We start from the raw sequence: 57671 nt of genomic DNA on the forward strand, positions 1-57671 counted from the left end.
CGGGGTCACTTGTGCATCGGAAACCGGCGGTGCGGATGCGTTTCTGACCCCGCACGCGAGGGCTCGCCACCGCCACACCATTGAGCCCTCCCCGCACCCGTGCCAGGATTGCCCCGACTCGGCCCACCGGGGGCGGGACGAAAGGATTCTCATGCAGCTGGCGATGATCGGACTCGGCCGAATGGGTGCCAACATCGTGCGCCGCCTCATGCGGGCGGGGCACGAGTGCGTGGTCTATGACGTGAATGCCGATGCGGTGCAGGCGCTGGTCGCCGAGGGAGCCACGGGCGCTGACAGCATGGCCGACCTGGCGTCGAAGCTCGAGGCGCCGCGGGCCGTGTGGATGATGGTGCCCGCATCACTCACGGGAATGGTGGCCGATCAGGTCGCGGAGGTGCTCGACGAGGGCGACATCCTGATCGACGGCGGCAACTCGAACTACCGCGACGACGTGCGGCGGGCCAAGGCCTTCCGCGAGCGCGGCATCCACTACGTCGATGTGGGCACGAGCGGTGGAGTGTTCGGACTCGACCGCGGATACTGCCTGATGGTCGGCGGACCGGACGAGGCCGTGCAGCGCATCGAGCCGGTGCTGCGCACGATCGCTCCGGGGGTCGGCGAGATCGAGCGCACCCCTGGTCGCACCGGAGACCTCACTCCCGAGGAACAGGGCTATCTGCACTGCGGTCCGTCGGGTGCGGGGCACTTCGTGAAGATGGTGCACAACGGCATCGAGTACGGCATCATGGCGTCGATCGCCGAGGGCCTCAACCTGCTGCACAACGCGGATGCCGGAGTTCGCGAGGCCGAGCACTCGGCCGAGATCGCCCCACTGGAAGAGCCGGAGTTCTACCAGTTCCCCATCGACACGTCGAAGGTCGCGGAGCTGTGGCGGCGCGGATCGGTGATCTCGTCGTGGCTGCTCGACCTGACCGCCGCCGCACTCTCTGAGAACCCGCAGCTCGACGGTCTCGCCGGTCGGGTCTCCGACTCAGGTGAGGGCCGCTGGACGGTCAAGGCCGCGGTCGACGTGGGCGTGCCCGTGCCGGTGCTCGCAGCGTCGCTGTTCGAGCGCTTCGCCTCGCGCGATGAAGACAAGTTCGCGAACCAGGTGCTGTCGGCAATGCGCCTGCAGTTCGGCGGACACCAGGAGCTGCCCGCCGGCGACGTGCTCGAGGCCGGTTCACGAAAGGCCGACTCCGACAGCGCCTGACCCGCCTCCCTCCTCGTTCGTTGAGCGAGGCCCGCGGAGCGGCCCGAGACGAAACCGCACCACGACACAGGAACGGCATCCGCATGACCTCAACCTCCCGCATCCGCCGGGCCGATCCCTCGGATGCCGAGCGCATCGCCGAGCTGCTCGATGCGTTCAACACCGAGTTCGACACCGAGACGCCCGGGGTCGCGGTGCTCGCGGAGCGATTGCGGATGTTGCTCGCCGGACCGTCGACGTTCGCCGTGCTCGGCGGCGAACCCGCGACCGGCGTCGCGCTCGTGACCCTGCGTCCGAACGTGTGGTCTGACGGGCCGGTCGCGCTGCTCGACGAGATGTACGTCGAGCCCGAGCAGCGCGGCACCGGCCTCGGGAGCGCGATCCTGCAGCACATGGTCGAGATCTGCAAGGAGCTCGGCGTCGCGGCGATCGAGATCAACGTCGACGAGTCGGATGCCGGGGCGATGCGCTTCTACGAACGCCACGGGTTCAGTGGCGTCGACCCCGATTCCGGCGAGCGGGCGTTCTACTTCTACAGGTCGCTGGATGCGGACGGCTAGCTGCCCCGCGCACCCCGATGGCTATCCTGACGCCATGGACCCTTTTCTCACCGTCATCCTCCTCTACGTCGGCGGTCTGCTCATCGGCCTGCTGATCCTGTGGCTCGTGATCTACACGGCTGTTCGATCGGCGCTGACGTCGCACCGCCAGGCGTTGGCTGAAGAGTCTCGACCGGCGCGGCCCTACGTCGGGCGGTGAGCGTGCCCACGCTCGTCACGCTCTCGGGCGCCGAAGCCGCCGGGCTCGACCCTGAGATCCTCGAAGTCTGGGCTGCAGTCTTCGGTGAGGTCGCGGATGCCGACGAGTGGCGAGCATCCGTCTGGAACCGGCATCGATCGCGGGCGGGCTTCCGCCTGGTCGCAGCGCGTGACGACGAGCGGATGCTCGGCTTCGCATGGGGATACACCGGCGAGCGCGGGCAGTACTGGTCTGATTTCATCTCACGCGAGGTCGGCTCGAGCGTCGACGACTGGATCGGCGGTCACTTCGAGTTCGTCGAGCTCGCGGTGATACCTGATGCGCGGGGCCGCGGAATCGGGCGTCGATTGCACGATGCGCTCGTCGCCGACTTGCCGCATGAGCGAGCGCTGCTGTCGACGTCGGCCCGCTCGGATGATCCGGCCGTTGGTCTCTACTCGTCAAACGGATGGGTCGCCCTCGCGACGTATGGAGAGGACCGGCAGGTCATGGGGCGGGTCCTCGCCTAGGCCGGGCGCGCATCGACTCGAGAGACTAGTCGCAGGCGATCCCGTCTCCGTCGCGGGCGAGGTCGTAGATGTCCGAGCCGACGATCTGCACGGGACCCTGCACATATCCGGGTCCGTCTCCGCTGCCACCGGCGCAGTCGACGTCACTGGAGATCGGCACGCATGCGCCGGTGTAGTTCGAGTCGCAGCCACCACCGCCCTGCTGCACGAGCGGCACGGGAGCTGGCACGGCAACCGGCGCGGGAGCCTTGCTTCCGATCGCTGTCACCTCGGCCACCGGCGGCACGGAGACCGCCTCGCTGACGATCTCGCGAGACACTTCCACACCGTCGACAAGGGTCACGCGGTATGTGATCACCTTCATCCCGTCCACGCCGGCGGCGACGAGCGTCGTCGCTCCTTGATCGAGCTGAGGATCGTCGACGGAGGTCGCCGCGAACGGCACGGGAACCTCTTCGGTCGCCGTCTCGAAGGTGGTCGGAGTGGGGGTCGGGCTGGGCTTCGGAGTCGATGTCGCCACCGCGGCGAAGTTCTGAGGCTCGGATGCCGTCGGGGTGCCTCCGCTGTTCGCACTCGCGATGCCACCACCGGTGATCAGCAGCGCGGCCATGCCCAGAGCGACCACACCCGACATCCGCGACCGGAGTCCCAGTGCCGGGAGAGGGCGCGCGACCATCACATAGAGAGCGACGCCGACCACGGCCGTGGCGACCAAGAGGATCGCGATCGGCGACAACCGGGCGAGCACCCCGCCGACCACGAGTGCGGCGACGACGATTCCGGCGGTGCGCCAGCCCGTCTTTCGCTTCGGCGGAACGGATGATGAGGGCGTGGCAGGGGGTGCCGTCTGCGTCGTCACGGCGGCAGCGGGCGACGGTGACGTGGCATCCGTCCAGCGATGGCCGTCCCACTAGCGGAGCTGATTCGGATTCTCCGGATCTGGATGCCAGGAGGCAGGCGGAAGTGACATGAGAGTTCCCCTCGACAGTGAGGCGACGAATCGCCAGCGCCCCCAGAGCGCTTTGACCTGTATATCGGTTGCTGGACCCGGCCGACAAGTAACGATTCAGACCGGAATGGCGCCTCGGTCGGCGAGAGCGTCGGCGGTGGAGCGGGACCGCGTCACACTCCCCGGTCGTACGTCGATGTAAGATACTGCACTGTCCTCATATGTGTGCTTTGCTACGTCATGCGGTCGCGAAGGCGGGCAACGGCGCCGATTGACATGTCTCCCGACCGTTCGAGCGGACCTCGAGCGCTCGCACTCTCCCGGGGTCCGCTCGACAACGTCTTGCGATGTGAGTTCCGACGAAGGGGACGGATATGGATCAGATCGACCGGGTGCGGCACGCGCGGCTGCGATTGCTGGCACGCACGGGGATCGCGGCCTCCCTCGCGATGGTCGCCCTCGCCGGGTGCACGGGGACGGTGACGAGCATCGAGACTTCAGGTGCGTCACCGGAGGCTCGTGACACCCTTGACTTCTCCGGGCCTTTCGCATCGGACTATGCCGAAGCGTGGGTGGAATCGGAGTCGGATTTCGTGCGCCTCGTGATCGAAGACGAGAAGATCTCCGAACAAGAGTGGGCCGCGGTCGAACGACGAATGGCCGCCTGCTTCTCGAGTAAGGGCGCGACGTTCGAGGGGTACACGCGGGATGGCGGCTACGAGGCGCAGAGAAACTCTCTGTCGGTCGATCGTCTCAGCGAAGTCATGGGCGAGTGCGAGCGATTCACGGGCGAGGCCTGGCTCGGCTTCCTCTGGTTCTGGCCACAGAAGAATCCGCACAACCTGCCCATCGAAGAGATCGTTTCTGAGTGCCTGATCCGCAACGGCATCGTCGCTCCTGACTACACGCCCGAGGACTTCCTCCGTGACAATCCGACCCTGTCCTTTCCCTACCTGCGTTCTGGTGAGGGGGAGCGGGGTGCGCTCGAATGCAACGCAGACCCGAGGGTCAATCTGTAGGCGCGGTTCCAGAGGCCCGGCTCAGTCTTCCCGAGCCCTCTCCCACCCCGCCCAGTCCGGCCGGTCCACGACACAGAACCGGTTGCCCTCGGGGTCTTCCATGATCACGTAGTCGGCATCGTCGGGCCGGTTGTCCCAGTGCACCTCCCGGGCGCCGAGTTCGGCCAGGCGGCGCACCTCGGCATCCTGATCCTCGGCGTAGATGTCGAGGTGGATGCGGGGCGGCAGCACTCGCTCGGACTGGTGCGCATCGAGGGCGATGCAGGGGGCGTCCGCGTCGCGCGGTTTCAGCACGACCCAATCGTCGGATGCCGGGTCGCGCTCGACATAGTCGAGGGCCGCCTGCCAGAAGCGAGACTGCGCGGGCAGGTCGTTCACGCGGATCACGATCGACACGATCTTCAACATGGCGGCCAGATTAGAGTGACCGGCACGTGCTGAACAGGGGCTTGCTCGCCTCCCGCGATCACCTTTCCGACGGACGTTCGCTCCGCCCGAAGTCGCTCACCAACCACTCCTCGATCGACGCGAACGGGAACTCCCTAGGCGCGTGCACGCCGGGAAGGATGCTGGTCGACTGCATCCGATCCAGCCGGTGCCTGGCGAAGCTTTGGAGAACATACCAATATGCAGTCATATGTGTGCTTTTCTTACTCGAAAAACACATATTCGACTGATTGGAACAGCAATGAAGAGGCAAGCATGCGTCACACCGACCGAGGTCCCCAGCAGGCTGCGCGTGTGGGGCGTAGTGGCCGCGGTGGTGGCGCTGACGGCGACCATAGTGTCGCCCGCTCACGCATCGGAAACGACGGACGACGCTGACGCGATAGCTTCGCTGATTCAGGACGCTGCTCCGGCGACGGAGCTATCCGAACCAGGGCATCTCGTCGAAGGTGAACTGACTACCGACGCCGGGGACGTCCAGTCCACCGTGCCGATGTCCGCCGAGGAAGAGATCACCGTGACGTCGGCGATCGGCAGCGGGGAGCGAACGGCGACCATCGATCTGCCCGACGAGATCGACGTCAAGGACGGAGTGGTGGCAGATGATGGGACGGTGGTCTTTGCCGCCACCGACGACTCTGGCGATGCTGTGGCAGTTCAGACGCTCGACGATGGTTCAACTCGGATTCAGACCGTCATCAGCAGCGGATCGAGTGCGCATGAGTTCGGTTACCGTATGGCCGGCTACCAGCCTTACCAGAGCGACACCGGCGAGGTGATGTTCGTGAGCGAGGACGGTCACTACGTACCGGTCGCGGCACCCTGGGCGACGGATGCCGACGGAAACCCGGTGGAGACCCGGTACGAGATTCGCGGGGACGAGCTCTTCCAGATCGTGGTTGCAGATGGCTTCACCGCCTACCCGGTCGTCGCCGATCCGAGCTGGCAGTGGTACGGGCCGATCTGGGGGTTGAAGCTCACTCGAGCTGAGACCTCTCGGGTGCGGGATTACGCGGCTGCCCTCGGAATGTGTGCCGTCCTTGCGAAGCGAGCGAGTGTCGCATGCTCTGCGTTCGCGTCATACATCATCCTTCAGGCGAACCTCGCTCAGGGGGACACACCGGCGAGGACCTGCCTGTTCTTCACAGCTGCCCCGGTCCCCGGCGTGATCTTCAGACTCTCATGCTGATGGCTGGAGGGCACACATGACCGTCGGAGCCACCGAAGAGATCATCGTCTACGTGCTCGCCTTCGCTCAAGCCGTGAGCGTCGGCCTGATATCCGCATCTGCCTCCAGCAGCAGACATCGATCCGCTCTTTACGTCGCCGGACTTCTGATGATCGGCGTGACGGTCGTGGCCGGATTCGTTCTCGGTGCCAGAGCCCCATGGATCGGACCGATCTTCGCGATCGTCGCAGCGGTGACCGGCACTCTTGCTGCGGCCCGGTCGCTCGGCGACGATCCAGCGATGCGTGGCGAGTCTTACGGGCAGCGGATCGTCTTCGTACTGTCTCGTCGCTCGAATTCGCGCGATGACGACGACGAGAACGCATCCTGAAGCGGCCGGCTGGAGTCCGGTGCAACTGGCTCGAGCGCATTGCTCACCTCGCTCCGCCCGAAGTCGCTCACCAACCACTCCTCGATCGACGCGAACGGGAACTCCCTAGGCACGTGCACGCCGGGAAGGATGCTGGTCGACTGCATCCGATCCAGTCGGAAGAGCCGCCAGTCGTCGCGGTCGATGTCGAAACCGACGACGTACCACTGCCGTTCTCGCAGCACGTGCCGATGCGGCTCGATTACCCGCGCCGACGTCTTGCCGAACTCGGCGTCGCGGTACTACTTCTACCGCGCGCTGTCGGCTGAGGGCTGAGGCGGCCCGCGCCGCGCGCAGCGCCCGAACAGCTCGCCACCCTGCGCCCCCGGCCGACTCACCGCGCGTCGAGCTCGCTCCAGAACGCGACGATCCCATCCGCGAGCGCATCGGGCTGCTCGACGGCCACCAGGGTTCGGGCCCCCGGGATCACGAGTGACCGGGCGTCGGGAATCTCCGCTGCCGCCGCGTGCATCTGCTCGGGTGTCCACTCGCCGCGGTCGTCACCGGTGATCAGAAGGGTGGGTGCAGCGATCCGCGGCAGGCGGTGAGTGGCGTCAGCGCGATTGATGATGAACGAAGTGACCGTCTTCGCGATGCTCTCGCGGGGCACTCTCGTCAGAGCGCGGTCGATGACATCGGTCATCGGGCGGAGCTTGGCGTGCGCCGGTATGAGCTGGGCGTCGTGGATCACGTGCCGGAGGTGCGCGATCGGGCCGAATCGAGCGAGGATCTGGTTCGCGATGATCAGCTTGATGCGGAAGACGGGGTCGATCGGCTCGACGGGCGAGCTCACCGCGACCAGGGAGCGGATCAGGTCAGGGGAGAGCGCAGCCAGCGTCATGCCCACGTGACCGCCCCACGCGCCGCCCACCCAGTCGACGCCGCCCCCAGGCGCCAGTTGATCGATGATCTGCGCGCCGACCTCGGCACACTCCTCAATGGACGAGAGGCGTGTCAGCGGCGCACTGTCGCCAAAGCCGGGGCCGTCGATGACGACGAGTGTGCGGTGCGGAGCCAGCCGTTCGATGGTGCCTCCCCAGGAGTCACCGTCGACGAACATGCCATGCCACAGGAGTGCGACGGGCCCTGCGCCGAGGATGGTCGCGGAGATATCGCCGAGTGATGTGCGGAAACTGGTCTTGATCGGGTTTTCGGTGTGCGTCATTTCTCCAGCCTGAGGCTCGGCATCCGGCGTTTCCGTGGGTCTCGATCGGATGCAACGTTCGTGCAATGATCAGCTGTGGCCACCGCGCGCGTGCAGCTTCTCGACAGGGTCGACGCCGACGTCGACGGAGTTGTCGTCGAGCTGCGCGGCAGGCTTCCGCGGGCGCTGCTGGCCAGGCTCGCGCTCGAGCGAGGGGCCCCGGTGGCCGTCGCCGACCTGGTCGTGGACCTCTGGGTCGATCCGCCCACGCAGGCGAAGACCACCCTGCGCGCCTACATGTCGCGTCTTCGGGCGACCGCCCTGGGGCCGTGGCTCCACGGAGGTCGCTCGGGGTATCGCCTGGTCGACGACTCGGCGCTGCACGTGGACCTGTGGGAGCTGGAGGATGCGGTGAGATCGCCGCTCTCCTCCGATCTCGGTCATGCGCGGTCGCTGCTGAGTCGATGGCGGGGCGCGCCGCTCGAGGGAATCGGAGAGCCGCCTTTCGTCGGTGCGGCTCGAGACCGAATGCGCCGGGGAGCCAATGCAGTGCGATTCGAGGGCGCCCGACTCGACCTCGATGCGGGGCGTCATGCGGACGCACTGATCGCTTTGCTCGAGTTGCGGGGAGAGCATCCTGACGACGACGATCTGCTGGCGCTCGTGCGGGTCGCGGAGGCACGCGCCGACATGAGGGAGCGCGCTGTCGTGCGAGTGCGCGGAGGAGAGGTTCTCAGCTCAGCGCGAGTGCCTCGCCGAGACCCCGATCGCGGACCGGACAGGCGGGGTCGCGTGTTCGGCGTGCCGGCACCGATCGCGAAGATGGTGGGTCGACGAGACGAGCGCGCGGCTCTGACTGCGGCGCTCGACGTGGCGCGACTGGTGACGCTCACGGGTGCGGCCGGTGTGGGCAAGACGCGGCTCGTCGTCGATTGGCTGGGCGGCGGCGCTGCCTCTCGCGAAGAGCACGTCTGGTTCGTCGGTCTGGGTGAAGCCGTGGCGACCGCGGAGGCGACCGCCGAGGTGATCGCGTCCGCTATCGGTGCCCCGCACGCATCGGTCGAGGCGGTCGCCGAGCATCTGGCGGATCGCAGCGGCATCCTGGTCATCGACGGAGTGGATGCCGCGAGCGACGCCGTCGCGTCGATCGCCAGCACGGTGCTCGCCCGCGCGAGGGGCATTGCGATCCTGTCGACGTCACGACGCCAGCTCGGCGTGCCCGGCGAGAGCGTGATGCGCCTCGATCCGCTGCCGGTGTCCGAGGCGTGTGAGCTCTTCGAGGCGAGGCTGGTGCCGGAGGCTCGAGCGGTCGACAGCACAGCGGTCACTCGACTTGTCGACGTGCTGGGGCGGTTGCCGTTGGCGATCGAGTTCGCGGCGGCGCGGGCGGCGTCGATGCCGCTGGAAGAGGTCGCGAGCTCGCTGCTCCGAGACATCGGGCGGTCTGCGCAGGTGGGGGAGCTGCCGTTGGCGGGTGCGCTGCGTTCGTCGCTCGACCTTCTGTCGGCAGATCAGCGAGACACACTGCGCAGCCTCGCCGGGTTCAGGGCTCCGTTCACTCGCGAGGCCGTCGCAGCGGTGTGCGGAGGACGCTCGCGGGATGTCGATCTCGACCGTCTCGTTGCCTACTCGCTCGTGTCCGCCGAGGAGCGGGCGGGTGAACCCGTGTTCCACGTGGCAGAGCTGATCCGTCGTGCTGCCCTGGGCGACGCCGCGCCAGACGAAGCATGGCGTCGGCGCCACCGCGAGTGGTTCGGCGCCAGAGCAGCCCTCGCATCGGTCGCTCTCACGGCTCACGGATCGTCCGCTGAGGTGCTGCGTCTAAGCACCGAGTGGCCCGACATCACTGCCGCATTCGACTCCGCCGTCTCTGATGGCGACAAAGAGACGGCTGCGACGATCTCCGGAGGACTCCTGTGGTTCGGGGTGCGCGCAGGGCGTCAGCAGGAGCTGATCGCGATGACCCGTCAGGCGTGCGCCCTGCCCGGTGCGGTCGACGTCGCCCTTGAGGCCGGACTCTTCTCGACCAGAGGCTTTCTCGCCTACCAGCTCGGGTGGATGGACGAGGCAGAGGAGTGGATCTCGGCTGCACGCGCGCGCGCGGAGCGTTCGGATGATCACGCACTCAGGGGGCTCGCTCGGGCGTTCTCGGCATATCTGCTCACCCTCAGTCCGACACCGTCGCGCCACCCGGCACATGAGGTGGAGGCGGCGCTCGCGGCCATCGATGAGATGCCGGATGCTGCCGCGGCCATGGTCCTGCTGATCACGGGTCAGGTGCAGCGAGCATCCGGGCGCTCGCAGGCGGCGATCGACCTTCTCGAACGTGCGGGTGCTCTCGCATCGCGATGTGGGCACGAGTGGGTGGCGCTGATGGCTCCGGTCATCGCCGCGAAAGTGCATCTCGATCTTCGGCACGGAGCACCCGCGGTGGCGACGTTGCTGCCCGTGATCCGTCGAGCGGCCGCACATGACGATCCGGTGTCGCTTCTGATCGCCGTCTCGGTCGCCGCAGGTGCTGCCGCAGCGCTCGGTGCCGATGCAACGGGCGCGCAGATCATCGGCGCCGTCGACGCCATCGGACGACGCTACGGCTTCGATCCCCGCGCCAACGAACCGGCCGACTTCGAGCTGTATCGGCGGAGGGTGCGTGAAGGTCTCACCGAGGCCGAGTGGCAGACGGAGTATGTGTCGGGGCTGCGGCGGGAACCCGGCGAGCTCGTCGAGCTGGTGCTCGGTCTTGCGGCGCTTCGGTGAGCGGCGAGATACCCTGATCCCGTTTACAGGCACCGCCCGCATCGAAGGAGATCGGCGAGATGAGACCACTGCGCTACTCGATCAACGTCACGCTCGACGGCTGTGTGCATCACGAGGCGGGCGTCGCTCCCGACGAGGAGCTGATGCAGTACTGGACCGCCGAGATGGAGCGGGCGGATGCCGTGATCTACGGCCGAACCACCTACGAGATGATGGAGGGCGCCTGGCGTCGCCCGGCATCCGGGCAGTGGCCAGACTGGATGGAGGAGTGGGAGATCCCGTTCGCCGAGGCCATCGACCGCGTGCCGAAGCACGTCGTGTCGAGCACGCTGAAAGCGGTCGACTGGAACGCCGAGGTCGTCCGGGGCGACCTGGCCCTGGCGGTTCAGCAGCTCAAGCAGCAACCGGGTGAGGGGCTGTCCGTCGGTGGGGTCACTCTTCCTCTCGCGCTCGCCGAGTTGGGTCTGATCGACGAATACACCTTCGTCGTGCATCCGATCCTCGCCGGGCACGGCCCGAGGCTGCTCGACGGGCTGAGCGAGCGCAGGCGTCTCGAGTTCGTTGATCGGAGGGAGTTCGGGTCGGGGGCGGTCGCCCAGACCTACCGCCCCGCCTGATCGGCGCTCGCACCGCGAGCTGCTCGTGAGCGCGAGAGCCTCTCCGCGTGTTGAAAAGCTTGCGGGCGTCGTCATGGTTGCTCCATTTTGGTCCGGCTCCGCTTTCGGCTTGGACGCCCGAGCGGTTCAACCTTCCCTCGGAGGCGGTGCCGGGCTCGTCGTGGTGGGCCACTTCCACGACGAGCCCAGGCACTCATTTGGTGACGTGGCTCAGCAGCGTCACCAAGGGGGCCAGTACTGCGGCGATCGCGAACAGCCATGCACGGGCGGTGCGACCGCGGTCCTTCGGGTTCATCGGCTTGCTCATCGTTCATCTCCCTTCGGTTCGATGTCGTGGGACTTCCACACCTCGAATCTCCAGGAAAATTGGGTGTCTGTCTGTACGATTCGGGAGAATAGACATGTTGTCCAAGTGTCTAAAGCGTCTACGCCCGGACACAGACGGTCGATCGAACGGGGATGCTCACGTGAAGACCAACTACGAGCCGCTACCCGGCGAGCTCCCAGAGATCCGCATTGCGAACGCAGTTCGAGCGCTCGCGAACCGCGCTGATCCGAACTCGCTTCGGAGCATCGAACGAGGTCAGGAACTTTCGGCCAGGGTCTGTCTCCAGACAGTGTCCAATGTGATGTCGGGCAAGTCGTCGGCGCGGTCCTTGCACAACGTCTCGACTATCACCGACTCGATCCTGAGCGCAATAGTCGATCTTGAGGATCCCGAGCGGGGCCGCCTCAAGGAGGAGGTCCTTGCGATCCACGCGGGGGCAATGGCTCCGCGGCCTCCCGCCGCAGAACCACCGACTCGAGACGACAAGATGGCCCAGCATTTCTTGAACGTCGCATTCGACTGGGCCTCGGCTTTACCAAGAGGTCCGCGTGACGCGGAAGAAGTGATCGCCACCATCGCCATGCGTGGTGCGGACGGTCGCAGATTCCGCCCTGAGGTCTACCATCACGGGACAGACCACGAGATTCAATGGGAGGTTCTCGAAGGGTCATTGGCGCGTAAGCACGGTCAAGCGGGATGGACCGATTATCGAGACGATGGCCCAACGTGGCACGGTCTGTGGGGGCCTGTGGGCGACGACGACGCCAAACCGACCTGGTTCCTCGCGGTCTACCTCGATGCGCTCGGTGCAGCCTCGGTCTACATTCGAGCGACGACTCCGGACAGCACGGATCTCATCGCGCACGCAGCGCTCGCCGCAGCGTTCGACGTCGTGAACGTCCTCGGCTGGGATGGCGACGCCGAGATACTCGCACAGTCGGTGGGGCCATCACGAGAGGCCAAGAAGAACCGGGATTACACAAGGAGAAGCGGAGGCTGGCGCACCTGGACCGCAGCGAGCTTCGTCGTCCCTCCTCGAAGCGTGTATCCACTGGGCAACCGCTTCGCCATGCAGCTTGTCTACGGCCTCACGCGAGATGATCCCGAGTACGAACTCAAGGCGAAGGAGTTCAGCAACCGGGTGGGCGAGTTCATGACTCGGCCTCAAGAGAGCAAGAAGGCTCGAAGACGGTGACTCCGACGATCGCAGGCGCCATGCTCCACAGCCTCGATACGCTGGACTGATGCCTCGTCCCCGAAGTGAAGCCGCGCGCCAGTCAGTGCTCGAGGCGATGCGCGCCGCCGTCGTGGCCGGCACCTACGAAGCGGTGACGATCGAGGGGCTCGCCGAGACAGCGGGAGTCGCCAAACAGACGATCTACCGCTGGTGGCCGTCGAAGGCAGCGATCCTCGGCGAGGCGCTGCTCGAGGGAGACCTGCCAGGAGCCGACCCCGCGGTCGAGATGCGCGACGACATCCGGGCTGACCTGCACGCATGGTTCTCGGCGATGTCCGCCGGGCTCGCGAAGCCCGAGGGCGTCGCACTCGCCCGGGCTCTGATCGCGGTCACGGCTACCGACCACGAACTCGGACTGGCGCTCAACGAGCGTCTCGCAGCGCCGATCCGCTCGTGGGTCGCCGAACGCATCGCGCGCGGACAGGTGGCAGGTGAGATCCGCGCGGACGTGGATGCTGACGCGATCGCCGAACAGTTCATCGCCATGGCGTCGTACGCGGCGTTGATTGGTCAGCCCTTGAGCGCGGAGCGCGTCGAGGAGACGGTGACGCGGCTGCTGCGAGGTATCGCGCGATAGGCACGTCTGGGCGGGTGAGACCGACGGTGGATACCCTTGCGACGGACACTCACCGCTGAGGACTGGAGCAGAGAATGGTCATCGCTGACATCACGGTCGTTCCGGTGCCGACGGAACGCAAGGCCGCGTATCTGGACTTCTCGACGCGGATGGCCGAGGTGTACCGCGATCACGGTGCGATCAGCGTCGTCGACTACTGGCAGTCGAGTGAGTCAGCCGACCCGGGTGACTTCCACGCAGACGAGGCGTCGTACGAGCCGGGCGAGCTCAAGAGCATCGCCGACCTCGCGGGCGCGAGCGCAGGGGAATCCGTCGTGGTCACGGTGACGACCTGGCCGTCGCGCGAGGCTCGTGACCGCGGAACCGCTGCCGTCACGAGCGATCCTCGCGTTCTCGAGACGCTCGATGAAGACCCGGTGTTCGACGGAGGCCGCGTGATCGGCGACAGCTTCGAGATCGCGATGAGCGTTCAGCAGGAAGAGTGACGGGCTCCGATTAGGGGGTGCAGTAGGCGAGCATCGCGTCGGTCGCTGCGCGCATCTCCGTCGTCGCGGCATCAAGGCCCGTGATGTCGCCCGCGATGGCCTTCTCGCCCTCCGCGGCGAAGGCGTCGATGCTCGTCGTCCACGAGTCGCGGAGCGTGACGAACTCCTCGGGTCCGTCGACACCGCGGATGTTCTCGGCGACGCTTCTGACCTCATCGAGAGCAGCCTGTGCGGCCTCGGGGGTCGGTGAGCTGACGCTGCCGATCACACCGGTCACCTGCGCGGCCTGAGCGGCGACCTGTCCACAGGCGGCGATGGTCGACGCCTGCGAGCATCCGGAGAGCAGGAGGATGCCGACGGCGAGCGTCGCGAGCGCGGGGAGCTTCTTCATGCGAGCCACTGTAGGCGGGGGAGATGTGAGGTCTACGCCTGGCTGTAGGCAGGGCCGACGAACGTCACGGGCTTTCCGGCTGCGCGCGCATAGTCGATCTCCCGCGTCGTGGATTCGCCGAAGTGCTCGCCGCGGTTCACCACCACGACACGATCGGCCACGTCGATCTTGCGCAGGTGCAGCTCGCCGAGCGCGGCCTTCTGCTCGCCGGTGATCGGGATGTCGATCTCGCCGGGCATGAGGACGATGACGCCGGCGAGCGTCAAGCTTCGGCTCACCGCTCGCATCTCCTCGGCGAACCGCATGGAGCCGCAGATGCAGACAATCTCAGGACGCTCGGGCACGGTGTCAGTCTCTCATCCGCTTAGGCATGCCGACTTTGCTGCGGTCTAGGCTCGGCTCATGAGCGAGCCCAACGCCGAGCCCTCCTTGATTCAGCAGCGCATGGCGCTGCAACGCCGCAGGAACTTCGCGCTCTACACGATCGTGTTCTCCGCGGTCATGGTTGCAGGATGGGTAGTCACCATCGCGATCGATTCGAGCGCGCCATACCGATGGATCAGTCTCGCCGTCTTCGGCGCCGGAGTGGGCGTCGGGATCTCCCAGCTGCGCAAGGCCCGTCGAGCGATCGGCGAGTTCGAAGGCCGGCACGGTCGCCGTGCCGGCCTCCAAGACTGACCCGCCTACTGCACCGACCATTCGCCGTCAGGTGGCGAGGGCCGACGCCTGCGATTATCCGGAGCGCCGCGGGGTTCCGATGACGAGTACAGCGAGCGTGGGGAGCCTCTTTACGGGCGCTCAGGTAGTCGGTGGACATGTGTCACCAGTGGCCTGGCTATCCCGTTCGGGAGCTAACACTTGATCAGCTCCCAGCCATGATCAAGCCTTCGGAGCGTCGCTCGAGCCGGCCGGTGCTTAGCCCAGTGTCCAGGGCCTCGCTCAGGCGATCGCCGATGCCGGATGTCACGCGTTTTCCACCGAAGAGGCCGAGCGACTCACGCTTGATCTCCTCGTCGGTCATCCCGCCGCTCAGGGCGGCAACGACCGCCATGGCATTCGCGATCTCAGCCAGAGGGACATGCTCGAGGGGTCGAGCCGAACCCTCGACGGGACGACGGACATCCCGCCACGTGCGTGGATCGACATCTCGAGGCCACAGGACCGCCCGGTCGTTCGAGCGAACGAACTCTGACGGGACGCAACGGAGTATCGCCTCCGCCCGAGAAGCATGGACCTTGCTCAGACCAAAGGCGCCGGCCACGAGCTTCACTAACCGCATTCGGTGAATAGGGCCCTCATGCGTGATTACCTCGTGCACAAGATCACGTACTCGCTGAGCCGCGGCCGGCGATGGCAGAGCATCAAGAACGGCGATGCCACCGGCGGTTCGCGACGACCACTCCGAGAAGTCACGGATTCGCGGATGCTGCAGATCGGCGACCACAGGGGCCGGTGCCGATTGCGCAAGGAGGCCGGGCTCGGACACTGCCGCGCGCGATCCTGGCTCGTCCGGAGCGCTCGTCTCGGAGGCGACCGATGCCACGGCTGCGAGACCTTCGACGTCGGGAGAAGGTGTCTTTGCCACTGCTTCTTCTGCGGCGCGATGCGCGGCAGAAGTGGCCTCCCTCACGGCGGAATCGATGCGGTCGAGCGTCCTCTCCCTTTGCTGCAGCCACTCGGGAAGCCACACACGCTCCACGCCCGGCCAGTTCATGAGGCCCTTCAGGACGTCCGTGGGAAGCGCATCGCGGTCGGTCACAGTGCGCCGCTCGCGCCACGTCGGGCCGTCGAGCAGAATGGCGAGTGCCGGTTGTTCAGGATCATCTGTTGCCGCGACTGCGATGTCGACGCGGAAATCAGAAAGACCGATGTCCGTCTGCAGCACGTGTCCTCGGTCGCGAAGCGCGGTGGCAATCTCTTCTCGATGGCGATCGACGAATCCGGACCGGTCTACCTCGTCTGCATTCTCATCGATGCCGTCAGCAGCAAGTTGTAGATATGAGCGCAGATGCTTGATTCCCACGGATGACGTTTGCTCAGCTCGCAGGTCTGAAGGGTCGAAACTGGCGAAAAGAATCACTTCTCGACGCGCTCTGGTGATCGCAACGTTGAGACGGCGCTCTCCGCCCGCACGTGAGAGCGGCCCGAAGTTGAGCGGCAGGTCGCCACGCTCGTTCGAGCTGAAGGCAACGGAGAAGAGGATCGTGTCGCGCTCGTCTCCCTGTACGTTTTCCAGGTTCTTGACGAACAGCCCATCGCGCTGGTCGAGAGCGGCGGCGATCCGGTCGTCCGATTCGTCCCGCAAGAGCGATTCGATCAGCGAGCGTTGTTGCGCATTGAACGTCACGACTCCGAGCGACGGAGGCGTGTCGGACGCGGCGAAGCGCCGTGCGATGTCTCCGACGATGGCACGGGCCTCGACGATGTTGGTGCGAAGATCTCGTCCTCGTCCGCTTCTGTTGAAGTGACCGTCGACCCTGACGAGCGAAACTCCGTGATCGGATACCGAGGGTCGAGAAGAGGATCTCGTCGGCCAGGGTGCAGGGAAAGACGCGAGTCGGCCGTCGTAGTACTTGTGATTGCTGAACGCGATCAGCGCCTCGTCCTGACTCCGGTAGTGCCAGGACAACCAGCGTCTGGGCACCTGCGCTTGGACACACTCGCTCAGGATGGATTCCTCATCGGCGATCGCGGTGCTGTCCGTGGTCACGACCTCATCGGAGTCGGTGACCACATCGGCGAAGCTGGTCGGTGGCATCTGTTTGCTGTCGCCCACCACCACCACCGAGTTCGATCGCCCCATCGCGCCGATCGCATCAGGAACTCTGATCTGCGACGCCTCATCGAAGACGACGATGTCGAACAGGTCGCCGGTTGCCGGGAAGAAGCGTGAGACGGATTCGGGACTCGCCAGCACGCATGGGGTGATCTGCGTGATCAGATCTGCATAGCCGTCCATCAGTCCGCGCACTGAGAGCCCTCCGCGCTGGCGCCCGATCTGGCGTTTGAGTTCGCCGAGGCGCCCGCCGCTGTACGCTGCGTCGATCTTCCTCCGGCCGAGTATTTCGGCGGGGATCCAGCGTGGAAGCTCGGCTCGGATCGCGGCTGTGCTTGAGGTGAATCTTTCGACGGATCGGCTGTGAGCCTGAGGGTCGAACATCTCGAGGCCCTGCGCGTGCTCGCGCTCCACCAACGATGAGGCCGCCACGCCTTTGTCGAAGGCGATCGACGCATCGTCTGCCAGAACGCGTCCCGAGATGAGTGCTGCGTGTGCGTCTGAGAGCCCATAGCTTCGCAGAGGCTCGAGCGCCCGAGCGAACGCCACCCATCTCTGCAGGGACGTGGGAGTAGAGGTGTCGAGTGCCCGCGAACCGCGAGTTGCTCCCCACGCATCGACCACGGCGCGCGGTGAGGCCCAACTCTTCAACACCCCGGCTCCGACCTTCGGCGAAGCCATCACTTCGAGTGAACGCCAAGCTGTCCCGAGCTTTGCGAGCGCACCGGAGAGCGCCGGATCCGCAGGCGAGGTGCGATAGGTCTCTCGCAGAATCGTCGCGTCCAGATCATGAGGTCGCAACTCGAGAGCCCCGCTAAGCCAGACGAGCCAATCGAGCTGCGACGCGGCGCGAGCCGCGTCGGTCGCATCGAACGGGTTCCAACCCGCACTGACCACGGAGACGGGGAGCGAGAGGAGTCCGTTGCGCAGAGCAGCCGCCGACGCCGCTGTCGCTTCCACCTGTCCGGTCAACTGCGCGATGGACTTCGGAGACACGCTCTTCAGAGGCACCAACAGGCTGTCGCCGAACATCTCGAGCGCCGATCGTTGACGCTTGCGTCGGCCGAAGAACCCAGAGGCATCGGCAGCCTGAGCTGCTATGTGAACGGCACCGGGCGCCGGGTTCGCGCTCAGCGCGTCGAGGCTCACGGTGTTCGTCCACTGCGGTGATGCGGCCGTGAGCGTTCGAAGGTGCTGCTGAAGAGCGCTGAGTTCACCGGACCGGACTCGGGGGAGCAGCTGATCGAGGGACTCAAGAGAGAAGCGTGGAGCTCCCGCGAGCTGTGACCAGCGTTCGATGAACTCAGGCGAGGTACTGTGCGAGAGTGCCGGCGATTCGCCGGTCGTGACGAAGACGTCTCCGATCGCCTGGTCGAAGTCCATCGCTGCTCGATGCAGGGCCCCGATGTCCGAAGGGTCGTGAGACGTGACGTCGACGAAGCCCCACCCGTTGAGCTCCGCTGGTCGGACAAGGTCGGCAGTGTCCGGCAGGCGTCTCAGCGTCGTGCGGACGAAGTCGATCTGCGTGGTGGAACTCGTCGAGACGAAAGCGGTCGGGATGTCGAGCGTAGGAGCATCGGGTTCGAACGCCAGGAGGCGATCCCTCGATGTATAGAACGACATGCCCGCGGTGTTGCTCTCGTGGAGGCGGTCAGCGTACCGGCGCAGAGTGCTCCGGCTCGATACCGCGTTCTCGTTCTGTGCGCTGAGAGCGGCGCCGTCCGGGCGGGCGGACGTTTCGAGTGCCTCTTTCAACTGCGCACGGACTGCGTTCGGGCGAGCGCCCTTGTCATGGAGATCGAGCGAGAACGGCCCCAGTCCGACGGCATCGAGACGCTGCTTCACGACGTCCAGCGCCGCGCGCTTCTCAGCGACGAAAAGCACTCTCTTGCCGTTGACGATCGCGTGAGCGAGAAGGTTAGTGATGGTCTGTGACTTCCCTGTGCCGGGAGGGCCTTCGAGTACGAACGTCCGGTCAGCGACCGCCTCCGAGACCGCGTCGAGCTGCGAGGAGTCCGCCGGGACGGGCAGGGACGTTCCGAGAGCATCCAGATCCACTGAGGTCGGCGACGGCGATGGGTCCTCGAACGCTGCGGTCGGCGTATGCACGAGATGCTTGACGAGCGGGTTGGACGTGAACGTCTCCCAGCTCTCGTCGAGGTCCTTCCACAGCCGATACTTGCCGAACTGAAGGATCGACAAGTCTGCGGAGTCCTCAACGGTGAACGGCAAGCGCGCTTCCGCCAAACCCTGCCGCGCCGCCGCGAAAGCAGCTGCGAGATTGATGCCGGCTTCATCCTTCGCCGGGTTCTCGAGACCGGGGATGCGGATGCCGTGCGTCACTCGCAGCTTCTCGAGCAGGCAGTAGTTCGGTGTGGATTCACCCGTTTCGTCCACGCGAATACGGAACACAGAGCCTCGGCCCGCGGGCTCGAGAGTCACCGGCACGAGGATGAGCGGCGACCTGAGGTCGCGATCGTTGAAACGCCAGCGCAGCATTCCGAACGCGACGTAGAGATTGTTCGCGCCTGTTTCCTCGGCGATGGTGCGCGCCTTGTATGCCAGAGCGCGGAGTCGCGAGGTATAGGCGCCCTCCGTGATGTCGACATAGGCGGACTTTCGGGACATGAGCATGTCCGAGCGCGCAGCTTCAGGCAGGTCGCGTCCGAACTGAACGCCGCGGGTTTTGTCGACATCGGGGATGCGATCGCTGGGAAGGAGCGTGATCGCCGACCCGCTGTTGATCAGGTCCTCGAATGCGGCTAGCGCTGGCTGCGGCACGGCGATGGAGTGACCCGCTGACGGCGTGTAGTTGATGAGGCGATTGCGCAGGCTCAGGTCGAGCAGGGAGTTCTTCCACGAGCTCACGCGCGCAGGCAGCCTGCGCGCGTCATCACCGGCGAGATCCGTGGCGGAGGGGTTGTACTGCAATGGATCCGGAGCTGCGGCCGCGCGGTACTCGTGCACCGTGACTTCGCCGTTAGTACCGAGCGAGCGACTCGGCAGGGGATAGATAGCTGCTTGTCGAGCCTGTAAGACATCGGTCACGCCGATGACCCGAGTGGGATCCACGTTGCCGTCGGTGAATGGCTGCCGTCGGGCGACCCCGAACGGCGCGGATTCCGCCCCTCCGGTCATCTTCGTCGTTTCCACGAGCCCGATCTTGCCGAGTCCGACGAGGTTGATCGCCTCGCTGGCCTCTGCCTGCGCAGGTGCGTCCAGGCTCGACCATTCCCTCCAGTATCCGAGGAAGATGTGACCTTCAAGAAGCCACAGGGTCGAGTTGATCCCGACTTCTTCCAAGGCCGCGGCCAGGGTCAACGTCGTATCCATGCAGGTGCCCAGGCGCCCCTCGAGCACCTCGGTCGGAGTGCGCACTTTCTGGCCCGTGAGTCCCCAGCTCGCTGGCGGCTCCGCGTAACGGATGTCTCGCGCGCGTGCGGCGTCGTAGATCGCTTCGACCATCGAGTCGATTCGATCGGGATCGCCTTGCTGATACCCGTCGAGGGCTGAGGAACCCGTCCGGTTGCCTAGAAGGGTCGATGCCTCGACAAGAAGAGCGCTGATCGCCGACGACTGAGGCTGGATGAATGCGGCGAGCAACTCGAGACTCAGCGGCATCGGCTTGGCGATCCACTGATTCGCCGCCAGTAGTTGAACGTCCGAGCGTTGGCTCGCGATCTCGTCCCCGTTCGCGTCCCTCAACGTCGCTGTAACCGTGCCGGGCATGGGTGACTCGATCGCGAGCATGCGACCTGGATCCAGCCGCAGATCGACGTTGCGAAGAATTGTGTCATGCTCTCCGTCGAGGTCGACGATTAGAACCCGGGGGTCTCCCAGCGCTCCCAACTGACAGTCGACCTCGACCTCCACGGACGCGCCTCGCAGCTCGGGGCCACGGTAGGCGACCGTGAGTTGCGGCACGACAGAGATGCCGGTTCGCGCGACAGCGAAGCTCAACGGACTGAGCACAGAAGCGGCGAGCGAGGCAGCGGATCCCGATTCGTCGATGAGCGTCGGAGACTCGAAGGCTTCCGGGGTCGCGGGAGAGGCGGTCGGCTCGTTTGGTTCCTGGTGCGTGGATTCGGTCGACGTGTTCAGCGCTGTCAGTACCTCCGACTTCAGGAGTCCGATCGCGTCGGCGTCTTCGTCGGCAGCAATCGCTCGCAAGAGGATCTCGGTCGAATCAAGAGCCCGGAAAGTCTGGGCGACTGTGAACTCTTCACTGTGCGCCCACTTGTTACGGACGTCTCGCAGTTCGCTCGCACAATTGCTCGCCTGCCTGTCGATGAGGTCAGTGAAGGGAAAACCGAGAGTGCCGAGGCGCTCCGTCAGGACGCGAAGTTGCAGTGAAAGATCACGGGGGTTGTAGCGGTCCACTCGCCGGCCGGCCTGCCGGTCCTTCGCCGCGAGGATCTGTGTCCAATCCGAAACCTCCGGAGCGACCTCGGAGAGACGTCGAGTCACGAACGGCCCCAGCGCTCGGGCGCCAGCGGTCAACGCCTGCTCGATGTACGCAGCCGGACTGAAGTCGCTCATTGACCCTCTATTCATCCCCCGACGCCCTTGGGTGGACCGTCATCCCTCACTGAGCATATGAGCTGTGGCGGACAAGCAGTCGTTTCGGATGCGCATCGCACATCGTGGCCCCTTCGTGCGGCTACGACAATCAACGCGAACATACGCGGCTCAGACGACCCTGGGGCTACTGCGGCTTATGACTATGAGGAACTGTTCTGGCTACATTGCAGATGCCGCGGTTATGTCACGCCCCGGGGAGTCGAAGGGCCAGCCTGCGTTTCATCCAACGGTCCCAGGCCTTTCGTTGTTGGGTCGCGGGATCAGGGTCCGTCCCACGCAAAGAGTGCTCATCGACGAATCGGTGCAGCGTATCGCTGGCTTCGACGTAGGTGGAAGCCTTCAACATCGTGAGCAGTCCACCAGACGCCAGCGCCTTCACTGCAGTGTGATGTCTCCGCCGAAGCACGGCGTACTCATCTGGGCGTGGTGGCTTGGGCTGGTCAGGGTGCGCATCGCTCGTGTGCCAACAAAGGCGGCCCCTGCCGTTCGGGTAGGCAGGGGCGTGGTCATCCGGGTGCTTACTGCACCGACCAGCTTTCATCGGATGCCAGCACGGCACCGTTGATGTTCACGGCGTCGTCCGACAGCAGGAATGTGATCGAGGCGGCGAGGTGCTCGGCGGTCGCGACCGTCGGGACCGACTGCTGGAAGGGGGCCAGCCGGCCGAAAGTGAGATCAGAAGCTCCACTCACAGGAGCCATGGCGGGCGGTGGAGAGGGGTGTGTCCTCCGACGCAGTTCGCAGATGATGGTGAGGGGTCGAAGTCTGACCGTCGTCTTCTAGTCGGCGGTCAAAGTGTCCCGACGCCCGGTTCGAGCGCGATCACGCCCCTTCGCCTTTGGGCCAGCTCCTGAACCGACGATGTCAGGGCTCGACGGAGGTCGCCCACAAGAACCACGTAGGCATCCGGTGTCGCAGCGCTGAGGGTCAGATACTGGTTGCAGGCACGTGTCATGTCTGACAGCGGGCGTTGAAGTCGATCCACTTGCCGCACACGGTCGCGAGTCCTTCGGATCTCGTCGCGGATGCTCGCGATGCTGGAGTTCACGCGAACGTAGTCATCTGAGCCGGCCGCTCCGACAACCACTCTTTCGTTTGCTGGCCGCAAGGCGCGTCGTCTATGGAGTTCGTTGATCAGTGATCGGATCGCTCGCTTCTCGTCGAGGTGGATCTTGAGTCCATACGTCACGACGGCGGTTGCGACGGTCAATAGCGCTCCGACGAGTGCCACAACTAAATCAGGCCAGAAGCTGTCCCACATGTCTAAACAGTGGCAGAGGACGCACCCGATGTCAGCCATGGTTCGATGCAGGTAGTTCGCAAGGCGAAGAACGCCCCTGCCGTTCGGGTAGGCAGGGGCGTGGTCATCGGGGTGCTTACTGCACCGACCACCCGCCATCGGATGCCAGCACGGCACCGTTGATGTTCACCGCGTCGTCCGACAGCAGGAACGTGATCGACGCGGCGAGGTGCTCGGCGGTCGCAACCGTCGGGATCGACTGCTGGAACGGAGCAAGGCGGCCGGAGCCGTACTCCGACATGTTCGGGGGCATCGGGATGCCGGTGGCGACGCCGCCCGGAGCGACGGAGTTCACGCGGATGCCCTTCGGCCCGTACATGAACGCCGCGGACTTCGTGACGCCGATGATGCCGTGCTTGCTGGCCGTGTAGGCGTTGCCCGACGCGTTGCCGCGCAGACCCGCTTCGCTGGAGACGTTGAGGATCGAGCCGCAGCCGGCCTTCTCCATGATCGGCAGCACCGCGCGCATGAGCTTGAACGGGGCGGTGAGGTTGATGGCGATGACACGGTCCCAGACGGCATCCGTCGTCTCGCCTGCGGGGGAGAAGTCGTCGTTGATGCCGGCGACGTTCGCGAGGGCGTCGATGCGGTCGCCCGCAGCGGCGATGACGGCGTCGATCGCGTCCTGCTTGGTGAGGTCGCCGGCGACGGTGGTGATGTCGGCATCCGGCAGCTCGGCCTTCAGGGCGTCGAGTTTGTCGGCGGCGATGTCGGAGGCGATGACGCGTCCGCCTTCGAGGGCGATGCGCGATGCGGTGGCCTTGCCGATTCCGGATGCTGCGCCCGTGACGATCACGGTCTTGCCGGCGAAACGTCCGTTGGTGGGCTTCTCGGTCCAGCCTTCGGACTCATCGGCCTCGGGGATCTCGCCGCCGTTCGCTGCGCGCACGAGGTCGTCGACGACCGACTGTGGCAGCTGGCCCTGGCTCATCGCGACGAGCTGCTGCAGCGGTAGGCCGAGCACGGGGGTGAGGAGCTCGGGGTCGGCGCCCGTCTGCTCGAAGAGTGCGCGGATGAGTGGCCCGCCAGTCGGGTCGTTCAGCCAGTCGCCGATGGTGGAGTGTGCGGTGAGGGCCATGGGGGTGCTCCTTGAGGGCTGGGTTTCGCAACGGTGCGTCTACTTATGGAACAGTCTACGCTGCGAGCCGCTGTCCTTGCGGGCATCTTCTCGGACGGAGAGGGCAACGCCTCGGGCCTAGGGCGGCAACCATTAGGATCGACTCAATTCGAAGTCGTTCCGAGGGGCCAGGGAGGGGATCGCGTGCCGCTTCCGCTAGCCCCGATCGCCGTCGGTCTCATAGCCGCCTCGGTCGCGATCGTGCGGCCGAAGCTCGTCCAGGCGCGGAACCGCAAGAGGCTCGCAATTCTCGGAGGTCAGCACGTCGGAAAGACCACGCTCCTTTCGTTCTTGGCCCGAGCGGGGACGGGCGAGCCGAGCGGTACCGCTGATCGCGGCAAGTTCGCAGGCATCTTCACCCTCACGGTCGACAGCAAGACAGTCGAGTTTCGAGTGCGAAAGGACCTTCGCGGAGACGTGAGGACCAAGCTCGCGCGGTCGAGGCAAGCGTTCATGAGTGCTACCCATGTTTGGTACCTGTTCCGGTCTGATCTGATTCGGGAGGGCGACGCGCAGCACATACTCGATGTGAAGAGGGATCTTGACACTCTCAAGGAGTGGGCAGACGAAGCCAGTTCGAAGGCTCCGAAGATCCTGTTGGTTGGAACGTTCGCGGACCAGAGCCCCTTTTTTGAGGCGGATGCCGACGCCTTCTTGGAGACCATAAGATCAGCCGACCCGATCAAGCTCGGACGCAAGAAGTTCGCGGACCCAGCCAAGGTTGTTGTGGGCAGTTTGACCCCCTCTTTCTTCAAGCAACTCGTCGACAACCTCGAGCGCTCGCTCGATTAGCAAAACCTCACTCGTATTGGAGATGAAATGACTGCAGGTGGCACCGGCGTGCGGCCGCGCTCTGTCCTGGTGGCCTCGGATCAGCTCTATCGGCGGATGGCACAGGACAAGGACAGCGTTGCCCTCCTTGAGGACGTTGAGGCGATGGTCGTTCCGTTCTCCGACGAGCCGCAAGCGAACGCTGGCCTAATCCGGTCAGTTCGCGAGATCGTGGCGCGCGAGGGGAAGCTTGTAAGCGGAGCCTTGCTCATCAAGAACCCGTATGACGCGGACGGCTACGAGTTCGCCGAGCATGCGGTGGAGACGTTCGCCAGCGAGAAGTACCATCACCTCGCGAATGTTGCGCGAATACTAGGGGCAAGTGAAGTCCAGTTCGTCGATGCGAAGATCGAGAAGGCTGATAACTCTGTCCAAGTTGGCGGAAAGATGAAGCTGCCGACAGGCGCGGGAGACGTTGGCGCGGGGCGCGACGTATCCAAGAAGCTGGAGCAGCGACTAGCCGGGCACATGGAGTTTCCGGGCGCTGATTCCGAGCCAGATCTTGCCGCGGCGTATGTTGCGAAGCACAATCTGTCCAATGATCACCAGCTCACAGCGCTGGTCGAGATGCGCACGGGCTTGAACCCGCTGAGCCGCTACAAGATGACCCTAAGTGGAACGCGCGAGGCGGAGGCCAACCTTCGAAGCGCATTGAGGCTCGCCACCGCGGGTCTCGTGAAGGCTGCGGATATCGGTGCGGATTTCTCGCGGACGGTGAAGTCGATCAGCAGTGTCGAGATCACTACAGAGATCACGTTCTGATCGAAGATCTCAGGGAGGAATCAGCGAGCATGACTGAGCAAATGCCGAACTGGGAAGGCTTCATGATCCCAACGCTTCGGGTTCTCAGCGATGGGATCGTTCGCCATTGGCGCGAGTTTCAGCCGCTGGTCGCTGAGCAAGCCGGTCTCACCGAGGAGCAGCGCAAAGAGATGCTTCCTTCGGGGAATCAACTCAAGTTCGAGAATCGCATCGGATGGGCGGTTTCATTTCTCACCAACGTTGGCGCACTGTCGCGACCCACACGCGGGCACTACACGATTACAGATGCCGGCTGGCAACTGCTCGAGCTTTTCCCGAGCAAGGTGCTCGTACGCGACGTTCGCGTGCTTGGCGACGACCCTAGTTCCCCTATCCGCGTTTATCAGAAGACGGTTCGATCTCGAGCTGAGCCGATCGCGATCGACGCAGACGGCACTGAGTCAATGACACCCATCGAGCAAGTGCAGGGCGGCATCGCTCGCATTCATGAGGAGGTCGCCGACGAGTTGCTCGAGCGCTTGCAGGGAAAGGAACCGGGCTTCTTCGAGCAGGCGGTCGTTCAGCTCCTACTCGCGATGGGTTATGGCGGCACTTCGGGGAAAGGCAGCGTCACCCAACTCAGCAATGACGGCGGAATCGACGGGGTCATCGATCAAGACATCCTCGGTCTCAGCCGGGTGTACATCCAAGCGAAGCGGTACAGCGAGAACAACGTGGTGGGGCGGCCTGACCTGCAAGCGTTCGTCGGTGCGCTGAGCGGCAAGGCTGACCGTGGGGTCTTCATCACGACGAGCCGATTCACCGACGGCGCACGTGTCTACGCCGAGGCGGTACCCACTCGAGTCATTTTGATCGACGGCAAGCGGCTGACAAGCCTCATGATTCGGTATGGCGTGGGTGTTCAAGTGCAGGAGACGTACAAGGTCGTGGAGATCGATGAGGACTTCTTCGCATAGACCAGCATCAAACGAGAGGCATCCAGCGGGGTGTGCCGAGACAGTCCGATACGCTGCGATAGGGGCAGTTCATCCGATGTCGGTCGTCTGCGATATTCTGACCCACTTGGCAACTTGCCCGGCGGTGTTGGAGGTGTGATGACGGAGCGGTATGCACTGTCGTTCACCACAGGCGGTCTGCTCTGGGGCGAAGCCCTGAAGCTAGCTGAGATCTACCTCGAGCTCGGAGTCTGGGAAGAGGTCTCCCGGACTGCGCGCGATCGCAACGCCCTGCAAGCTCGCACGAGTTCGTCCAGCGCCCGAGTTGTCCTTGAGACGTTGCAGCGTCTCCGCACCCTGACTGACCCCGAGATCGCGCTGATGATCGCGGGTGGTCCAACTGAGGGTCGACACCTGATGTGGGCGGCCGTATGCCGCAGATACTCGCTCATCGCGGAGTTCTCAGAGGAGGTCGTCCGCGAACGGTTCTTGGTAATGCGCCCTGTCTTGGAGCCCGAAGCCTTTGAGCAGTTTGTGCGTGGCAAGAGCCTGTGGCACCCCGAACTCGTCGATCTCAAGCCGTCCACAGCAACGAGATTGCGTCAGAATCTCTTCAGGATGCTCCGCGAGGTGGGGATTCTTGGTGAATCCGGCGACATCATCCCCGCCGTCATGTCAGAGCGGGTAGTCGATGCGTTCAACCGGCGCAGCCCGAGCGACATCCGATTCTTCCCGACGACGACATCCGCAGGGGCCGAGCAATGACACAGACGAAGCGCAGCGTGCAGAGCGATGAGAGGCACGTCTACGACGTGCTCCGAAGCGAGCGATTCCTGAAGATGGAGGGGCTCTCGAAAGAGGTCCCCTTCTTCATCTACCACTTCCCGCCCTCGTGGACGCACGACGTTGAGAGCATGCGGGACCGGGTGAGGACGAAGCTCCAGAGTGACGACGGACTCACTGTCGCCCAGATCGATTTGTACGATCTCGCCGTTGATCTCCTCACCGAGCGTGGCGTGTGGGAGCGAGTCGTCGAGCTGGAGCCGACGATGGACAAGGGCGAGTTCCGCGAGGTATTGCAGGGGATGCTCGACCCGCACGATCACATCGCGCCCGCCATCCGTGCTCGCTTGCAGGACCAGTCGAGCGACATAGTCTTCCTCACTGGGCTTGGTGAGGTCTTCCCCTTCATCCGCACCCACACGGTGCTGGAGAACCTGCAAAGCGTTGTGGTGGGGCGGCCGATGCTTGCGTGGTTCCCTGGCGCGTACGAGTTCACACAGACGGCTGGCCATCAGTTGCGTGCGCTGAATCTCAGCGCCAGTGACAGCTACTACCGGGCCAAAGACATTCTGGAGCAAGAAGCATGAGTGGAACCGTGATCAACGAGATTTTCGCGAAGCCGATCGGCCGTGCTATCGAGGGCGTCATCAAGGCGGATGACACCTCGCATCTCGCGACCGAGGTCGAGGAGTACGTCCTCACGAACGAAGCCGCCAAGGGACTTGAGCATGTACTTGAGGCGTACACGAACTACACGAATGCGAACGGCGTGTGGATCTCGGGCTTCTTCGGATCCGGTAAGTCGCACCTGCTGAAGATGCTGGCGCACCTGCTTGGGGACATCGACGGCCATGACTACCCACGCGCCCTCGTGTCTGAGCAGTTCCGTTCCAAGGCTGACGACGCGTTCCTGCCTGCGCTGATCGAGAAGGCCGATCGGATCCAGTCGCGCAGCCTCCTGTTCAACATCGATCAGAAGGCAACCCTGATCTCCAAGGATCAGAACGACGCGCTGCTGAAGGTGTTCGTGAAGATCTTCGACGAAGCGCGGGGGTACTACGGCAACCAGGGCCACATCGCTCGATTCGAGCGAGACCTTGATTCGCGCGGCCAGTATGCCGACTTCAAAGCGGCGTTCGCGCGCGCTGCGGGAATCGAATGGGTGCGGGGCCGCGAACAGGCGGCGCTTGAAGCAGGGAACATCGACAAAGCCTTCGCTGAGGTGAACGGCGTGGAGAGCCCGGGCATCATCCGCCAGTACAGCGCCAACTACTCGGTCTCGATCGAAGACTTCGCCGATGAGGTCGCCGCGTGGCTTGAAACGCAACCAGCGGGCTTCCGGCTGAACTTCTTCGTCGACGAGGTCGGCCAGTTCATCGGCACGAACACGCAACTCATGCTCAACCTGCAGACAATCGCCGAGTCGCTTGCTACGAAGTGCAACGGCCGGGCGTGGATCTTCGTAACCTCCCAGGAAGACATGGAGAAGGTCGGCGGCGACCGCACCAAGCAGCAGGCGAACGACTTCTCCAAGATCCAGGCTCGCTTCAAGAACCGGCTCAAGCTCACCAGCCAGGACGTCGAAGAGGTCATCCGCAAGCGCCTTCTCGCGAAGACGGATGCCGCTGCCGGTGAGGTTGCCGGGGTGTACGACGGCGAGCACGCGAACTTCAAGACGCTATTCGACTTCGTCGAGGGCCGCCACTACCCGAACTATCGTGACGAGGCACACTTCGTCGGTACGTACCCGTTCGTGACGTACCAGTTCCCGCTCTTCCAAGCCGCGATCGAGGGCATCAGCGACCACAACATCTTCGAAGGACGCAATAGTTCCGTCGGCGAGCGGTCGATGCTTGGCGTCGTCCAGCAGGTCGCAACCCACCTTGCCGATCGGCCGCTCGGATCGTTGGCATCGTTCGACCAGATGTTCGAGGGCATCCGCGCCTCACTGAAATCCGCAAATCAGCGGGCGATCATCAACGCCGAGAGCGCCACCGGCAGCGGCAAGCTCAGCGCGCTCGCGGTGCGCCTGTTGAAGGCGCTGTTCTTGGTCAAGTACGTCGACAGCTTCAAGGCCACGGCGCGCAACCTCACCGTCTTGGTCTACGACCGCTTCGGTACAGATCTCATCCAGCTCGGCAAGGACGTCAACGAAGCCCTCAACGCGCTCGAGGCGCAGACCTACATTCAGCGCAACGGCGACCTGTACGACTACCTGACGAACGAAGAGCAAAAGATCGAGCAGGAGATCAAGGACGTCGACATAGACAACTCCGAGGTCTCCGCAAAGCTCAACAAGCTCCTCGCTGAGTCGGTTGTGAAGACGACGAAGACGGTCGCGAAGAATGGCCAGAACTTCCCGTTCGGCTACAAGCTCGATGGCACCCCGTATGGCAAGCAGCACGAGCTGGCGCTGCACTTCACCAGTCCCGAGACCGAGTTCAGCCTGGATCAGATCAAGGCGCACAGCGCGGGGCTCGATGAGCTGCGCGTTGTTCTCCCGCCCGAGGCGAATCGGATCCTCGCGGATCTTCGCTTGTTGCTGAAGACCGAGAAGTACGTCAAGCGTGCACAGGGTTCGAGTCGCACTGCGATCGAGATCCGCATCCTCGGAGAGAAGGGCACCCAGAACGCCGAGCGCGAGAAGGAGATCGTCGAAAGGCTCCGCACCGCGGTCGGCAGCGCGACGATGATCCACAATGCCGCAGTGATCGACGTCACCGCCAGCGACGCACAGACCCGAATCAACGACGGCTTCGCGAAGGTCATCGCGGCCACGTATACCAACCTGAGCATGCTGGGCGGCAGTACTTTCAGCGAGCAGGGCCTCAACGGACTGATAAACCCGGCCGACGGGATGTTTGATGAGAGCCTCAGCATCCTGGAGGTGCCCGCTGAAGATGTGCTCGGGCACCTGGAGATGCGTGGCAAGCGGCATGAGATGGTCACGATGAAGCAGCTCGTTGACCGGTACTCCGCTAAGCCTTTCGGCTGGGACCAATGGTCGATCGCTGCGGTGGTGGCCCACCTCGCGGGACAGTCGAAGATCGAGCTGCAGCTCGACGGCAAAACACTCGCTCGCACTGAGATCACCGGGATGTTGCGCAACACCCAGCGGTACCCGAACCTCGTCGTCGCTCCGCAGCGGGTCTATGACCAGAAGATCGTGAACGCTTTCCGCAAGTTCGTCATCGAGTTCACCGACGACGGAAGCCTCACGAAGGATGCGGCTGAACTCGGCCGTATCGGGAAGGAACACCTCGAGTCGAAGCTGGTCGAGCTCAAGGCATTGCGGTCCGGTGCTGCCGCATATCCGTTCATTGATCAACTGGACGAACCGATCCGGCTGCTCGGTGAACTGACGGCAAACAACTCGGACTGGTTCCTGGAGCATTTCAACGAGGCTGACGCAACTGCGGACGAGCTGCTGGACGCGAAGGACAACGCGGTCGATCCGATCAAGGCGTTCCTCAATGGCAACCAACGCAGCATCTATGACAACGCAACAACGTTCATGCAGCTCAACCGCACGAACCTTGCGTTCCTGACGGCGAGTGTTTCGGACGGAGTCGAGACCGCGCTCGAGGATCCGCAGATCTTCCGGGGCAAGAAGACGACGCAGCTCGGAGCCGCGATCGCCGATCTACAGGCGCAGCTGAGCGGCATCGTTTCCACGGAGCGAGACGCTGCCGTCGGATCGATCAACGACTACTGGAAGCAGGTGCCGGCCAGCGCAGCATTTGAGGCTTCGACCGAGGCCGCACGTGGGGCTGTGACAGGCAAGGTTGAGGCTGCGCTGGCGCGGGTGCAGCAGGAGACGCAGATCGCGGCGATCCGCAATCTCGCGGCGCAGTTCGCCGACACAACCTACCCGGCCATCCTGGACGAGCTGGAATCGACGAGGCAGCCGCTGCCGGATGTTGATCCATCGGTGGATCCGGACACCCCGTCGATCGATCCCGCCCCGCTGAAGCAGAGCATCTCGATCAAGAAGCTCTCGCTTCCGATGGCCGGTGGATTACTCGAAACCGAGGACGACATCGACACCTATCTCGACGAGCTCCGCTCGCTGCTCGTCAAAACGATCCACGACAACAAGCGCATCACTCTCTAAGGAACAGGCATGGACACGAAACCTCTGGAGAGCTTCGCGAAAGCCGCACGCCGCGAACTGATCGCCGCGGTGTCGGCGCAGGCGTCGGCAGTGCTCGTCCCCGGATCCGTCGCGCGGACTGAACGAGCGGAGACAGTGCGCCGACTCGAAACCGAGATCGCGGCACACGGCCACGAGCGCGTGATCGACAAGGTCGCCTACACCTGGTTCAACCGTCTCATCGCGCTGCGCTTCATGGACGCGAAGGGCTACACGGCCGCGGGGGTCGTCTCACCCGCGCACGGCCAGGCTCACGGCCAACCTGAGATCCTCGCCGATGCGAAGCGGGGAGACATCGACGCCGACGTCGTCGCGAACGCTGTAACGCGTGGCGCCATTCTCGGCCTGCTTGATGGCACTCGCCGCAGCACCGACGCGGAGGGCGAAGCGTACGCGCTGCTCCTCACCGAGTACTGCCGCTACTGGCACAAGGCGATGCCGTTCATGTTCGAACGCGAAGGCGACTACACCGAACTGCTTGTCCCGGCGGGCTTGCTCGCCGACGGCGGCATCGTGACACGTGCTCGTAACGTGCTCTCCGAAGAGGTCTGCGAGGACGTCGAAGTCATCGGCTGGCTCTACCAGTTCTACATCTCAGAACGGAAGGACGAGGTGTTCGCCGGGTTCAAGAAGAACAAGAAGGCTGGGGCTGACGAGATCCCTGCAGCGACGCAGCTCTTCACCCCACACTGGATCGTCCGCTACCTCGTCGAGAACTCGGTTGGCAGGCTTTGGATGCTTAACAGGCCAGACTCTCGACTCGTTGACCGCATGGACTATTACATCGCGCCGGTTGGCGAAGTGACGGACTTTCTGAGGCTCTCTGGGCCGGAAGAGCTGACCGTGATCGATCCGGCCAGTGGGTCGGGTCACATGCTCACCTATGCCTTCGACCTGCTCTACGCGATCTACGAAGAAGAAGGCTACGCACCCTCCGAGATTCCGGGCCATATCCTCGCGCACAACCTCCATGGCACCGAGATTGATCCGCGCGCTGGTGCGCTCGCGGCGTTCGCGCTCACCATGAAGGCGCGGGCGAAGGACCGTCGCCTTTTCGCCCGAGCGATCGCGCCGAAGGTCTGTGTGATCGAACCGATCCGGTTCAGAGACGACGAGATCCAGGTACTCACTGCGGAACAGGGCGACGACTCGACGGGCGAGGGTATCTGGAATCAGTTTGAGCACGCCGACATCTTTGGTGCGCTCATCCAGCCAGACGCTGGGCAGACGATGAACGTAAAGACTGCGCTAGAGGGCATGAACGCAATGGACGACATCCTCTATGCGGGTGCAGTTGGACGTGCTCGGCAGCTTGTGCAACAGGCAGAGATGCTCTCTGGTCGTTACGCGGTGCTGGTGGCCAACCCGCCTTACATGGGTAGCAAGAACATGGATGCGCGTCTGGCGGAGTTCGCCAAGAAGCACTACCCAAACGCCAAGGGTGACCTCATGACGATGTTCATGAGGCGAAGCGATACGCTCGTCGCTCCGCACGGTTGGTGGGGGATGATCAATCTTCCGTCGTGGATGTCGATCTCGACATTCGCGGATCTTCGTGACTGGCTGCTCAACTCGAGCACGATCGATACGATGCTTCACTTTGGTCGCGGCGTCTTCGGGTCCGACTTTGGCTCCGTGGGCTTCGTTATTCAGAAGTCCAGAGCATCGAGTGATAGGCGCGGAATCTATCGCAAGCTCTTCAAAGAGCACGTTGAAGTCCGCTCGAATGCAACGATCAGGGCACACTTTCTAGACCCAGACTTTCAACGGTTTGAGATTCCGCAACAGGAGCTCCTGCGAGTGCCTGGAACCCCCATCGCATACTGGCTTTCCGATGCCATCAGAGAAGCCATGGCAGGGCCAGCCTCATTCCGGACGAGCTACCCGCCGAAAAAGGGTAACGATACTGGCGACAACGCGCGCTTTCTGCGTCAGGCATGGGAAGTATCGCGATCCGGAATTGCTTTCGGCGTCAATGGGGCTGACGAAGCGACCAGGAGTGGGAATCGATGGTTCCCGTATAACAAGGGTGGGGCTTTTCGGAAGTGGTATGGCAACTTTGATCTGGTTGTGGATTGGCAAGACAATGGTCGTCGTATCCGCTCTAGGGGAACCCTGCGTAACCAGGACTACTATTTTCGTGAGGGGGTCACGTGGACGGACGTTTCTTCGGGAAGTTTTGCCGCGCGATATTTGCCGCCTGGATTCCTTTGTGACAACAGTGGATCCGCCTGCTATGGTGGCGGGTCGCTGTTTCCTTCGGTGCTTTCGTTTCTCTGCTCTTCGACGGCCGCCGAAATGCTTAAGGTATTGAACCCGACAATGCACTTTCAAGCGGGGAATATCGCCGATCTACCGCTTCGCGAGATAAATGGCGATGTAGTCGAGGAGATTGTTCGCAATGGAGTAGCAACTGCTAGAGCGGACTGGGACTCACACGAAACCTCGTGGGATTTCGCAACTAGCCCGTTGCTTGACAAGGCCGAGGCCTCGCTGGCGGCGGCAGTTCATGCGTTCACGGTCGATGCCGCCGCGATCGCGAAAGAACAACAAGCCCGAGAAGCTAAGAACAACCGAATCGTGGCGGAGGCCTACGGCGTTGGTAATGAGGTTCCGATCGAGGTCCCTCTGCATCGGGTGTCGCTCAGCCGAAACGTCGAGTTCCGATATGGACCCGGGAGGTCGGCAGCGGAGTACGCCGAGATCGAGCGAGCAGACCTGATCTGCGATTTCGTTTCATACGCCGTTGGCTGCATGTTCGGACGGTATAGCATCGACGCCCCTGGCTTGATACTCGCCGACCAAGGTTCCACGTTCCAGGACTTCCTTGACAAGGTGCCGTCTTCGACGTTCATGCCTGACGCAGACGACGTAATCCCCTTCGTGGACGATGGGTGGTTCGAGGACGACATTGTCGAGCGGTTCCGACGGTTCCTACGTGACGCTTTGGGTGCTGATCACTTTGAAGAGAACTTGCGGTTCGTCGAGGAGTCATTGGGCGTGAAGACACTGCGCGACTACTTCATCACGAGGGCGGGCAAGTCGAAGTTCTATGACGATCACGTGCAGCGCTACAAGAAGCGCCCGATCTACTGGATGTTCTCCAGCCCGAAGGGATCATTCAACGCGCTGATTTACCTGCACCGCTACACGCCGTCGACGGTTTCAACCGTCCTCAATGAGTACCTGCGCGAGTACGAAGCCAAGCTCACAGTCGCTCTCCAGCAGGCTGAATCATCCGCTGTCGCGGGCGGGTCAGCGAAGTACCAAAAGGAAGCCGATCGGCTCCGCAAGGTGCTCGCGGAGCTGCGAGACTACGAGCACGATGTGCTCTACCCGCTCGCAACCCAGCAGATCGCGATCGACCTTGATGATGGCGTGAAGGCGAACTACCCGAAGTTCTACCCAGCGGTGAAGAGAATCACGGGCCTGGAGGCGACCGATGGGTGACCGTAAGCGCGCCCAGAAGAAGCTGCCGGAGATCGTCTCGGACCGCGAACTCGGTATCGGCCGCGATGACGAGGACGACGAATGAGCAAGCCGCCAACCATCGCTGATCACCTCGCGGCCCGGTTCGAGGGTGCGCGCATCGTCGTGTGGCACGACGCTGACGGTAGCTATGCCGACGAGCTCGACGGTCAGGTGCCTGTCGGCGTCACGGTGCTGCGCGCTGCCGACACCGAGTTTGCCCTCAAACATCGAATCCTGCGCGAGGACAAGGTGTCGAAGTTCCTGGTCTATCGAACCGGCAGCGTGCCCGAGGGCGTGGGGAACTGGCTGCTGGACATCGAGCTCGCGAACGGTCCGATCTTCACCGCTGACCGCAGCGCGCTCATGGGGGCGACCCTCGGCCTGACCGGACCGGGTGCCGCCGAGGTCGTTGCGCAACATTCCAGGTTCTTCGCGGACAGCAGGTTGGTGTCTAGATTCCGAGCGCTGCTCTCGCCTGCGGACGACCCGACTGTCGTGCGTGCGAAGATGTGCGCGGCCCTGCTAGGGCAGAAGGAGCACAGCTTCTCCGAGCTCACGCGAACTCTGCTTATCCAGTACGCAGACGGCAGCGCTGCCGGGGTCGATGCCCTTCGGAAGCACGAGCTTGCTGACTTCCATTGGGCCGGCGCCGAGCACATCTACGACTATGCAACGGACGCCCCTACCATCGCGGGCTTCGCGCTATGGATGTTCCAGCGCGCCGCCGAGGGCTTCGATACTGCCTCCTCGAATAGGGCTCGAAATCTTGCCATCGACTTCCGCAGCTTCCGCGATTCCAAGCGGAGCGCACCAGCGATGAAGGTGCTTGCACGGAAGATCGAAAAAGACCTCAGCTACAAGGACGTCGCTACGCAGCTGCCCTGGGAGGAGCTCCAAGACACAGATGTGTTCGAGGCATCCGAACGTGAGGTGATCCACCGTCTCGTCGAGAGCATCGTCTCTCAGAGGATGTCGACGCGAGACTTCCTTGACACGATCAGCGCTCGACGCCGCGAGAGCTTCTGGTCCGACGACTACGCGACGCTGTACGACGGGCTCAGCGCCGCGGCAGAGCTGATCCCCGCGATCCGCGGCGCGAAACTCGAGATCGCATCCTTCGACGACGGGCTGACGCGGTATCGCGACGAATGGTTCCGCATCGATCAGCTCTACCGGCTGTTCACCCATGCGTACCTCACTGCGGAGTTCAAACAGCCGCTCGAAGCCTTGGGTGACCTCGTGGAGAACGCGTACGTCACTGACTTCCTGGCGAAACTCGGCGCGAGCTGGCAGGCGCAGGTCGACGGGGTAGAGCGCTGGCGCACTCTGAACGTCCCATCGCAATCATCGTTCTACGAGCACTACGTGGCCAAGATCCTCAAGGGTCGTAAGAAGGCAGTCGTCGTCATCTCGGATGCTCTGCGTTACGAGGTCGCTGAAGAGCTCACTTTGAGCATCCGCGGCGAGAACAAGTTCGAAGCCAAGATCGAAGCCATGCTGGGTGTGCTTCCGAGCTACACCCAGCTGGGGATGGCCTCTCTGTTGCCGAACAAGACGCTGGCCCATTCGCCAAACGGCGATCCCGTGCTCGTCGACGGACAGAAGTCGGATGGCACCGCGAACCGGACGAAGATACTCGGCTCTGTTGGTGGAGCAGCGATCCAAGCTAAGACCTTCATCGAGATGAAGCCGGGCGATCGCCGAGACCTGTACGCATCGCACCAGGTGCTGTACGTCTACCACGACACGATCGACGCCACCGGCGACAAGGCAGCGTCAGAGCATCGCACATTCGCCGCGGCAGCGGACGCGATCCGCGAGCTGCTTGACATCATCAAGAAGCTCGCGAGCGCGAACGCAACGAACATCTTCGTGACGGCAGACCACGGCTTCCTGTACCAAAGGTCGAAGCTGGCGCCTCAGTTCAACCTCACCGTGAAGCCGCAGGGCGAGAAGATCGTCGCCGAGAAAAGACGCTACGTGCTCGGGCGGGGTCTGAAGCAGGACCCCGCGTTCCGGACATTCCAGCCTGAGCAGATCGGGCTTTCGAGTGATCTCGAGGTGCAGATCCCGAGCTCGATCCAGCGCATCGTGCAGCCCGGGGCCGGGTTCCAGTTCGTGCATGGGGGAGCGTCACTGCAGGAGATCGTCGTGCCCGTCATCTCGATCAACAAGGGGCGCAGCGACACAGTCGAGCCCGTCAACGTTGAGATCCATCCGGAGTCCGACAAGATCACGACCGGTCAGGTCGTGGTGAAGCTATACCAGTCGACCAAGGTGGAGCCGAATCGACCCGCGCGGCGGCTGCGCGCTGGACTCTACTTCGGGGATCAGCTGATCTCGAACGAGCAAGAGATGACCTTCGACTCGGACAGCGCTGAAGGACGGGACCGGTTCCAAAGCGTGACGCTGCTGCTGAGCAAGGACGCCGACAGCGCGAACAACCAGAGCGTTGAGTTCCGGCTGTCGGAACCGATCGAAGGCACCGACCAGTGGAAGAAGTATCGGGGTGTGCCCTATACGGTAAAGCGCGCCTTCGCGAGTGACGACGGATGGGATTTCTGATGAGCGACGACATCGACCTCACCGCAGCCTCGCCTCTCGCGGACGCTGTCGATGGCGGGGTCACGCAGCAGGCCGCCCCGGAGAACGAACTCGACCGGAAGATCAACGAGCATTTCGCTGGCGCCGTTGTTCGCAAGGATCTCGTGAAGGCCGTCAAGGGCAACGCGATCGTGCCTTCCTACGTGCTGGAGTACCTGCTCGGCCAGTACGCGGCGTCCGACGACGAGGCGACGATCCAAGCGGGCATCGACAAGGTGCGGGGCATCCTCGCCCAGCACTACGTGCACCGCAACGAGTCGGAATTGGTCAAGTCAAAGATCCGCGAGAAGGGTCGCTTCCGGATCATCGACAAGGTCAGCGTCACGCTGAACGAGAAGGACGACGTCTACCAGGCATCGTTCGCGAACCTCGGCATCACCGGTGTGGTTGTCGAGGCGAGTACTGTCAACGCGAACCAAAAGCTCTTGGTCGGTGGGGTGTGGTGCCTCTGCGACATCGAGTATTTCCACAACGAAGATGCCCGTTTCGTGCCGTGGATTCTGGGGAGCCTGAAGCCGATCCAGATGTCGAACTTCGACTATCAGGGCTACCTCGAGTCCCGGGCGAAGTTCAGCACCGACGAGTGGATCGACTTGCTCATCCAGTCGATCGGATTCAACCCCGAAATGTTTGGACGCCGCGCCAAGCTGCTGCAGCTCATCCGTCTGATCCCGTTTGTCGAGCGGAACTACAACCTCGTCGAGCTCGGTCCGAAGGGCACCGGTAAGTCGCACATCTACTCGGAGTTCTCGCCACACGGCATGCTGATCTCCGGCGGCGAAGTCACCGTGCCCAAGCTGTTCGTCAACAACGCCAACGGTCGTCTCGGCCTAGTCGGGTACTGGGACGTCGTGGCCTTCGACGAGTTCGCGGGCAAGAGGAAGCGCACCGACAAGGCGCTCGTCGACATCATGAAGAACTACATGGCGAACAAGTCGTTCTCTCGTGGTGTCGAGACGTTGGGAGCGGAAGCTTCGATGGTGTTCGTGGGTAACACGTCACACACCGTGCCGTACATGCTCAAGCATTCGGATCTGTTCGACGAGCTGCCGGAGAGCTATCACGACTCGGCGTATCTCGATCGACTGCATTTCTACATCCCCGGCTGGGAGATCGACACGATCCGCAGCGAGATGTTCTCGAACGGCTACGGCTTCGTAGTCGACTACATCGCCGAGGTGCTCAAATCGATGCGGAACTTGGACTACTCCGACAGGTACCAGCAGTACTTCACCCTTGGCTCGGACATCTCGACTCGTGATCGCGATGGCATCCACAAGACCTTCTCCGGTCTCATGAAGCTGCTCTACCCACACGAGCAAGCGACGCCTGACGAGATCGAGGAGATCCTGCGTTTCGCGATTGAGGGCCGCAAGCGGGTCAAAGATCAGATCCTGCGGATCGACGACACGATGGCCGACGTGAAGTTTGGGTACAACTCGCTCGCTGCGGGCTGGACAGCCGTTACGACCCTGGAAGAGGACGAGTACCCATCGCACTACTATCGCGGCCGGGCGGTTGCCCCTGACGCCGAGCCCGCAGCAGAAGCTCCTGCCTTCGTAGCCGACCTTCAGATTTCACCCGAGCCGGTGCGGGCGGAGCTGTTCCAAGGGCAGCGTGACTTCGTGGAGAACCAGCGAGGCATCTCCTATGAGAACCTGCTGTTGCCCTACCTGCAAGGCGCGACCGAGATCGAGTTCCACGATCCGTACATCCGTCAGCCTCACCAGGGGCGCAACCTCGTCGAGCTGCTTGCTCTTATCGCTACGGCGAAGGACCCAGCGGATGAAGTCACGTTCAAGCTCTTCACCCTGCTCCAGGACGACCCTGAGCATCAGCAGCGTCAGCTTCAGATGCTCAGCCAGATCGTGAACGGCGCAGCGCAGCAAGGTATCAAGGTTGATGTCGGCAAAGACCCCGGCGGTCACGATCGATGGATCCGAACTGACGCGGGATGGCGTATCAACCTCGGCCGAGGACTCGACATCTTCCAGAAGTCGGATGGAGGCTGGTTCGACTTCGGAACGACGCGCCAGGAGTTCCGTCAGGTCAAGGCCTTCGGCGTGACATACATCCGCGAGACCATCTGATGCTGGAACTCTTCGTGCCCGATCGTTGCCGCGCCCGAGGCCTGGTCGGGGTGGCATCATGCATCTGAGACGAGTTGAGGTCGAAGGATATCGTGCCTCCGCCAATGCGCCGATTGTTTGTGAGCTTCCAGGGCGCTTCTCCTTGATGCTCGGCGCCAATGGTTCCGGGAAAACAACGATCAACGAAGCCATCGCGCTCGCGCACCCCCACAGGTTTCCGCGACTCGCTCCGGTCGATGCGAGTGCATTGGGAGGCACACCGCGCGCAGTCCGAGTCGAGTACGAGTTTGAGACTGATGCCGAGACCGAAGGTGCGCTTGGGCAGTTCCGAAGACGCCAAGGTCTCGGGGCGCCGAAGTGGGGCCGCCCTCTGGAGCGCTCGCTCGGGCAGGTTCGCGCCGGGCGCCCGATCGAGTCGCCGTCAGAGTACGACAGCATCCGGCTCGTCCACCTGCCCGCGCTACGGAATCCGGTCGATGACCTTTCACGGCGCGACGCGCGCATTCTCTTGGAGCTGCTCCGCGCTGACGAGCGGAACCACCCTGAGACCGGTGGACTACGTTCACTCCGCGCACAGGCTGAGGGGATGCTCAGCACACTGACAGAGCACGCTCTCGTCGGGAACGTCGAGGATCGCATCGCTGAGAATCTCAGGATCATTACCGGTGGAGTCCACGAGCACCATGCGTTCGTAGGCACCCAAACCGTCGATGACACATACCTGGCACGCGTGTTCGAGATGCTTGTTGCGTTGCTGCCGGATCGTGGTGCAGCGCGTCGGTTGCAGGTGTCGAGCCTTGGCTACGTGAACCTGCTTCACATTGCCGTGACGCTCGCGGGCATCCCTGATGCTGGAACGAGTGCACTGCCGGACGAAACTGATGGCAACGGACCGGATGCGCAATCACCTGGATCGATCGATGATCTTACCGACGCCGCGCGCGAGCGGCTTGCCGCAACTGCGGAGGCTGCGGACGCAGACGCGGACTCCTTCTATCCGGAGCTATTTCACGCGACCATCCTAATCGAGGAGCCCGAAGCCCACCTCCATCCGCAGCTTCAGTACGGGCTCATCCGGTACCTGCGACGTCTGGTCGAGGAACGCCCCGATATTCAGATCATCGTTACGACGCACTCCGCTGATCTGGCCGCGGCCTGCGACCCAGAGGAAATCGTCGTGGTGCGGAAGGACGGTGAGAGCCTCACGAACTCGCGACGCATGGTCGACCTTCCCCTGCCTGCGAAGCTCAAGATGCAGCTCTTTCAACAGACTCGGCTACACCTGGACGCAACACGCTCCGCAGCGTTGTTCGCCGATCGGTTGCTCGTTGTCGAGGGTGTTACGGAGGCGAGTATTCTGCGATTGCTTGGACGGGCTTGGGCAGGGAGCGACGCGATGCGTACTGGATTCATCGATTCCCTCTCGATCCTCCCCGTTGGTCACAAGGTCGGGCAATGGCCGATCCGGCTGCTCGGGACCCCAGGCCATGAACTTGTTACTCGGATCGCCGCGGTCGCCGACACCGACCTTCGCGGCACTCCGCTCCCAGAGGCCAAGCCCCCGGCCTGGCACGCCGAACTCGATCCCGCGTCGGCCAGGTTCTTTTGGTCTCGGCCGACACTGGAACCCTCCCTTGTCGAAGGGAACGAAGCACTCTTAGAACGCGCATTCGCCCTTTGCGAGATTGACCAGCCCGCCTCCATCACCGCGGCTAGCGTGGATCAGGTCTTCATGGATAACCGAAAACTCAAGGGAAAGTTCGCATTGGTGCTGTCCCTATTAATTGACCAGAACCTGAGCACCGTCGTAGTCCCGAGACATATCGATGAGGTGTTCTCCTGGCTTTTCGACGGCGCCGATCCTGGATCAAGCTCTGGTGACGGCCTCAGCTGAGAAGTCGATGCTGAAGCTGACGAATGCTCAGGTCCTGGCCGCCGCGGCTAAAGAGCGACTCATCAACGTCGTCTCAGCGCCTGGCAGCGGAAAGACGACCGTCGCCGCGGAGCGCTACGGCTATCAACGCTATTTGCGGGGTGACAGTCGCGGAGTGCTCGGCCTCACGTTCAACCGCGCGGCAGCCGCCGAGTTACGTGATCGTGTTGAAGCGCGTTGGGGTGGCCGATGTGTCGGTACCGCACATCAAATAGTCACCTTCGATCATCTTCACGTCCAGTTGCTCCATCGCCTCCTTGACGAGGGGAAGGTCATTTGGCCCGGTGGACATACGGTGCTCGACGTTCGCGACGACTACAACGGCGCGAGGGGGTACCGGTTCCTGACCGTCGGCAATTACATCCGCTTCGCCACGCTCAATTCACGTAACGTCGTTGTTTCCGACAGCCGCCAGGTGGTGAAGCCCGAATCCGGTCTTGGCGGCGCTGCAGATCACCGAGCGGTCCTCTCAAGCGGAGCAGTGAGCCATGAGGACGTGCGACAGATTCTCCGATCGGCGATGCAAATCGACGAGATGAGGCAGTTCGCGTCCGACTGGATACGTGCGAATTACCGTGCGTTGGTCATCGACGAGGTCTATGACGGCGACGACCTCGACCTTTACGTGGCATACCTTGCAGCTGAGGGAGGGCTGTCCGTCACCTTGATCGGTGATCCATGGCAAGCGCTCTACAAGTGGCGAGGTGCACGGCCAGAAGTCGTTGAGAAGCTCTTCGACGCGACTTCCGACCGGTTCGTCGCTTTTGAGCAGCCAGAATCGTTCAGATTTGTCGGCGACCAGATGCCTCAGCTCACAACAGCGCTGCGCAGCGGCCACGGCGTAATTCTGCCCGTGGCGTCAAGCGCTGACGTCGACGTAGCCCTTGCGCGGAACTGGGGGCTGCTCTGGACTGTGGGTGACAACGTCCTCCCTCTCGCGTTCCGAACCGTGAACAACGCAACCGATGCGGCGATGAATCTTCTCCTCGATGTTGCAACGCGTACTCGGCTTGGCGTGCACTCATTCGGTCGAGAGGGCGCAATCGTCAGGCTCGGACTCGACCGCGACGATTTCCAGGCACGACAGGAAGAAGCGCTTGGCCCTATACTCGCGAACTTGCGGAACGGCCAGAAGGCGAGCCAGGTCCTCGACGATCTGCGCGAAGCGATAAAGGCGCTTGGCGTCCGGAAGCCGAATCGACTATCGGACCATAAGGAGGCCGCGGTCGAGGCCCAACTTGAGCGGCTCGCCGCCAGGCTCGCTAGTGCGGCAGTCGTGCCGGGGCTCACGGTATTCCAGGCGAAGGGTCGGGAATGGGGTCGCGTCGGCGTCGTCCTTTCCCAAGCTCAGATCACCACTCTCGCATCTGGCCTCCAAGAACTCGACGAGGAGCACTGCGTCCTCTACGTCGCGATCACGCGTGCGCGGCATGCCTGCGGTCGCCTCGTGGATAACGCTGGCGGTTCCGACGCCGACGAACTTTCTCTCGGGATATAACCATCCTGCTTTTGATTGAGGCAAACGCGAGCAGGCATCGATCGTACTTTTCCACCGGAGTCTCTGTCTTGAAACGGACAGCGGCGTCCGTCGGCCAACATCGAGGTTGACAGGCTCCGCTCGAGATTCATGCCGCGCCAGATGAACGAGTCCGGAAAGAGCTCATCGCTTTGTCGGTTCGTGCCCGTCTCTCGGTGGCTACTTGCTCAATGCGCGATTCCGCGGCGCCGCACTCCGCGGAGGCTCCGCTCGCAGGTGCCCACTGACCTGGGTCATCACCCGCGCGAGCATCTCCACATCCCCCGCGCTGAGCGACTCGAACAGATGCGCCTTCACGGCCGCGATGTGACCCGGGAACACCATCGCCAACACATCCCGCCCCTCGTCCGTGATTGCGACGATGGTGCTGCGCTCATCCTCTGGTGACGGCCCGCGCGTGACGAGTCCGCGCTCCTCCAACGACTGCGCCTGATATGTCAGCCCGCTTCGGCTGTACACGACCCCATCCGCAAGGTCCGTCATCCGCTGCGACCCATCCGGGGCGTCGCCGAGCCGCGCGAGCAGCTGGAACTGCACGTAGCTGAGCTTGCCGACGTCGCGCAGCTGCTTCTCGACCGCATGCCGCAGCAGGCTGCTCACCTCGGTGAAGGCGAAATAGGCCGCGAGCTCCGTCGGGGAGAGCTGAGGGGGTCGTGTGCTCATGGATCCAGTATACCTGTTGCTTCGAATTCGAAGCAGTGCTACGTTCATTTTATTGCTTCGAATTCGAAGCACCTAACGAAAGGAAAGACCATGAAGGCAGTACGGTTCCACGAAGTGGGCGGCCCCGAGGTTCTGCAGTACGAGGAGATCGCCCAGCCCGTCCCGGGCGCCGGCCAGGTGCGGCTGCGGGTCGCAGCATCCGCGTTCAGTGCCGCCGACAACGGCATGCGCGCGGGCTTCCTGCCGATCCCGGTGGTGCTCCCGCACATCCCGGGATACGACGTCTCAGGAACGGTCGACGCCCTGGGCGGCGGAGTCGACGGCTTCGCGGTGGGTGACGCGGTGATCGCCTTCCTGCCGATGGCGACCCATGGCGGAGCGGCGGAGTACGTCATCGCCCCCGCGGATGCACTCGTCCCGGCGCCGACCAGCGTGCCGCTCGCGGATGCCGCAGCGCTCCCATCCGTCGCGCTGACCGCGCGTCAGGCGCTCTTCGACGACGGCGGCCTCGAGGCGGGCGAGCGAGTGCTCATCGTCGGCGCCGGCGGAGTCGTCGGCAAGTACGCGATCGCCCTGGCGAAGCGTGCGGGTGCGTACGTCATCGCGACGGCCAGCCCGCGGAGTGCGGATGCCGTGCGTGCGGCGGGTGCCGACGAGATCATCGACCACACCGAGACCAAGGTCCTGGATGCCGTCTCCGAGCAGGTCGATCTCCTGCTCAACCTGGCTCCGATCGAGCCGGACGAGTTCACCGCCCTGGTGCGACTCGTGCGCGACGGGGGAGTCGTGGTGAGCACCACTGCTTGGATGCCGGCGCCGGATGACGCGGGCCGTGGTGTGAAGTCGGTGGTCATGTTCGTTCGGAGTGATGCGGAGAAGCTTGCCGAACTCGTGTCGCTGGTCGACAGTGGAGAGCTGACGCTGGAGGTCACTCGTCGCATCCCACTGACCGAGCTTCAGGGACTCCACGCGGATGCAGCGGACGGGAAGGTATCGGGCAAGGTCATCGTGGTTCCGTGAGCGGCTGTCGACGCCGGTCGGTGGGGGTCTGCCTGGGCGGATCGACCCACCGGCGGCCATGCGTTCAGCGTCACTCCTCGCCCAATGCGCACACGACCGCAACATACGGGGATCGCGACGGTGTCGGAGGCAACCGCCGCCGCCCAGTCGATCGCGGTTCAGCTGTAATGGCAGTAGTCTGAGCGCGACCGCTGGGAGGAGGAGTGTGTTGGCCGAGGATCTCGCAGTTCTTGAACTCTCGATCAATCTTTTCGTAGGAGTGATTACGGTGGTCGCGCTTTGGGTCGCAGTGAGGCAAGCGATCCATGCAAGGAAAGATGCCACGGATGCGAGGCGGGCTATGGCGCGAGAGCGGCGGTTGTCCTTCGAGCTTCAGATTCTCGCCGACATCTACGATCAGTGGCACGTCACCGGGCCGCAGCACGTTTCGGGACACATCAGCGCACTTGTGCGGGATGCGACCGACCCGACGGACATACCCTTGCTTCGAGTGGCAACTGGTACCAAGTCTCCCTATTCGGACAACTCGCTGCTGACCCGGTTTCCGAGAGAGACGCCTGTCTTCCGAGCGCAGGTGTTGCGAGAACTGGACGATGCTATCGAACGACGACTGAAAGAGGAAAAGTGACCATCTACGACCCGTCGCTCGATGCGCACATCAGCAGCAATTGGGGAGTTGCCGAGAATTTTCTTGATCTTGTGGGCGACCTTCGTGTTCTGTCCGACTCGCACGTTAGGGAGGATTCCGATTTTTGCGTTCAATCAGCTTTGAATCTTCGCAATGCGGCGAGTTTGATGATGGCCTCTTCGACGGCGGGTCCGCTTAAAGACGCACTCCGCGAAGTGCGGGCTGCGGCGCGCGAGTTTGTGAGTGCGGGCGGCGCGAACGGTGTGCACTTTGAGGACTCTTCTGTCCTGTTCCGTACAGCTGTGATGGCCCTCCGATTGATTGTCGCAAGGCAGGTCGAGCTCATTATCCAAGTGTTCGGAATGCAACCCACAGCTGAAGTGCGATCAATCCTCTCAGTTATCGAAGAGAACCGGCGGTAGCGTCGCGCCCAGTCGCGAAGTCCAAGAGGCGCACGAACTCGGAACGTCTTTCGCGAAAGATGAAAGTTGCGGGGCGCTGGACCGGCTACGCCCGCTCCCGCCAGCTAATCCCACGCCCCGCGATCCGCCTCCCGGCTTCCTCTGCCGCAACCGGCTCCCCGACATCCGCACCGACCTCAAGCCCCACGACCGAATGCACGATCGTCCCCTCATACACGTGCACGAGGTTGTAGCCCTGCGACGCATCATGCCCACGCGTGGCTCCGACCGGCTGGGCAAGATCCTGCCCGTACGCGCTCGATGACGCCGCCGACACGGGAATCCCCGCAAACGTCCCGAACGACGGGTGATGCACGTGCCCCGATAGGATCCCCCGCACATCCGACCCTGCCAAGACCTCAGCGAGCGCCGCCTGCTCGCGCAGCTCGACCGTCACCGCAAGGTCGAGCACCGTCGGCAGCGGCGGGTGATGGATCAGCAGCAGCGAACCCTCCGGCGCGGGCGTAGCAAGCTCCCCACCCAGCCACGCCAACTGCGCCTCATCGACCCGACCCCAGTGGTGCCCGGGAACCGTCGAATCCAGCACGATCACCCGCATCCCGCCGAACCAGCGCACCTCGACAACAGCATCCGAAGAGCCACCCGCAAGCCCCAGCTCCGCCCGCATCGCCCCGCGCTCGTCATGGTTGCCCATGGCCCACACGACCTCGCACCCCAACGCCTCAACCGCCGGCGCCACCAACTCCCGCAACCGCCGATACGACGACGCGTCCCCGCGATCCGCCAGATCCCCCGTGAACAGCAGAGCGTCAGGGCGAAGCCCGGAAGACACCAACCGGGCGAGCACAGAATTGAGGTTCGCGTCAGCATCCGCCCCACTGCCATACAGTGGCGCGCGTTCACCGGGAAGGTGCGTGTCGGAGATGTGCACGAAGGTGTGCGATGGGCGAGAGTGCTCGGTGAGGATCATTTCTCTTCCAGTGAGACGACGAACAAGTACAGGACAGAAGTCAGATGGCCGCGGCAGTCGACCCGGGCACGAGGGTTCCGACGAACGGCTGCCTGACGGTCGGCGCGGAGTCGGCGTCAGAACTCAGAAGAAGCTGCATCGTCTCGACAGCCGCGGCAGCGACAGCCTCGACCGGAATCCGCAGAGTCGTCAGCCCCAGCAGGTCGGCACCGGGAAGGATGCCGTCGCACCCCGTCACGCTCACGTCCCCGGGCACAGACAACCCGGCACCACGCAACGCCCGCATGACCGCAAGCTGCCGGTAGTCCGACGCGCACATCACAGCTGTAGCCCCGTCGCGCACGGCATCCAGCGCCTCATCCACTCCATCGGTCGGCGCTGCTCCCGCAGACACCCGAGTCACCGATGCCCCGCCGGCAACCAACGTCGACTCCATCGCCGAAGCCCGAAGATGCTCGGCGAACGAGACATCCTCCGCGCCGGAGAGCACGACCACGCGCCGGTGCCCCAGCGACAAGACATGCGAAGCCAGCATCCTTCCATGCGAGGGGTCGTCATAGTGCGCGGTATGAATCCGCTCCGCCGTCTCAACCCGCCCCGCGCGCACGATCGGCACCTGGTCGGCGAATGGCTCGAGCTGTGCGGCCGTGATTCCTCCGGTCGCCACGATCAGTCCGGCGACGCGCATGCCGAGCAGCCGGTGCAGCGCATTGACCTGCTCGGCGCCCTGCACGTCGGCGCCGATCGTCACGGTCACGAGGTCGAGGCCACGCCTGTGCGCCTCGTCCTGCAACCGCGAGAACAGCAGACCGTAGGCGGGGTTGCTCGCGTCGCGCAGCATCAGCCCGACCGTGCCGGTGCGACCGGCGGCGAGCTCGGCGGCCATCGTGTTGCGCACGTATCCGAGGCGCTCGGCCTCGGCGAGGATCCGCTCCTGGGTCTCGGGCGCGAATCGCCCCTCGCCTTTCAGCGCCCTGGTCGCCGTCGCCCGAGACACCCCGGCGGCCGCGGCCACATCGCTGACCGTAACGCGCAGCCCCGGCGCCCCGGCGTCCGCACCACTCACGCGCGCGCCTTCTTGGCCTTGCGGGGCGCTCCGGCGCGCGAACCTCGTCCATACACGAGATACATGGTGACACCCATGATGATCATCAGCAGCACTGTGTAGACGAACGTGATCGGCATCGCATCGAGGTTGTTCTCGCCGCGCGTGCTCTCTTGAATCGCCACACCGAGCGGCTTGAACAGCGGGTGATAGAGGAAGATCGCCGCGTCGTAGTCGTCGAGCAGGCTGTTGAAGTTCAGCGCCGTGATCGCCGCGGCCGTCGGCAGCACCAGCGGAACCAGCACCTTGCGGAACGTCGTCAGCGACTTCGCACCGAGAATGCGCGAGGCGTCTTCGAGCGAATCGGGCACCGACGCGAACCCGGCCTTGAGCAGGCGCAGCGTGAACGGGATCTTCACGCAGATGTACGCGATGAGCAGCAGGATCGGCGTGCCGGTCAGCACGAAGCCACCCACGATCGCCCGCGGCTCGTCGAACGCGGTCACCAGGGCGAGCGCGATCAGCACGATCGGCAGGATCCACGGGATGTGCAGCACGTACTCGATCGCGGTGGTCAGCAGGTTGCGGTGCTTCTGCAGCATCCGTGCCACGAACAGCAGCCCGCCGACCACGATGAGCGAGGCGAGCGCGCTGTAGACGACGCTGACGATGAACGGACGGATCGCCTCGGCGCTCGAGAACACGGTGATGTAGTTGTCGAGCGTGAAGCTGTCGAGGGTGATCGACCCGGCGAGGATGCTGCGCGCATCGACGAACGAGAAGATCACGATCAGCACGACCGGGATGAGGTAGATCACCCACAGCAGGTAGGCGATGACGTGCACGACGACGTTCGCGAACGGGTTGCGGATCCTCTGCTTCTGAATCGGCGTCGCCACCTTGGCGACCGAGAAGTACACACCCGACTTCTCGAAGCGGTTCATGATCGCGAGCAGGATGATCGTCGCGATGCCGAGCACGATCGCCAGGAGTGCTGCGATGTCACGCGTGATGGGGCTGCGCGAGAGATCGATGATCAGCGGCGCGACGGTCTGGAAGTCGGGCCCGCCGAGCACGAGCGGAGCGGTCAGCGCACCCAGCCCGATGAGGAACGTCAGCACCGTGACGGCGAACAGCATCGGCTTCATCACTGGCAGCACGATGCGGCGCAGGATGGTCCAGGTCGAGGCGCCCATCAGCTTCGCCGCCTCGATCGACGCGTAGTCGACCTTGCCGAGGGAAGAGGAGAGGAACAGCATGTGGTTCGTCGTGGTCGCGAACGTCATCACGAAGACGACCGCGAAGTACCCCGAGAACCAGTCGCGGTCCATGTCGGGCCACCAGTTGACCATCATGTTCGTGAAGAACCCGAACCGGCCGTAGATGAAGTTGTAGCCGGCGGCCAGCACGATGCCGCCGTAGATCAAGGTGGTGGCATAGCCGAGCCACAGGACCTTCGCGCCGCGCACCTGGAAGTACTTCGTCACCAGCACGATGAACACACCGACCACGTTGACCGTGATCGACAGGGTGATCGCGAGCACGAAGCTGTTGCCGAGCGTCTTCAGTGCGCGCTCGCTGCCGAACAGCTTCTCGACGGCGCGGATGCTGAACTGCCCGTCGGGGAAGAACGTGACCCCGAGCAGGGCGGCGTTCGGCAGCACGAGGAACGCCGCGGCGAACCAGATCACGATGATGCCCGTGATCCAGGCGAGCGGCGAACGCAGCATCGCCTTCACGCTGCCAGGGCGTCCTCTCTTGCGGGGCCGCGGTCCCGGCGTCTGACCCTCGACGACCGCGTGGGTCGTCAAGGAGCCGGCTTCTCCGGTCACGGCCGCTGACGGCGGGACCGCGGGGTTCATGGGGTTGCTGGGCTTCTGCGCATCCGACATGTCATGCCGCCGGGTACTGCAGGATCCAGCGGGGATCCACGTCGACGCGCACGGCGTCGCCCGGGTTCCACTGGCGGGCGCTCGCCGCAGCCGGAACGCTCACGCGCAGCGGAGCATCCTCGGCCGTCACCGTGTAGACGCTGTGGCTGCCGTGGTACGTGCGATCGACGATGGTGCCATCGAGCGAGGCGGATGCCGTAGAGCTGTCTCCGGCATCGGCCAGGTGCAGCTTCTCGGGCCGCACATAGCTCTCTGCCGTGGCATCCAGTCCGCCGCCGAGGCTCGTGACCTGCGCCGGGCTGAGGCGGTTGTTCTCGCCGATGAAGCGGCAGACGAACGGCGTCGCACTGCGGTCGTAGATCTCTTCAGGGGTGCCGACCTGCTGCAGCGTGCCGGCGTCGAGCACGGCGATGCGGTCGCTGAGGGTGAGGGCTTCTTCTTGATCGTGCGTGACGTAGACCGTGGTCACGCCGACCTCGCGCTGCAGGTCTTTCAGCTGCTCGCGCAGCTGCACACGGAGCTTCGCGTCGAGGTTCGACAGCGGCTCGTCGAGCAGCAGGATGCTGGGGGTCAGTGCGAGCGCGCGGGCGATCGCCACGCGCTGCTGCTGTCCGCCGGAGAGCTCTGACACGTTCTTCTCGAGCTGCGTGAGTGCGAGTCCGGTGCGGTCGGCGATCTCGTCGACGCGACGGCGCTGGTCGGCCTTCGACGCCTTCTGGATCGAGAGCCCGAACGCGATGTTCTCGCGCACGTTCATGCTCGGGAACAGCGCGTAGTTCTGGAACACCATGCCCACGCCGCGCTTCTCGCTCGGCACGCGCGTGACATCGCGCCCGCCGATCAGGATGCGCCCGCCGGTCGGCTCGACGAACCCGGCGAGTGCTCGCAGGGCGGTGGTCTTGCCGCATCCGGACGGACCCAGGAGGGTGAAGAACTCACCCTCCTGGATCTCCAGATCGAGGTGCGAGACCGCATGGTGATCGCCGAACGCGACCTCGACATCTTCGAAACGGATCATGTGCTTGTTCCGGTCGTCCTTCTCGATCAGCCGATGTACTCGAGCGTGGTCTTCTCGACCCACGCACCGAGGTTCTCGCTCACGAAGCCGAAGTCGATGTCCTGGCGGTCGAGGGTGCCCATGAGCTCGACGACCTCGGGGTTGGCCTGCTCGACCGCACCCTCGTTGACGGGCATCGAGTTGAACTCGGCGGCGAACTCGCCCTGCACCTCGGCGCTGCCGAACCAGTCGATGAACTCCTGAGCCTTGGCCTCGTTGTCGGTGGCGCTCATCTGCGCGATCTGCTCGGTGACGTACGGCACGCCGTAGTCAGGAACGATCATGCCGGTCTTCGTGCCGTACTCCTCGTCACGGGCCGCGATGCCGCTCGAGGGCAGCACGCCGTAGTCGACCTCGTCACGCGTGATGCGGGCGTAGAGGTCGGTGCCCTCAACCGCGGGCGAACCGTTGGCGTAGTACGCCTCGACGAGCTCCCAGCCCTCGTCGCTGACACCGAGGTCGCCGTCCTCATCGAGGTGACGCGACAGGATGCTGGCGAGCACGAGCTGCGGGGTGGCCTGGCCCAGTGCCGGGTTGACCTCGTAGCGGCCGGCGTACTCCTCGGTCCAGAGGTCCTCCTCGTCGGAGGGGGCGTCGGTGATCTTGTTCTCGTCGTAGACCGTGACGATGGCCTGCTCGACGAGCGGCCAGAAGGCGCCGTCGGCGGGGTCGCCCGCGTCGGCGGGAACCTCTCCGCTCCACTCGGGCTCGTAGGCGGTGATCGCCTCTTCGGCCTTGAGCTGCTCGAAGAACATGTTGTTCAGACCGAACACGACATCGCCGACCGGGTTGTTCTTCTCGGCGATGATGCGGTTGGTGAGGTCGGCGCCGCCGAGGCCCACGATCTCGATGTCGATGCCGGCATCCGCGGCCTTCTCGGTGATCCACTCACCACGGCCGTCGCTGTTCGAGTTGGTGTAGACGATGAGGGTCGCATCCGACCCGCCGTCACTCGAGCCGCCGTCGGTCTCGGTGCTGCCGCCTGCGCAGCCGGTCAGGGTCACGGCCGCCACCGCAGCGATTCCCAGGAGAGACCAGCGCTTCTTTCGGATGTCGACCATGGTCGCCTTTCTCGTCATCGAGGTATGTCTGATCTGACTTTACCTCGGAGTTGTGGTGTATGTACAACGATCAGTCTGTTTCTTAGCCGCGTTCGCGCGACCGCACTCAAGATAGGCGGCGGAAGTGAACGCAGAAGGGGCGTCGGGTGAACGTCTGGGCGCGTTTCGGCTCACGAGGGCGCCGAAGCGATCTGTGACGAGACTTCAACAGTCGGACAGACGTGTGAAAACTGGCGCCGATTCTTTACACGTCTTGAGGACCCTGCGAGAAGTCCGGACGCGTCACTCGAACCCGCCAGTCAGCCTTCCCCGCATCCGCTGGCTGCTCTCGTTCATCCCGACGATCTCGACCGTCTTGCCGAGCGCTGTGTACTTCGTCTCGATCGCATCGAGGGCTGCGACCGTCGAGGCATCCCAGATGTGCGACCCCGACAGATCGATCACCACAAGACCAGGATCCTCCGGATACGAGAACAGCGTCGTCAGGTCGTTGCTCGAGGCGAAGAACAGCTCGCCGGTCACGGTGTACGTGACGGCATCTCCGGCATCCGACACGGTTCGCGTCACCGAGACGAAGTGCGCCACGCGCCGCACGAACAGCACCGACGCGACGAGCACCCCGCCGACGACGCCGACCGCGAGGTTGTGCGTGATGAGCACGAGCACGACGGTGGCGACCATCACGAACGTCTCGCTCTTCGGCATCCGCTTCAGAGTCGATGGCTTGATGCTGTGCCAGTCGAAGGCTCCGATCGCGACCATGATCATCACGGCGGTGAGGGCGGCCATGGGGATGGTGCCGACGAAGTCGCCGAACACGACGACCAGCAGGAACAGGAAGATGCCGGCGCAGAACGTCGAGATGCGGGTGCGGGCGCCCGAAGCCTTGACGTTGATCATGGTCTGGCCGATCACGGCGCATCCGCCCATGCCGCCGAAGATGCCTGAGAGCACGTTCGAGACGCCCTGGGCCCATGACTCACGGGTCTTGTTCGAGTGCGTGTCGGTGATCTCGTCGACGAGCTTGGCGGTGAGCAGCGACTCCATGAGCCCGACCAAGGCCACCCCGAGCGCGAACGGCGCGATGATCGTGAACGTCTCCCACGTCAGCGGCACGTTCGGGATGAACAGCTCGGGAAGGCTTTTGGGCAGCTCGCCCTCATCGCCGACCGTCGGCACCGCGATCGCGAAGGCCAGCACGACACCGGTCACGATGATCACGGACACGAGCGGCGCCGGCACGAGCTTGGTGATCTTCGGCATCACGAGCATCACCACGACGCCCAGCGCGACCAGCGGATACACCAGCCACGGCACATCGATCAGCTGCGGGAACTGCGAGCTGAACACGAAGATCGCCAGCGCGTTCACGAACCCGACCATGACGCTGCGCGGGATGAACCGCATCAGCTTCGCAACGCCCACCACCCCGAGGATCACCTGGAAGATGCCCGCCAGGATCACCGTCGCGATGAAGTAGTCCAGCCCGTACGTCGGCGCGACGGGTGCGATCACGAGCGCGACGGCTCCGGTCGCCGCGGTCACCATCGCCGGACGCCCACCGAGGAACGCGATCGACACCGCCATGATGAACGACGAGAACAGGCCCACCTTCGGGTCGACGCCCGCGATCACCGAGAACGCGATCGCCTCGGGAATCAGCGCGAGCCCCACGACCAGACCGGCGAGCACCTCGCGCGTCAGCATCCGCGGGCTCTTCAGCGCCTGAAGCACCGTGGGGTTCGCCCGGTAGCGGGTTCGATCGTCGACCGAAGTTGCAGACATGGGGATGCTCCAGAGAAGGTGCCCGGGGATGGGGCAGAACAGTTAAGGGTAAGGCGGATGCCGGGGTGCAGCGTTCCCACTGGTCGTCGAGCGAAGACGATGAAGTCGACTGAGACGAAACGCGGCGAGGGTTCGACAATGCGCAGACCACCCCTGTCCGGTGTCGGCGGCCGCGGATAGAGTGCGGTCATGGAACCCGTGCCGACCGACTTCTGGGGCGTCGTCGTGCCCTCGTGGCTCGGTGCCGTGGCATCCATCGCGGCGTCGACCGTGGCGGTCATCGCGTTCATCAACAGCCTCTCGGCGAAGGGCGGCGTGCGCGAGATCGGTGATGCGCTCAACCGCGAGCCGACGGTTCAACCCGGTGGCCGCAGCCTCAGGGGTTCGTCGGCTGCTGAGCCGGAACCGTGGATGTTCGGCGGTGATGGACGAGTCGGGAGCTTCCGCAACACGAGCGGGGAGGTTCTGACGGTTTCGGGCATCTCGGCGACGGCCGGTATCGAGGCAACCCTGCGCGAGCAGCTTCCGCTCGGCGTGCCACCGGGAGCGTCGTTCGAAGTGCGTCTGCGTCGGACTCTGGGAGGGCCTGCCGTGCGGGGCGTCACGATCGAGTGGGGTCGAGAAGACGGCGCCGAACTCTCGCGCACCTACTACCTGTAGAGAGAGCGGCGCGTTTCGTCTCGGTCGCTCCGCCGTCCTCGCTCAACGAACGGTCGACGACAGCGCCTGGATCAATAGATGAACTCTCACAGCGAAAAATGCACAGAATGGTAACAAGACTGGGTTCCTGACCGCGCTATTTGCTCTAAGATTTTGCGCATACGTCGATTCGGGCGGATACTCATCCCATCCGCGCCGCACGTCTCGGCCGGGCAATCGACATGCACAGCACCTCTGCTCTCACCCCTGAAACGACCATCGCCATCGTCGGCGCCGGCCGTCTCGGCGGCGTACTCGCACGGGCCCTGCGCGCAGCGGGCTTCGTCGTCCTGGGGCCCCTGCGCCGGGACGACCGGATGCCGGATGCCGACATCGCCCTGCTCTGCGTTCCGGATTCCGCCATCGCAGCAGTGGCCTTCGCCGCCCGACCGCATGCGCGCCTCGTCGCCCACGTCTCGGGCGCGACTGCGCTCACCGATGTCGACTTCAGCATCCACCCGCTGCAGACCTTCACCGGCAAGGAGACGCCCGAGGCCTTCCGTGGCATCGGCGTCGCGGTCGACGGCCGCACACCCGAGGCGCTCGAGGTGGCTGAGCAGCTGGCACGAGCCCTCGGCGCGAACCCGTTCCGCGTCGACGACGCCCACCGTGCGGAGTACCACGCCGCCGCATCCTTCTCCTCGAACTTCGTGCTCACCGTGCTCGATGCGGCCGAACACCTAGGGCGGGATGCCGGGGTGAACCGTGCGCACCTGGCGCCGCTCGTGCGGCAGACGGTCGACAACTGGGTGGCGTCCGGCGCATCCGCAGCCCTGACCGGACCCATCGCCCGCGGCGACGAAGCGACGGTCGCACGTCAGCGCGCAGCATCCGCTGACTACCAAGACCTCTTCGACGCACTCGCCACCGCCACCCGCGCGGTCGCCGGGCGCGCGCCACGCGCGGCCACCACCGAGTCGACTGCCGATCACACGGCCACCACAGAGGAGCCACAGGCATGAGAATCCTCCGCACGATCGCCGAGGTGCGAGCCGCGGTTCGCGAAGCCAAGGCAGCGGGCCGGTCGGTCGGACTCGTGCCGACGATGGGCGCGTTCCACGAGGGTCACCTCTCGCTCGTGCGCGCGGCACGCGAGCAGAACGGCCTCGTCGTCGTCTCGCTCTTCGTCAACCCGACGCAGTTCGCCGCGAACGAAGACCTCAGCACCTATCCACGCGACGAGGCTCGTGATGCCGCGTTCGCCGAGGCCGAGGGTGTCGACATCCTGTTCGCTCCCGAGCCCGCCGAGATCTACCCCGACGGCTTCGCCACGAACATCCACGTCGCGGGCATCACCGAGGTGCTCGACGGCGCGAGCCGCGGACCCCACCACTTCGACGGCGTCGCCACCGTCGTCACCAAGCTGTTCGGCATCGTGCAGCCCGACGTCGCCTACTTCGGCCAGAAGGATGCCCAGCAGGTGCTGGTCGTGCGCCGGGTCGTGCGCGACCTCGACCTCGACGTGCGCATCGTGGCGTGCCCGATCGTCCGCGAACCTGACGGACTCGCGATGAGCTCGCGCAACGTCTACCTCGACGCGGATGCTCGCGCCCAGTCGACCGCGCTCAACCGCGCCCTCGACGCCGCGGATGCCGTGCACCGAGCGGGGGAGCGCGACGGCGCCAGCATCCTCTCTTCCGCCCACGCTGTGCTCTCGGCGGCGGGGATCGCTGTCGAATACCTGGAACTCCAGGATGCCGAGACCCTGCAACCCGTGACTCGCATCGAACGAGATGCGCTGCTGCTCATCGCTGCCCGCGTCGGCGCTGCCCGACTCATCGACAACCATCTGCTGACCGCCACCGACACCACCGAGGCCACCCCATGAGCGCCCACGCCGCCCCGACCAAGCGCCTCAGCCTGCGCGATCTCGACGCGAAGAAGCAGGCCCGTGAGCCCATCGTCATGGTCACCGCATATGACTTTCCCAGCGCGCAGATCGTCGAAGAGGCCGGCGTCGACATGGTGCTCGTGGGCGACTCGGCCGCGATGACGGTGCTCGGCTACGACAGCACCGTGCCCGTCACGACCGAGGAGATGCTGATGCTCACGAAGGCCGTGCGGCGAGCGCTCACGAAGCCGCTGCTCGTCGGAGACCTGCCCTTCGGGTCGTACGAGGCATCCGACGAGATCGCCATCGCGACCGCGCAGCGCTTCATCAAAGAGGCGGGCGTCGACCTGGTCAAGATCGAACGCGGCGGCGCCACGGTCGAACGCGCCCGTGCGCTCGTGAATGCCGGCATCCCCGTCGTCGGACACGTCGGGCTCACGCCGCAGACCGCCACATCACTGGGCGGTTACCGCGCCCAGGGGCGCACCGCCGACGCCGCGCTCAAGGTGATCGAGGATGCCCTCGCCCTGCAGGATGCCGGAGTCTCGGTGCTGGTCATCGAAGCCGTGCCGTCCGAGGTCACCGCAGCACTCGCGCCCCTGCTGCGCATTCCGCTGATCGGCATCGGAGCAGGAGCGGATGCTGACGGCCAGGTGCTCGTCTTCCACGACCTGCTCGGCATCTACGCCGGCGGGGTCGCCAAGTTCGTCAAGCGCTATGCGGATGTGCGGGGCGTCTCGATCGCCGGAGTCGCGGCGTATGCGAGTGAGGTGCGTGAACGCGTGTACCCGGGGCCTGAGCACGGGTACGGCATGGCTGAGGGCGAGGCCGCACGGCTGTACGAGCTGCTCGCCGGGCGGTAGGTCTTCTGCATCCCGCGCCCGGCATCCGGCATCCGGCATCCGGCATCCGGCGCGCGGCATCCGGCATCCCGTGCGCCAGCGAAGGCGATGTGCGCTTGCGAAGTCCGGATTCCGCGACTTCGGACTTCGGACTTCGAAAGTGCACACGGACTTCGCAAGCGCACACGGCCCGTGACTTCCCGTCCCCTCACGCCTCCCAGCGCAGGATGTCGCCCGGCTGACACTCCAAGACCTCGCACAGAGCGTCGAGCGTAGAGAAGCGCACCGCCTTCGCGCGGCCGTTCTTCAGCACTGCGAGGTTCGTCGGGGTGATGCCGATGCGCTCGGCCAGCTCGCCGACGCCCATCTTGCGCCTCGCCATCATCACGTCGATGTCGACCACGACGGGCATCAGATCACCTCGTTGTCGAGCTCCGAGCGCAGCGACTGTGCTTCGGTGTCGCGCTCGATGGCCTGCCGCAGCAGCGCCTTCATGACGACGACGAGCAGGGCGATGCCGCCGAGCACGACACCGGCGCCTCCGATGAGCGCCACGAGGCCCGGCGCGGCCGAGCCCGGTGCGAGTATCGCCGCGAGAATCCACGTGAGCGCTGCGGCCACGAGGATCGCGCCGATGATGACGTCGATGTAGCGGAACGAAGAGGTCGAGAAGATCGATCCGCGGCGCACTTTCGTCAGCAGCATCCACACGCAGATGCCGAAGACCTGCAGGGTCGCGACCCCGAGCACCACGATCGACACGAGCGTGATCCGGCCCCACAGCTCTTCGGCGCCGAGGTCGAGCCACAGCAGCGGCACGATGAGCGCCTGCACCGCCACGGATCCGATCAGC

Annotated in this window: 49 protein-coding genes and 1 pseudogene (1 of these 50 running past the window's edge); 31 read left to right on the forward strand and 19 right to left on the reverse strand. The window is 64.2% G+C overall.

The features are described 5' to 3' along the window. The first annotated feature begins 151 nt into the window (after positions 1 to 151). From gnd to RQG82_RS19680, 4 genes are all read left to right on the forward strand, one after another. Positions 152 to 1213 carry a phosphogluconate dehydrogenase (NAD(+)-dependent, decarboxylating) gene (gene gnd, locus RQG82_RS19665; protein WP_311260473.1) on the forward strand — a complete coding sequence of 354 codons (1062 nt, stop codon included), beginning with the start codon at positions 152 to 154 and terminating at the stop codon, positions 1211 to 1213. An 83-nt stretch (positions 1214 to 1296) separates the two neighbouring features. Then, positions 1297 to 1773: a GNAT family N-acetyltransferase gene (locus tag RQG82_RS19670; protein ID WP_311260474.1), complete on the forward strand. Its 477-nt coding sequence runs from the start codon at positions 1297 to 1299 to the stop codon at positions 1771 to 1773. Between the two features lie 34 nt (positions 1774 to 1807). Then, entirely contained in the window at positions 1808 to 1972 is a 165-nt protein-coding gene (locus RQG82_RS19675; RefSeq protein WP_311260475.1) for a hypothetical protein, read from the forward strand. Positions 1973 to 1974: 2 nt separating this feature from the next. After that, complete coding sequence (locus RQG82_RS19680) at positions 1975 to 2481, forward strand: GNAT family N-acetyltransferase (protein WP_311260476.1); 507 nt, start codon at positions 1975 to 1977, stop codon at positions 2479 to 2481. Between the two features lie 25 nt (positions 2482 to 2506). Here the strand turns inward: RQG82_RS19680 and RQG82_RS19685 are convergent, their stop codons facing one another. Next, complete coding sequence (locus tag RQG82_RS19685) at positions 2507 to 3340, reverse strand: G5 domain-containing protein (protein ID WP_311260477.1); 834 nt, start codon at positions 3338 to 3340, stop codon at positions 2507 to 2509. Positions 3341 to 3804: 464 nt separating this feature from the next. On the opposite strand from RQG82_RS19685, the gene RQG82_RS19690 reads away from it, so the two are divergent. Further along, the gene (locus RQG82_RS19690; RefSeq protein ID WP_311260478.1) at positions 3805 to 4449 is read left to right on the forward strand and encodes a hypothetical protein; all 645 of its coding nucleotides are present in this window, start codon (positions 3805 to 3807) and stop codon (positions 4447 to 4449) included. 21 nt (positions 4450 to 4470) lie between these two features. On the opposite strand, the gene RQG82_RS19695 is transcribed toward RQG82_RS19690, so the two are convergent. Next, positions 4471 to 4857 carry a VOC family protein gene (locus tag RQG82_RS19695; protein WP_311260479.1) on the reverse strand — a complete coding sequence of 129 codons (387 nt, stop codon included), beginning with the start codon at positions 4855 to 4857 and terminating at the stop codon, positions 4471 to 4473. Between the two features lie 229 nt (positions 4858 to 5086). On the opposite strand from RQG82_RS19695, the gene RQG82_RS19700 reads away from it, so the two are divergent. Next, positions 5087 to 6085, forward strand: a complete 999-nt coding sequence (locus RQG82_RS19700; protein ID WP_311260480.1) for a hypothetical protein — start codon at positions 5087 to 5089, stop codon at positions 6083 to 6085. Between the two features lie 16 nt (positions 6086 to 6101). Then, a complete protein-coding gene (locus RQG82_RS19705) occupies positions 6102 to 6455 on the forward strand; it encodes a hypothetical protein (protein WP_311260481.1) in 354 nt (117 codons plus the stop codon). Here RQG82_RS19705 and RQG82_RS19710 read toward each other — a convergent pair. Next, positions 6380 to 6679: a WYL domain-containing protein gene (locus RQG82_RS19710; RefSeq protein ID WP_396653644.1), complete on the reverse strand. Its 300-nt coding sequence runs from the start codon at positions 6677 to 6679 to the stop codon at positions 6380 to 6382. The two genes, RQG82_RS19705 and RQG82_RS19710, sit on opposite strands and share 76 nt — an antisense overlap. A 149-nt stretch (positions 6680 to 6828) precedes the next feature. Further along, positions 6829 to 7659, reverse strand: coding sequence for an alpha/beta hydrolase (locus RQG82_RS19715; protein ID WP_311260482.1), 831 nt, complete (start codon positions 7657 to 7659; stop codon positions 6829 to 6831). Positions 7660 to 7734: 75 nt separating this feature from the next. Between RQG82_RS19715 and RQG82_RS19720 the strand changes: the two genes are divergently transcribed. From RQG82_RS19720 to RQG82_RS19740, 5 genes are all read left to right on the forward strand, one after another. Further along, positions 7735 to 10395, forward strand: a complete 2661-nt coding sequence (locus RQG82_RS19720; protein WP_311260483.1) for a BTAD domain-containing putative transcriptional regulator — start codon at positions 7735 to 7737, stop codon at positions 10393 to 10395. Between the two features lie 59 nt (positions 10396 to 10454). Beyond that, positions 10455 to 11012, forward strand: a complete 558-nt coding sequence (locus RQG82_RS19725; RefSeq protein ID WP_311260484.1) for a dihydrofolate reductase family protein — start codon at positions 10455 to 10457, stop codon at positions 11010 to 11012. A 467-nt stretch (positions 11013 to 11479) separates the two neighbouring features. Further along, positions 11480 to 12535 carry a hypothetical protein gene (locus RQG82_RS19730; RefSeq protein ID WP_311260485.1) on the forward strand — a complete coding sequence of 352 codons (1056 nt, stop codon included), beginning with the start codon at positions 11480 to 11482 and terminating at the stop codon, positions 12533 to 12535. Positions 12536 to 12584: 49 nt separating this feature from the next. After that, complete coding sequence (locus RQG82_RS19735) at positions 12585 to 13154, forward strand: TetR/AcrR family transcriptional regulator (RefSeq protein ID WP_311260486.1); 570 nt, start codon at positions 12585 to 12587, stop codon at positions 13152 to 13154. Positions 13155 to 13228: 74 nt separating this feature from the next. After that, positions 13229 to 13639: a DUF1428 family protein gene (locus RQG82_RS19740; protein WP_311260487.1), complete on the forward strand. Its 411-nt coding sequence runs from the start codon at positions 13229 to 13231 to the stop codon at positions 13637 to 13639. Between the two features lie 10 nt (positions 13640 to 13649). Here the strand turns inward: RQG82_RS19740 and RQG82_RS19745 are convergent, their stop codons facing one another. Next, entirely contained in the window at positions 13650 to 14030 is a 381-nt protein-coding gene (locus RQG82_RS19745) for a hypothetical protein (protein WP_311260488.1), read from the reverse strand. Positions 14031 to 14062: 32 nt separating this feature from the next. Continuing rightward, entirely contained in the window at positions 14063 to 14308 is a 246-nt protein-coding gene (locus tag RQG82_RS19750; protein ID WP_396653645.1) for a hypothetical protein, read from the reverse strand. A gap of 124 nt (positions 14309 to 14432) precedes the next feature. Between RQG82_RS19750 and RQG82_RS19755 the strand changes: the two genes are divergently transcribed. Continuing rightward, the gene (locus tag RQG82_RS19755; protein WP_311260489.1) at positions 14433 to 14708 is read left to right on the forward strand and encodes a hypothetical protein; all 276 of its coding nucleotides are present in this window, start codon (positions 14433 to 14435) and stop codon (positions 14706 to 14708) included. 184 nt (positions 14709 to 14892) lie between these two features. Here the strand turns inward: RQG82_RS19755 and RQG82_RS19760 are convergent, their stop codons facing one another. The 4 genes and pseudogenes from RQG82_RS19760 to RQG82_RS19775 form a co-directional block, all read right to left on the reverse strand. Continuing rightward, positions 14893 to 21345 carry a DUF3320 domain-containing protein gene (locus RQG82_RS19760; protein WP_311260490.1) on the reverse strand — a complete coding sequence of 2151 codons (6453 nt, stop codon included), beginning with the start codon at positions 21343 to 21345 and terminating at the stop codon, positions 14893 to 14895. Between the two features lie 560 nt (positions 21346 to 21905). Further along, a pseudogene (locus tag RQG82_RS19765) lies at positions 21906 to 22049 on the reverse strand (short-chain dehydrogenase); the annotation flags it as partial. A gap of 128 nt (positions 22050 to 22177) precedes the next feature. Beyond that, positions 22178 to 22648, reverse strand: coding sequence for a hypothetical protein (locus tag RQG82_RS19770; protein ID WP_311260491.1), 471 nt, complete (start codon positions 22646 to 22648; stop codon positions 22178 to 22180). 115 nt (positions 22649 to 22763) lie between these two features. Further along, entirely contained in the window at positions 22764 to 23765 is a 1002-nt protein-coding gene (locus RQG82_RS19775) for an SDR family NAD(P)-dependent oxidoreductase (protein ID WP_311260492.1), read from the reverse strand. A gap of 183 nt (positions 23766 to 23948) precedes the next feature. On the opposite strand from RQG82_RS19775, the gene RQG82_RS19780 reads away from it, so the two are divergent. The 11 genes from RQG82_RS19780 (at position 23949) to RQG82_RS19830 (ending at position 42864) form a co-directional block, all read left to right on the forward strand. Continuing rightward, a complete protein-coding gene (locus tag RQG82_RS19780) occupies positions 23949 to 24596 on the forward strand; it encodes a hypothetical protein (protein ID WP_311260493.1) in 648 nt (215 codons plus the stop codon). Between the two features lie 27 nt (positions 24597 to 24623). Further along, positions 24624 to 25397: a hypothetical protein gene (locus RQG82_RS19785; RefSeq protein ID WP_311260494.1), complete on the forward strand. Its 774-nt coding sequence runs from the start codon at positions 24624 to 24626 to the stop codon at positions 25395 to 25397. A 29-nt stretch (positions 25398 to 25426) separates the two neighbouring features. After that, complete coding sequence (locus RQG82_RS19790) at positions 25427 to 26353, forward strand: restriction endonuclease (protein ID WP_311260495.1); 927 nt, start codon at positions 25427 to 25429, stop codon at positions 26351 to 26353. A 138-nt stretch (positions 26354 to 26491) separates the two neighbouring features. Continuing rightward, positions 26492 to 27097, forward strand: coding sequence for a DUF1819 family protein (locus RQG82_RS19795; protein WP_311260496.1), 606 nt, complete (start codon positions 26492 to 26494; stop codon positions 27095 to 27097). After that, positions 27094 to 27702 carry a DUF1788 domain-containing protein gene (locus RQG82_RS19800; RefSeq protein WP_311260497.1) on the forward strand — a complete coding sequence of 203 codons (609 nt, stop codon included), beginning with the start codon at positions 27094 to 27096 and terminating at the stop codon, positions 27700 to 27702. Before RQG82_RS19795 ends, RQG82_RS19800 begins: the two co-directional genes overlap by 4 nt. Then, positions 27699 to 31229 (forward strand): BREX system P-loop protein BrxC, encoded by a 3531-nt coding sequence (gene brxC / locus RQG82_RS19805; protein WP_311260498.1) that lies wholly within the window; start codon positions 27699 to 27701, stop codon positions 31227 to 31229. The genes RQG82_RS19800 and brxC overlap by 4 nt, the downstream gene beginning before the upstream one ends. Positions 31230 to 31238: 9 nt before the next feature. Next, a complete protein-coding gene (pglX, locus tag RQG82_RS19810) occupies positions 31239 to 34718 on the forward strand; it encodes a BREX-1 system adenine-specific DNA-methyltransferase PglX (RefSeq protein WP_311260499.1) in 3480 nt (1159 codons plus the stop codon). Positions 34719 to 34799: 81 nt separating this feature from the next. Beyond that, positions 34800 to 37304: a BREX-1 system phosphatase PglZ type A gene (gene pglZ / locus RQG82_RS19815; protein WP_311260500.1), complete on the forward strand. Its 2505-nt coding sequence runs from the start codon at positions 34800 to 34802 to the stop codon at positions 37302 to 37304. Continuing rightward, positions 37304 to 39433, forward strand: coding sequence for a BREX system Lon protease-like protein BrxL (gene brxL / locus RQG82_RS19820; RefSeq protein WP_311260501.1), 2130 nt, complete (start codon positions 37304 to 37306; stop codon positions 39431 to 39433). Before pglZ ends, brxL begins: the two co-directional genes overlap by 1 nt. 58 nt (positions 39434 to 39491) lie before the next feature. Continuing rightward, positions 39492 to 41327 carry an AAA family ATPase gene (locus RQG82_RS19825; protein ID WP_311260502.1) on the forward strand — a complete coding sequence of 612 codons (1836 nt, stop codon included), beginning with the start codon at positions 39492 to 39494 and terminating at the stop codon, positions 41325 to 41327. Next, positions 41311 to 42864 (forward strand): UvrD-helicase domain-containing protein, encoded by a 1554-nt coding sequence (locus RQG82_RS19830; RefSeq protein WP_311260503.1) that lies wholly within the window; start codon positions 41311 to 41313, stop codon positions 42862 to 42864. Before RQG82_RS19825 ends, RQG82_RS19830 begins: the two co-directional genes overlap by 17 nt. Positions 42865 to 43062: 198 nt before the next feature. On the opposite strand, the gene RQG82_RS19835 is transcribed toward RQG82_RS19830, so the two are convergent. Beyond that, positions 43063 to 43566, reverse strand: coding sequence for a MarR family transcriptional regulator (locus tag RQG82_RS19835; RefSeq protein ID WP_311260504.1), 504 nt, complete (start codon positions 43564 to 43566; stop codon positions 43063 to 43065). A gap of 90 nt (positions 43567 to 43656) precedes the next feature. Here RQG82_RS19835 and RQG82_RS19840 point away from each other — a divergent pair, with 90 nt between their 5' ends. From RQG82_RS19840 to RQG82_RS19850, 3 genes are all read left to right on the forward strand, one after another. After that, the gene (locus RQG82_RS19840; RefSeq protein ID WP_311260505.1) at positions 43657 to 44586 is read left to right on the forward strand and encodes an NADP-dependent oxidoreductase; all 930 of its coding nucleotides are present in this window, start codon (positions 43657 to 43659) and stop codon (positions 44584 to 44586) included. Positions 44587 to 44794: 208 nt separating this feature from the next. Further along, positions 44795 to 45214, forward strand: coding sequence for a hypothetical protein (locus RQG82_RS19845; RefSeq protein ID WP_311260506.1), 420 nt, complete (start codon positions 44795 to 44797; stop codon positions 45212 to 45214). Further along, a complete protein-coding gene (locus tag RQG82_RS19850; RefSeq protein WP_311260507.1) occupies positions 45211 to 45636 on the forward strand; it encodes a hypothetical protein in 426 nt (141 codons plus the stop codon). The genes RQG82_RS19845 and RQG82_RS19850 overlap by 4 nt, the downstream gene beginning before the upstream one ends. Positions 45637 to 45721: 85 nt before the next feature. Here RQG82_RS19850 and RQG82_RS19855 read toward each other — a convergent pair whose 3' ends face one another. From RQG82_RS19855 to RQG82_RS19880, 6 genes are all read right to left on the reverse strand, one after another. Next, a complete protein-coding gene (locus RQG82_RS19855) occupies positions 45722 to 46606 on the reverse strand; it encodes a metallophosphoesterase (RefSeq protein ID WP_311260508.1) in 885 nt (294 codons plus the stop codon). Between the two features lie 40 nt (positions 46607 to 46646). Beyond that, positions 46647 to 47672 (reverse strand): LacI family DNA-binding transcriptional regulator, encoded by a 1026-nt coding sequence (locus RQG82_RS19860; protein WP_311260509.1) that lies wholly within the window; start codon positions 47670 to 47672, stop codon positions 46647 to 46649. Then, positions 47669 to 49462 carry an iron ABC transporter permease gene (locus RQG82_RS19865; RefSeq protein WP_311260510.1) on the reverse strand — a complete coding sequence of 598 codons (1794 nt, stop codon included), beginning with the start codon at positions 49460 to 49462 and terminating at the stop codon, positions 47669 to 47671. The genes RQG82_RS19860 and RQG82_RS19865 overlap by 4 nt, the downstream gene beginning before the upstream one ends. Positions 49463 to 49544: 82 nt before the next feature. Next, positions 49545 to 50561 (reverse strand): ABC transporter ATP-binding protein, encoded by a 1017-nt coding sequence (locus RQG82_RS19870; protein ID WP_311260511.1) that lies wholly within the window; start codon positions 50559 to 50561, stop codon positions 49545 to 49547. Between the two features lie 26 nt (positions 50562 to 50587). Then, entirely contained in the window at positions 50588 to 51661 is a 1074-nt protein-coding gene (locus RQG82_RS19875) for an extracellular solute-binding protein (protein WP_311260512.1), read from the reverse strand. Between the two features lie 282 nt (positions 51662 to 51943). Continuing rightward, entirely contained in the window at positions 51944 to 53446 is a 1503-nt protein-coding gene (locus tag RQG82_RS19880; protein ID WP_311260513.1) for a SulP family inorganic anion transporter, read from the reverse strand. 189 nt (positions 53447 to 53635) lie between these two features. On the opposite strand from RQG82_RS19880, the gene RQG82_RS19885 reads away from it, so the two are divergent. The 4 genes from RQG82_RS19885 (at position 53636) to panB (ending at position 56839) form a co-directional block, all read left to right on the forward strand. Next, positions 53636 to 54106: a hypothetical protein gene (locus tag RQG82_RS19885; protein WP_311260514.1), complete on the forward strand. Its 471-nt coding sequence runs from the start codon at positions 53636 to 53638 to the stop codon at positions 54104 to 54106. Positions 54107 to 54327: 221 nt separating this feature from the next. Continuing rightward, complete coding sequence (locus RQG82_RS19890; RefSeq protein WP_311260515.1) at positions 54328 to 55107, forward strand: DUF2520 domain-containing protein; 780 nt, start codon at positions 54328 to 54330, stop codon at positions 55105 to 55107. Continuing rightward, positions 55104 to 55973 (forward strand): pantoate--beta-alanine ligase, encoded by an 870-nt coding sequence (gene panC / locus RQG82_RS19895; RefSeq protein ID WP_311260516.1) that lies wholly within the window; start codon positions 55104 to 55106, stop codon positions 55971 to 55973. Before RQG82_RS19890 ends, panC begins: the two co-directional genes overlap by 4 nt. Beyond that, positions 55970 to 56839, forward strand: a complete 870-nt coding sequence (panB, locus tag RQG82_RS19900) for a 3-methyl-2-oxobutanoate hydroxymethyltransferase (protein ID WP_311260517.1) — start codon at positions 55970 to 55972, stop codon at positions 56837 to 56839. The genes panC and panB overlap by 4 nt, the downstream gene beginning before the upstream one ends. A 187-nt stretch (positions 56840 to 57026) precedes the next feature. Here the strand turns inward: panB and RQG82_RS19905 are convergent, their stop codons facing one another. Together RQG82_RS19905 and RQG82_RS19910 are read right to left on the reverse strand one after the other, a co-directional pair. Next, complete coding sequence (locus RQG82_RS19905) at positions 57027 to 57230, reverse strand: helix-turn-helix transcriptional regulator (protein ID WP_042540715.1); 204 nt, start codon at positions 57228 to 57230, stop codon at positions 57027 to 57029. Further along, on the reverse strand, positions 57230 to 57671 hold the 3' portion of the coding sequence (locus tag RQG82_RS19910) for a DUF2975 domain-containing protein (RefSeq protein WP_311260518.1). It continues 47 nt past the right edge of the window; 442 of the gene's 489 nt are visible here — the last part of the coding sequence; the start codon falls outside the window, past its right edge; it ends in the stop codon at positions 57230 to 57232. Before RQG82_RS19910 ends, RQG82_RS19905 begins: the two co-directional genes overlap by 1 nt.

Origin of the sequence: Microbacterium sp. WCS2018Hpa-9 (assembly GCF_031843745.1) — a bacterium.
Lineage (GTDB): Bacteria > Actinomycetota > Actinomycetes > Actinomycetales > Microbacteriaceae > Microbacterium.

Excerpts from the sequence above, each read along its gene's own strand:
- RQG82_RS19775 (WP_311260492.1), bottom strand. The coding sequence starts at position 23,765 with ATGGCCCTCACCGCACACTCCACCATCGGCGACTGGCTGAACGACCCG.
- brxC (WP_311260498.1), top strand. The coding sequence starts at position 27,699 with ATGAGTGGAACCGTGATCAACGAGATTTTCGCGAAGCCGATCGGCCGT.
- RQG82_RS19800 (WP_311260497.1), top strand. The coding sequence starts at position 27,094 with ATGACACAGACGAAGCGCAGCGTGCAGAGCGATGAGAGGCACGTCTAC.
- RQG82_RS19855 (WP_311260508.1), bottom strand. The coding sequence starts at position 46,606 with ATGATCCTCACCGAGCACTCTCGCCCATCGCACACCTTCGTGCACATC.
- RQG82_RS19705 (WP_311260481.1), top strand. The coding sequence starts at position 6,102 with ATGACCGTCGGAGCCACCGAAGAGATCATCGTCTACGTGCTCGCCTTC.
- RQG82_RS19760 (WP_311260490.1), bottom strand. The coding sequence starts at position 21,345 with ATGAGCGACTTCAGTCCGGCTGCGTACATCGAGCAGGCGTTGACCGCT.
- RQG82_RS19890 (WP_311260515.1), top strand. The coding sequence starts at position 54,328 with ATGCACAGCACCTCTGCTCTCACCCCTGAAACGACCATCGCCATCGTC.
- RQG82_RS19755 (WP_311260489.1), top strand. The coding sequence starts at position 14,433 with ATGAGCGAGCCCAACGCCGAGCCCTCCTTGATTCAGCAGCGCATGGCG.
- RQG82_RS19745 (WP_311260488.1), bottom strand. The coding sequence starts at position 14,030 with ATGAAGAAGCTCCCCGCGCTCGCGACGCTCGCCGTCGGCATCCTCCTG.
- RQG82_RS19835 (WP_311260504.1), bottom strand. The coding sequence starts at position 43,566 with ATGAGCACACGACCCCCTCAGCTCTCCCCGACGGAGCTCGCGGCCTAT.
- RQG82_RS19785 (WP_311260494.1), top strand. The coding sequence starts at position 24,624 with ATGACTGCAGGTGGCACCGGCGTGCGGCCGCGCTCTGTCCTGGTGGCC.
- RQG82_RS19670 (WP_311260474.1), top strand. The coding sequence starts at position 1,297 with ATGACCTCAACCTCCCGCATCCGCCGGGCCGATCCCTCGGATGCCGAG.
- pglZ (WP_311260500.1), top strand. The coding sequence starts at position 34,800 with ATGAGCAAGCCGCCAACCATCGCTGATCACCTCGCGGCCCGGTTCGAG.
- RQG82_RS19735 (WP_311260486.1), top strand. The coding sequence starts at position 12,585 with ATGCCTCGTCCCCGAAGTGAAGCCGCGCGCCAGTCAGTGCTCGAGGCG.
- RQG82_RS19880 (WP_311260513.1), bottom strand. The coding sequence starts at position 53,446 with ATGTCTGCAACTTCGGTCGACGATCGAACCCGCTACCGGGCGAACCCC.
- RQG82_RS19825 (WP_311260502.1), top strand. The coding sequence starts at position 39,492 with ATGCATCTGAGACGAGTTGAGGTCGAAGGATATCGTGCCTCCGCCAAT.
- RQG82_RS19770 (WP_311260491.1), bottom strand. The coding sequence starts at position 22,648 with ATGTGGGACAGCTTCTGGCCTGATTTAGTTGTGGCACTCGTCGGAGCG.
- panB (WP_311260517.1), top strand. The coding sequence starts at position 55,970 with ATGAGCGCCCACGCCGCCCCGACCAAGCGCCTCAGCCTGCGCGATCTC.
- RQG82_RS19840 (WP_311260505.1), top strand. The coding sequence starts at position 43,657 with ATGAAGGCAGTACGGTTCCACGAAGTGGGCGGCCCCGAGGTTCTGCAG.
- RQG82_RS19675 (WP_311260475.1), top strand. The coding sequence starts at position 1,808 with ATGGACCCTTTTCTCACCGTCATCCTCCTCTACGTCGGCGGTCTGCTC.
- RQG82_RS19905 (WP_042540715.1), bottom strand. The coding sequence starts at position 57,230 with ATGCCCGTCGTGGTCGACATCGACGTGATGATGGCGAGGCGCAAGATG.
- pglX (WP_311260499.1), top strand. The coding sequence starts at position 31,239 with ATGGACACGAAACCTCTGGAGAGCTTCGCGAAAGCCGCACGCCGCGAA.
- RQG82_RS19740 (WP_311260487.1), top strand. The coding sequence starts at position 13,229 with ATGGTCATCGCTGACATCACGGTCGTTCCGGTGCCGACGGAACGCAAG.
- gnd (WP_311260473.1), top strand. The coding sequence starts at position 152 with ATGCAGCTGGCGATGATCGGACTCGGCCGAATGGGTGCCAACATCGTG.
- brxL (WP_311260501.1), top strand. The coding sequence starts at position 37,304 with ATGAGCGACGACATCGACCTCACCGCAGCCTCGCCTCTCGCGGACGCT.
- RQG82_RS19875 (WP_311260512.1), bottom strand. The coding sequence starts at position 51,661 with ATGGTCGACATCCGAAAGAAGCGCTGGTCTCTCCTGGGAATCGCTGCG.
- RQG82_RS19700 (WP_311260480.1), top strand. The coding sequence starts at position 5,087 with ATGTGTGCTTTTCTTACTCGAAAAACACATATTCGACTGATTGGAACA.
- panC (WP_311260516.1), top strand. The coding sequence starts at position 55,104 with ATGAGAATCCTCCGCACGATCGCCGAGGTGCGAGCCGCGGTTCGCGAA.
- RQG82_RS19885 (WP_311260514.1), top strand. The coding sequence starts at position 53,636 with ATGGAACCCGTGCCGACCGACTTCTGGGGCGTCGTCGTGCCCTCGTGG.
- RQG82_RS19795 (WP_311260496.1), top strand. The coding sequence starts at position 26,492 with ATGACGGAGCGGTATGCACTGTCGTTCACCACAGGCGGTCTGCTCTGG.
- RQG82_RS19725 (WP_311260484.1), top strand. The coding sequence starts at position 10,455 with ATGAGACCACTGCGCTACTCGATCAACGTCACGCTCGACGGCTGTGTG.
- RQG82_RS19690 (WP_311260478.1), top strand. The coding sequence starts at position 3,805 with ATGGATCAGATCGACCGGGTGCGGCACGCGCGGCTGCGATTGCTGGCA.
- RQG82_RS19715 (WP_311260482.1), bottom strand. The coding sequence starts at position 7,659 with ATGACGCACACCGAAAACCCGATCAAGACCAGTTTCCGCACATCACTC.
- RQG82_RS19870 (WP_311260511.1), bottom strand. The coding sequence starts at position 50,561 with ATGATCCGTTTCGAAGATGTCGAGGTCGCGTTCGGCGATCACCATGCG.
- RQG82_RS19695 (WP_311260479.1), bottom strand. The coding sequence starts at position 4,857 with ATGTTGAAGATCGTGTCGATCGTGATCCGCGTGAACGACCTGCCCGCG.
- RQG82_RS19790 (WP_311260495.1), top strand. The coding sequence starts at position 25,427 with ATGACTGAGCAAATGCCGAACTGGGAAGGCTTCATGATCCCAACGCTT.